This window comes from Streptomyces sp. NPDC055749 (assembly GCF_053617235.1).
In genome coordinates this window covers 1-53,926 of the sequence record NZ_JBSHFH010000047.1, presented here as the reverse complement: position 1 = coordinate 53,926, position 53,926 = coordinate 1, and the positions used below count along the sequence as shown (strand labels likewise).

The following is a 53,926-nucleotide window of genomic DNA, read 5'->3' as shown; positions in this document are numbered from 1 at the left end:
GCCGCGCCCCCGCCCGCCGGGCCCACCGGCTGACTTACCCGCCACCCCTCTCCCCCCGCCGGCCACAACCATACGGGTGCGCCCCCCGCGGGGCCCCCCACCCCTTTGTCTGTTACGCCCAGGTAATGAGCCGCTTCGGCTGTTCCAGGATCGCCGCGACATCCGCGAGCACCTTGGAGCCGAGCTCGCCGTCGACCAGGCGGTGGTCGAACGACAGGGCCAGCGTGGTGACCTGGCGGGGCTTCACCTTGCCCTTGTGGACCCAGGGCTGGAGCTTGATCGAACCGACCGCGAGGATCGCGGACTCGCCCGGGTTCAGGATCGGCGTGCCCGTGTCGACGCCGAAGACACCGACGTTGGTGATCGTCACCGTGCCGCCCGCCATCGCGGCGGGGGACGTCTTGCCCTCACGCGCGGTGGAGACCAGTTCGCCCAGCGACGCGGCGAGCTGGGGCAGGGTCTGCTCGTGCGCGTCCTTGATGTTCGGCACGATCAGACCGCGTGGCGTGGCCGCGGCGATACCCAGATTCACGTAGTGCTTCTGGACGATCTCCTGGTTGGCCTCGTCCCAGGCGGCGTTGACGTCCGGGTTCCGCTTGATCGCGACCAGGAGGGCCTTGGAGATGATCAGGAGCGGGTTGACCCGCACCCCGGCCATGTCCTTGTCCTCCTTGAGCTCCGCCACGAGCTTCATCGTGCGCGTCACATCGACGGTCACGAACTCGGTGACGTGCGGAGCCGTGAAGGCGCTGCCCACCATCGCCTGCGCGATGGCCTTGCGTACGCCCTTGACGGGGATACGCGTCTCCCGGGCACCCGGGACGACGGCGGCAGCGGTGGCCGTGGCCACCGGCGCGGGCGCGGCGGGCGCGGCCGCGACGGGCTCCGCCACGGGCGCGGCAGCCGCGTGGACGTCCTCGCGGGTGATGATGCCGTCCTTGCCGGTCGGCGTCACCGTCGCCAGGTCGATGCCCAGGTCCTTGGCCAGCTTGCGGACCGGCGGCTTGGCGAGCGGGCGGGTCTCGGGTGCCACGCTGCCGTGGCCGTTGAGCTCACCCTGTATCGCCGCGGCGGCCTGCGCCGGGGCCTCGGCGCCCTTGCGCGGGCGCCGCTTGGTGGAGGACTCGGCCACGCCGTAGCCCACCAGGACCGGCGTGCGGGTCTTCGGCGCCTCGCCCTCGGCCTCGGCCACCGGTGCCGGAGCCGCCTCGGGAGCCGCGGCAGGAGCGTCGCCGCTACCCGGCGCCACGTCCACCGAGATGATCACCTGGCCGACATCGACGGTCGTGCCCTCGGGGAAGCGCAGCTCGTGCACGACCCCGTCGAACGGAATCGGCAGCTCCACGGCCGCCTTGGCCGTCTCGACCTCGCACACGACCTGTCCGTCGGTGACGGTGTCGCCGGGCTGGACGTACCACTTGAGGATTTCCGCCTCGGTCAGTCCTTCGCCCACGTCGGGCATCTTGAACTCACGGAAGCGAGCAGACGTTTCGGTCATCGTCGTCACGAACCCTCTCCTCAGTACGCCAGCGAGCGGTCGACGGCGTCGAGCACCCGGTCGAGCCCCGGCAGGTACTCGTCCTCGAGACGGGCCGGCGGGTACGGGACGCTGTAGCCGCCGACGCGGAGGACCGGTGCTTCGAGATGGTAGAAGCAGCGCTCCGTGATGCGGGCGGCGATCTCCGCGCCGGAGCCGTAGAACACCGGCGCCTCGTGGACCACGACGAGCCGGCCGGTCTTCTCCACCGAGGTCTGGATCGAGTCGAAGTCGATCGGGGACATCGACCGCAGGTCCAGGACCTCGACCGACTTGCCCTCCTCCTGCGCGGCGGCGGCCGCCTCCAGGCAGACCTTCACCATCGGCCCGTACGCGACGAGCGTCAGGTCGGATCCCGTACGCGCCACCGTCGCCTTGTGCAGCGGGCCGGGAATGGACTCGGTGTCGACCTCGCCCTTGTCCCAGTAACGCCGCTTCGGCTCGAAGAAGATGATCGGGTCGTCGCTCTGCACGGCCTGCTGCATCATCCAGTACGCGTCGGACGCGTTGGAAGGCGAGACCACCTTCAGCCCCGCGACGTGCGCGAACAGGGCCTCCGGCGACTCGCTGTGGTGCTCGACGGCGCCGATGCCGCCACCGTACGGAATCCGCACGACGACCGGCAGCTTGATCTTGCCCAGCGCGCGGGCGTGCATCTTCGCCAGCTGCGTGACGATCTGGTCGTACGCGGGGAAGACGAACCCGTCGAACTGGATCTCCACGATCGGCCGGTAGCCCCGCAGGGCCATACCGATCGCCGTACCGACGATCCCGGACTCGGCGAGCGGGGTGTCGATGACCCGGCCCTCGCCGAAGTCCTTCTGGAGTCCGTCGGTGATCCGGAAGACACCGCCCAGCTTGCCGACGTCCTCGCCCATGATGAGGACCTTGGGGTCCGTGTCGAGGGCGAGGCGCAGCGACTCGTTGAGCGCCTTCGCGATGGACATCTTTTCCACGGCCATGGCTACTTGCCCTCCTCGGCGGAGTCTGCGAACGATGCCTGGTAGGCGGCGAACTGGGCGCGCTCCTCGTCGACGAGGCTGCTCCCGTCCGCGTAGCAGTGCTCGAAGAGCGACATCGGGTCCGGGTCGGGCATGGCCCGTACCGCTTCCCGTACGCGCTTGCCGAGGGTCTCGCTCTCCTGGTCCAGCGCGGTGAAGAACGCCTCGTCGGCGACCTTCGCCTTCTCCAGGTACGTCCGCAGGCGCAGGATCGGGTCCTTGGCCTCCCAGGCGACCCGCTCCTCGTCCGCCCGGTACTTCGTCGGGTCGTCGGAGGTGGTGTGGGCACCCATCCGGTAGGTGAACGCCTCGACGAGGGTCGGGCCCTCACCGCGGCGGGCCCGCTCCAGCGCCGACTTGGTGACGGCGAGGCAGGCGAGTACGTCGTTGCCGTCGACCCGGACGCCGGGGAAGCCGAAGCCCTGGGCGCGCTGGTAGAGCGGCACCCGCATCTGCTTCTCCGTCGGCTCGGAGATCGCCCACTGGTTGTTCTGGCAGAAGAACACCACGGGGGCGTTGTAGACGGCGGAGAAGGTGAACGCCTCCGCGACATCGCCCTGGCTGGAGGCGCCGTCACCGAAGTAGGCGATCACGGCCGAGTCCGCGCCGTCCTTGGCGACGCCCATGGCGTAGCCGGTGGCGTGCAGGGTCTGCGAGCCGATGACGATCGTGTACAGGTGGAAGTTGTTGGTGTTCGGGTCCCAGCCGCCGTGGTTCACACCGCGGAACATCCCGAGCAGATTGGTCGGGTCGACGCCCCTGCACCAGGCGACGCCGTGCTCCCGGTAGGTCGGGAAGACGTAGTCGTCGTCGCGCAGCGCCCGGCCGGAGCCGATCTGCGCGGCCTCCTGGCCGAGCAGCGAGGCCCACAGGCCCAGCTCGCCCTGGCGCTGGAGCGCCGTGGCCTCGGCGTCGAAGCGCCGGGTCAGGACCATGTCCCGGTAGAGACCGCGGAGCTCGTCCGCGGTCAGGTCGATCTCGTAGTCCGGGTGCTCGACGCGCTCGCCCTCGGGCGTCAGCAACTGTACGAGTTGGGGCTCGGAACTCTGTGGCGTCTTCGCGGCGCTGGTCCGCTTGCTGCTGCGTCGCGGTTTGCGCGCGGCAGCAGTGCTCTCCACGGTCACGTGCGTGCTCCTCCGTCGGTCCGGCCCCCGGGGTCTGCCGGGAACCAGTGCGGCTCGCCTGTGTCCGGACCCGTGCACGGGGTGGGTGCAGCTCGGCCAGGAACAGGCGTGACAGGTGCCCCGGCGAGCGCCCTGTCATAGGCACGTTACCCAGTGCATCGCACAACTGCGAAACACTCCCTGACCTGCGTTTTTGCTTGGATTTCCAAGTAAATCGAGGAAATCGGGAACTCTCGCTGGTCACAGCACTGGTAACAGCCTTGCAGGCCGCCGGAACAACGGCACGTTATCCCGGCCGACAGCGGCAGGGAAGGGGTGAGTGTGTGAGACTGCGTTTGTGCGCGAAGATGGAAAAATCACCGTATTTCTGTTGGACGACCATGAAGTGGTCCGCCGTGGAGTGCATGAATTGCTCTCCTCCGAAGCCGATATCGAGGTGGTGGGAGAGGCGGGAACGGCGGCGGACGCCCTGGTCCGTATCCCGGCGACCCGCCCCGATGTGGCGGTCCTGGACGTACGGCTGCCGGACGGCAGCGGGGTGGAGGTCTGCCGCGAGGTCCGTTCCCTGGACGAGAACATCAAATGCCTGATGCTCACCTCGTACGCCGACGACGAGGCGCTTTTCGACGCGATCATGGCCGGTGCCTCCGGATATGTACTGAAGGCGATCCGCGGGAATGAGCTGCTGAGCGCGGTACGGGACGTGGCGGCCGGCAAATCCCTGCTGGACCCGGCGGCGACCGCCCGTGTGCTGGAGCGGCTGCGCGACGGGGCGAACGGCAAGGGCAACGACAAGCTGGCCGGCCTCACCGATCAGGAGCGCAAGATCCTGGATCTCATCGGGGAGGGGCTCACGAACCGGGTGATCGGCGAGAGGCTCCATCTCGCCGAGAAGACGATCAAGAACTATGTGTCCAGCCTGCTCGCCAAGCTGGGCATGGAGCGCCGCTCGCAGGCCGCGGCGTACGTGGCCCGTCTCCAGGCCGAACGGCGCTGAAACACCTGGCACCACCGCGCATTCCACTGCGGCTCCGGGCGGTCGAGGGACTGATCGAGGGACTTTGGTCCCGGCCCAACCGGGGCCGCAGACCCTTACCCGGCCCCTACCTGTGGCGGACAGTGGACGCATGGCCTCTGAGGAACTCCATGCGATCGAGCTGCTCGGCCGGGTGCCGTACGGCCGCCTGGCGACGAGTATGCGAGCCCTCCCCATCCTGGCGGTGGCCCGCCACGTCGTGGCCGAGGGCCGCGTGCTCCTGCGGATGCACAGAGGACTCGGCCACCACGAGTCGTGCGACGGCAGCGTCATCGCGTACGGGGCGGACAACTTCAACGCCGCGGCCGACTGCGGCGACGATCCCTGGTCCGTGCAGTTCACCGGACCCGCCGAGATCGTCCGCCCCTGCCCCGAGCAGCGGAAACTCTTCGGTCCCGACCCCCTCACGGCGAACGGCGAACCCTTCGATCCGGTCTATCTCCGGCTCGATCCTCACTTCGTCACTACGCACACCCTGGGCTTCCACGCAAGTCAGCGAATCAGCCACGTAGCGTGATCTAGCATTTGGTAAGTGCCGCGCTCATATGTAACCCGCCCGCCTGTTCCCCCGGTCGGCGAGGTGCTGCGCCGCTATCCCGGCGCGGGTGAACCGCTCGCCTGCGAGCCCCTCACCAAAGGTCTCCTGAACCACGGATACCGCGTATCCACCACGCGCGGCGCGTATTTCCTCAAGCACCACCTGGACAAGCACCACCTCGACGACGCCACAGGCGACCGCGCCACGATCGTCCGCCAGCACCGTGCCACCCAGCGGCTCCACTCACTCGGCGTGCCCGTCGCCCCGCCCCTCACGGACACGGAGGGTGACACCGTCACGGTGATCGACGGCCGGTGCTACGCCCTGCACCCCTGGGTGGACGGCCTCCACCGGGCGGGCTCCGAGCTGACCACCGCCCAGTCACGACGTCTCGGCGCCCTGCTCGGAGCCGTACACACCGGTCTGGAGCAGGTCATGGGACCGGGCAGCGGCCTGCCGCCCCGGCCCGGGTACGGGAGCCCGGACCCCGAGGACACCTTCGAGCTGATCGGCGAACTGCTGGCCGCCGCCCGCGGACTGCGCCCCCGGGACGCCTTCGACGAGCTGGCCGTACACCGGCTCGTCGAACGCCGCGCCCTGCTGGAACAGCACGCCCACCGCCGGCCGCCGACCCCGGACGGACCGGCCACGGGCTGGGTGCACGGCGACTTCCATCCGCTGAACCTGCTCTACCGGGGCGCCGATCCGGTCGCGATCGTCGACTGGGACCGCCTCGGCGTGCAGCCGCGCGCTGAGGAGGCGGTACGGGCCGCGGCGATCTTCTTCGTCAGGCCGGCCGGGGAACTGGACCTGGAGAAGGTACGGGCGTACGCGCGGGCCTACCGCCGGGCGGCCGGGGCGGGCGCGGCGGAACTGGCCGCCGCGGTGCACCGGGTGTGGTGGGAGCGGCTCAACGACTTCTGGATACTGCGCTGGCGCTACCGCCTGCACGACCGCAGGGCCGACCCGCAGTTCCCTGCGGTGTCGGCCCTGGCGGTGTGGTGGACGCGTGAGTACGAGGCGGTGTGCGAGGCCTTCACGGGGTGAACGGGGTGAAGGCGCGGGTTACGGGGTGAGGCCCCCGGTGGCGGGATCACCCGTGGCGCCGCCGTCGTCCTCGCCGCCACCCGGAGTGCCCGGGTCTTCGGTGGGCGGGTCGGTCGGCTCGGTCGGGTCGGTGGTCTCCCCGCCTGTCGCACCGTCGTTCGTGTTGCCGTCGGACGTGCCCGGGTCCGTGGTGGACGGCTCGTCCGACGGGGTCTCGGACGGCTCGCTCGGTGTCTCGGACGGGGTGAAGGTGGGCGGATCGGTGGTCTCCCACTGGCCGCCCGTGGACACGTCCGGCTCCTCGGTCTCCTCCGACGGCTCCTCGGACGGCGTCTCCGAGGACTTCGACGGGGTGGGCGAGGCCGGGGTGGTGACCGGCGCCGGGCTCTTCTTGTTGCCGTTGTCGTTCGCCGCGTTGACGGCGAAGGCGACCCCCGCACCGATCGCGATCAGGGCGAGCAGGACGAACAGCCACATCTTGCCGCGGCCACCGCCGCCGCGCCGCTGACTGCCGGCGTAGCCGCCGTCGTCCGGGTTCATCGGCGGCAGGATCGGGCCCTGCGAGGTGTCCCCGTGCTGCGGGTAGCCCATCGCCGGCGTACCCCCCACCGAGCCCATCGGCGAGGTGTGACCGCCTTCGTGCGGCATGACCGGGCCGGTGTTCCACGTACCCGTGTGGCCGCCCTGGACCTGGAGCATCTGCAGGCTGTACTGGACGAGGCCGCGCATCTCCTCGGCGCTCTGGAACCGGTCGTCCGGGTCCTTCGCGAGCGAGCGCATCACCATCCCGTCCATCTCCGGGGGCACCGCGTCCGAGACCTCGGACGGCGGGACCGGGATGTCCTGGACGTGCTGGTAGACGACGGAGAGCGGGGTCTCACCGGTGAACGGGGGCCGCAGGGCCAGCAGCTCGTAGAGCAGGCAGCCGGTGGCGTACAGATCGGAGCGGTGGTCGACCGCCTTGCCGAGCGCCTGCTCGGGGGAGAGGTACTGGGGCGTGCCCATGACCATGCCGGTCTGGGTCATCGTCGACTGCGCGCCGTGCAGCGCACGGGCGATGCCGAAGTCCATGACCTTCACGGCACCGGAATGCGTGATGATCACGTTGGCGGGCTTGATGTCACGGTGCACGATGCCGTGCTGGTGCGAGTACGCGAGAGCTTCCAGCACACCCGAGACGATGATCAGCGCCTGCTCGGGCGGCGGGGCCTCGGCGTTGAGCAGGAGGTCGCGGATGGTGTTGCCCTCGACCAGCTCCATCACGATGTACGGAACGGTCTGGCCGCCCACGACGTCCTCGCCGGAGTCGTACACGGCGACGATCGCGTGGTGGTTGAGGCCCGCGACGGACTGTGCCTCGCGGGTGAAGCGGGCCTTGGAGACCGGGTCCTCGGCGAGGTCGGAGCGGAGCAGCTTCACCGCCACGGTGCGTCCCAGACGGACGTCCTCCGCGGCATAGACCTCGGCCATGCCGCCCCGGCCGAGCCGGTGGGTCATCCGGTAGCGCCCGTCACCGACGACACCGCCGATGCCCCAGGAGTCGGTGCCATCCGAAACTCCGCCGCCGTTTGCTTCGGATCCGGGTGCCATCAGTCCTCGCCGTCGTTTCTGTCCGCGCGTCCGCGGGTGTCACGGGTGCCTTGCTGCATTGCCACGTCACGCTACAGGCTCTGTAAGACACCCCGGTTCCGAGAGAGACGGGTCATCCAATCGGCTCGCGCGGCGCTCACGCAAATTCCATGCGGTTCCTGTAACGCTTCCGAGACGCTTCTTGTGCGTAGGGTCACGGAACGGGCACCTGGCTTGACGTGTCGGACCCCTCGGGCAGACTTGGCCCGTAATACGGATCTTCGCGTCACGTCATCAGTTGCGCGCCGAGGGGGAAGCAAGTCATGAGCCAGGACGGCGCACACGGCGCTCAGGGTCGCTATGCGGGCGGTTCGGTCGCCGGCGGCCGGTACCAGCTGCGCGACCTGCTCGGCGAGGGCGGGATGGCTTCCGTATATCTCGCGTACGACTCGGCGCTCGACCGCCAGGTCGCGATCAAGACGCTGCACACGGAGCTGGGACGCGAGCAGTCCTTCCGCGAACGCTTCCGGCGCGAGGCGCAGGCGGTCGCGAAGCTCCAGCACACCAACATCGTCTCGGTCTTCGACACCGGCGAGGACGAGCTCGGCGGCGCGCTGATGCCGTACATCGTCATGGAGTACGTCGAGGGGCAGCCGCTCGGCTCCGTCCTCCAGTCGGACATCCAGCAGTACGGGGCGATGCCCGCCGAGAAGGCGCTCAAGGTGACGGCCGATGTGCTGGCCGCGCTGGAGACCAGCCACGAGATGGGCCTGGTCCACCGCGACATCAAGCCCGGCAACGTGATGATGACCAAGCGCGGTGTCGTGAAGGTCATGGACTTCGGCATCGCCCGCGCCATGCAGTCGGGCGTGACGTCGATGACGCAGACCGGCATGGTCGTCGGGACCCCGCAGTACCTCTCCCCCGAACAGGCCCTGGGCCGCGGGGTGGACGCGCGGTCCGACCTCTACTCGGTCGGCATCATGCTGTTCCAGCTGCTCACCGGGCGGATCCCGTTCGACGCGGACTCGCCGCTGGCCATAGCGTATGCGCACGTCCAGGAGGAGCCGGTCGCTCCGTCGGCCATCAACCGGTCGATCACTCCGGCCATGGACGCGCTCGTCGCCCGCGCGCTGAAGAAGAACCCGAACGAGCGCTTCCCGAGCGCAGCGGCGATGCAGGACGAGGTCACCCGCGTGCTGAACGCGGGCGGCCGGACCGGCGCCCCCGTGATCATCAGCGGCAGCGGCGCCCCGGGGAACAGCGGCGCGGGTGTCGGCTCCGCCGTCTTCCCACCGGTCGACCAGGCGACGCCCGCCCCGCAGAGCGTGCAGACGCCGTACCAGCCGCAGCCCCACCAGACGCACCAGCCGTACCAGCAGCCCGGTCCCTACGCCCCGACTCCGGCGCCCGCGCCGAGCTACGGCTACCCGCAGGCGTACCAGACCCCGGTCCCTCAGGGCCACGGAACCCCGCCGCCGTACACGATGTCCCCGCAGGGTGGGCCCGGCCAGGGCTCCGGCGGCTCCAAGCGGAACATGCCGGTCATCGTGGGCTCGATCGTGGTCGCGCTCCTCGCGATCGGCGGCCTGGTCACGGCGCTGACCCTGAACGGTGAGGACCCGGAGACGGGCAGCAACGGCGACCCGGGCTCCAGCGAGACCTCGGTGGCCGGCGAGCACAAGCCGCCGGAGCGGAACCGGACGATGGACGAAGAGGACTGCACGGACGCGATGGAGGACTCGGACGACCCGCAGAAGGTCCAGGCTCCGAACTTCATCTACAAGGACATCAAGTCGGTGCAGGCGTGCGCGCTGGCGGCGGGCTGGACCCTCAAGATCACCAAGGAGCCGGGTAACACCTACGCGGAGGACCAGGTCGTCGACCAGTTCCCGTCCTCCGGCGCGGCCATCGCGGAGCGCGATGCCCACTTCGAACTGAAGATCTCCACAGGCAACCCGGCCTGACAGCACCACACCTTGCCCGACGGCCCGGAACGCGTGACGCGTTCCGGGCCGTCGCGCCATCGGGTGCGCGGCCCGGTGCCCGGTCCGGGATGCCGGATATATCGGCCCGTGTGACTCTGAGCGCATGGCTCCAGGACTCCTCCCGTCTCGGCGGTCCCGGTCGTCGCGCTGCGTGCTCTGCCTCGCGGTGACGGCGGCGGTACTGGGACCCGCGAGCTGGACGTACGCGGCAGAACGGGCGCCCGGCGGGGTTGCGCACCGGCAGGCCGGTTCCCCGGCGGCGCACACGGGCGCGCGGGGCCCGCTCGCACTCACCCCCCGTCCGGCGGAGCACTCGGGTACGGCCACAGGCAGCCCGTCGGCCACCCCCACGCCCGCCGGCACCCCTGCCACCCCCTCGGCCCGCCCCACGGCGCCGACGCCCTCCGCACCGGCCTCCAGGCCCTCCGTGAGCCCCTCGGCATCGGCATCGGCTTCCGCGTCGCCGTCCGCCGCCCCCTCCGGTTCGCCGTCGGCGCTGCCCTCGGGGGCCTCGGGACCGTCCGGACCGCCGTCCGGGAGCGCGCCACCGCCCGCCGGGCCGTCGGCGAGCCCCTCCGCGTCCGCCGGCCGGTCGCCCCTCGCGGGCAGGCCGGCGGGAGAGGGCCGCGCCCGGCCCGGGCGTTCGCTGTCCCCTCTGGAACTCGCCCGCGCCGACGCCCTGCTCGAAGAGGAGGAGCCGGAACCGGACACCGCCGACGTACCCGCCGTCGAGGTGCCACCGAGCACGCCGCCCCGCTCGGAACGACCCGCACCCCAGGCGCTGAACGGCCCCGCCGTACGCCAGGTTCAGGAGGTGTCGCTCGGCGCGGGGATCGCGCTGGTCGGCCTGGGGCTGGGTTTCCTGGCATTCCGGATGCGCCGCGTCCGCTGACAGGCGGTTTTCGTGCTCCTGGAAGTGGTGGATCAACCGTTCCAGGGGGCACCACCGTGGTGTACGGCACGTGTGCGAGACAATGGCGGCATGGAGATGCCGAGGAATGACCGGTCGCAGGAGCACCCCCAAGTCCTCGTAGTGGGGCAGGACGGAATGGCTATCGGCGGCGGTGACAGTGGCGACGAATCGCGCGAGGTCCCGGTGACGGAAATGGTCGAACAGCCCGCGAAGGTCATGCGCATCGGCAGCATGATCAAGCAACTCCTGGAGGAGGTCAGGGCGGCTCCTCTCGATGAGGCGAGCCGAGTCAGGCTCAAGGAGATCCACTCGAGCTCCGTGAAGGAGCTCGAAGACGGACTGGCGCCGGAACTGGTGGAGGAGCTCGAACGGCTCTCCCTGCCGTTCACCGAGGAGTCGGTGCCTTCGGAGGCCGAGCTGAGGATCGCGCAGGCTCAGCTGGTCGGCTGGCTGGAGGGGCTCTTCCACGGAATCCAGACAGCACTGTTCGCCCAGCAGATGGCTGCGCGCGCCCAGCTGGAGCAGATGCGTCGCGCCTTGCCGCCCGGTTCGGGCCACGAGGACGAGGAAGGCGGCTCGGACCCGCACGGACCGATCCGGTCCGGCCCGTACCTGTAGGCGATACGACAGGGGCCCGGCCCGCAACGTATGCCGTTGCGGGCCGGGCCCCTGCGTTTTCGTGGGGTGGTCAGTCGGCCGCCGGCGCGAGCAGGAGCACCTTGCCGATGTGCGTACTGGATTCCAGCACCCGGTGCGCCTCCGCGGCGTCCGCCATCGGCACGGTGCGGTCCACGACCGGCCGGACCAGGCCACCGGCGATCAGCGGCCAGACATGCTCACGGACGGCGGCGACGATCGCCGCCTTCTCGGCGAGCGGACGCCCCCGCAGGGAGGTGGCCGTGACCGCGGCCCGCTTGTTCAGCAGCGCGCCCAGGTTCAGCTCGCCCTTGACGCCGCCCTGGAGGCCGATGATGGCGAGACGGCCGTTCACGGCGAGCGCCCGCACGTTCCGGTCCAGGTACTTCGCACCCATGATGTCGAGGATGACGTCGGCGCCCGCGCCGTCCGTCGCCTTGTGGATCTCCTCGACGAAGTCCTGTTCGCGGTAGTCGATGAGGATGTCCGCTCCGAGCTCCGCGCAACGCGCCAGCTTCTCGGGACCGCCCGCGGTCACCGCCACGCGTGCGCCGACCGCCTTGGCCAGCTGGATGGCCATCGTGCCGATACCGCTGGACCCGCCGTGCACCAACAGCGTCTCGCCGGGGCGCAGATGCGCCACCATGAAGACGTTGGACCAGACCGTCGCCGTCACCTCGGGCAGCGCCGCCGCCGTCGCCAGGTCCACCCCGTCGGGTACGGGCAGGAGCTGACCGGAAGGCACGACGACCTTCTCGGCGTATCCACCGCCCGCGAGCAGGCCGCACACCTCGTCACCGACGGACCAGCCGGTGACACCGGGGCCGAGCGCCGCGACACGGCCCGCGCACTCCAGGCCGGGGTAGGGGGAGGCGCCGGGCGGCGGGTTGTAGAAGCCCTGCCGCTGCAGCACATCGGCACGGTTGACCGCGCTGGACACGACCTCGACGAGGACCTCGCCCTCGCCTGGTACGGGATCGGACACCTCGGCCCATACGAGCGCCTCGGGGCCACCGGGTTCGGGGATCGTGATCGCATACATGGCCGCGAGGCTACTCCGTGGGGCGCGCTTCGGCATTCGGCCGGGACGCTCCGCACCCGCTCCGCCGGACTCGGCGGACTCGGTCTACGGAAGGTGGTTGCCCGGCAGGCTGCTCGGCGGGGTGTGGATCGGGGAGGCGCGCACGATCGTGATCAGCCGGTCCGTCAGTTGCAGCGGGCTGGCCGCCGGATCGTCGTAACCGAGCAGCCGGTGGCCCCGCAGCACGCTGACGACCAGGTCCTCGGTCTCCCGCACATGCTTGCCCACCTCGGCCTTTATCACCGGCCGTTCGATCAGGTCGAGCCCGCTGCCCTGCTGGATCAGGTCCTCCATGACCGTGCCCGCGCTCGGGCTGAGCACGGAGAGTCCGAGCAGCCGCCCGGCCGCGCTGGCGCTCGTGATCACCGCGTCGGCGCCGGACTGACGCAGCAGCGGCGCGTTCTCCTCCTCGCGCACGGCGGCGACGATCTTCGCGCCCCGGTTGAGCTGGCGCGCCGTCAGCGCCACCAGGACCGCGGTGTCGTCGCGCTGGGTGGCGATGATGATCTGACGCGCTTTCTGGAGTTCCGCGCGCAGCAGCACATCACTGCGGGTCGCATCACCCAGCACGCCCACGAACCCATCGGCGTTCGCGGCCTCGATCACCTTGGTGGCCGGATCGACGACGACGATCTGTTCCTTCTTCAGACCCGTGCTGCACAGCGTCTGGATCGCCGAGCGGCCCTTCGTACCGAAGCCGACGACAACGGTGTGTTCACGCAAGTTGCTTCTCCAACGGTTCAGCCGGAAGTCCTCCCGGGTCCGCTCCGTCAGGACCTCGAGGGTGGTGCCGACCAGGATGATCAGGAAGAGCACGCGCAACGGCGTGACCAGGAGCACGTTCATGAGCCGGGCGCCGTCGCCGTACGGAACGATGTCGCCGTAGCCCGTGGTCGACAGCGTCACCGTCGCGTAGTAGACGGCGTCGAGGAAGTCGACCCGGTTGTCGGCGTTGTCGTGGTACTCGGCGCGGTCCACGTAGACGATCAGGACCGTGGTGGCCAGCACCATCAGCGCCATCGCCAGCCGCTTGGCAACCTGCCGCAGCGGTCGGTCCATGACCCGGCGAGGCAGCATCACCCGGGTGGGGACAACGTTCTCGTCGGCGCGCCTGGCCATCGCATCCTGGCCGGGAAGTTTCACGTGAAACACCCTTCAGTCCCCGGCGTGGCCGAGGCCCACGGCAGATCGAGGATCTCCACCTCGGTGCCGGACCGTACCCCGCCCGGCGGCACAACAGCCAGTCCGTCGGCGGCGGCGATGCCCCGGAGCATCGCGGGACCGTTGTAATGCAGGGGCACGACATGGTCCAACCCGCCCCCGCGCACGGCGCGATGGACGACGGGGACGAGCCGCGTGTCGTGCGGATGTCCCTGCACCTCGTCGTGGACCAGCGCCCGGTACGCCTCCTGGGCCGGCCGGCCCGCGATGCCCCGGAGCAGGGGCTCGGCAAGCGTCAGCAGACCGGAGACTGCGGCCAGCGGATTGCCCGGCAGCCCCACTACGTACGGCCCTTGGGAGGGCAGCCGGGCCAGCAGCATGGGATGACCGGGGCGCACATCGACGCCGTCGACCAGCAGTTCCGCGCCTGCCTCGGCGAGGACCGGGTGAACGTGATCGACCGGGCCGGCGGCCGTACCGCCGGTGGTCACGACGAGGTCCGCGTCCGAGGTGGTGAGGGCGTGCCGCAGGGCCGCCGCGTCGTCGCCGAGGCGGCGGGGCTCGCCGACCTCGGCGCCAAGTGCCCGCAGCCAGGGGCCGAGCATGGGGCCGAGCGCGTCACGGATCAGCCCGTCGTGCGGAAGCCCGGCGGTGAGGAGTTCGTCGCCGAGCACGAGGACGTCCACGCGTGGGCGGGGTACGGCGACCAGCGCGTCGTATCCGGCAGCGGCGGCCAGGCCGAGGACGGCCGGGGTCACCAGCGTCCGGGCGGGCAGGAGTTCGTCACCGGTGCGGCACTCCTGGGCGCGCGGCCTGATGTCCTGTCCGGGAACGACCTCGCGCTGCGCGAAGAGCAGCCCCTTCGCTTCGTCGGCGTGCGCGTGCTCGCTGCGGATGACGGCCGTGGCGTCGGCCGGGACACGGGCTCCGGTGGCGATCCGTACCGCCGTGCCGTCGGGCAACGCGGCAGGAGCACTGTGCCCGGCGAGGAGCCCCCCGCCCTCGCGGACCGTCCAGGGACCTGGCCCGGCCACGACCCAGCCGTCCATGGCGGAGGTGTCGAAGGACGGCAGATCGGTGAGCGCGTGCAGCGCCTCGGCGAGGACATGCCCGAGCGCCCGGTCGAGGGACAGCCGGTTCGCGGCAACCGGAGCGGCACGCCCCGCTCGCGCGGCCAGGGCACGTGCGTCGGCCCAGGAGGTGGTGTGGTGGCGCCGGGCGCGCGGAGGCTGCGAAGGGGCGGCGGATGGGGTGGGGGAGCCGCTGGATGTGGCGTTGGGGGTGGAGGTGGGGGAGAGGGGGGACGGTGAGGTGGGGTGCGCGGTGGAGTACGAGGTGGAGTGCTCCCGCTCCTCCCCCGGACGAGCTCCCGGGTCCGGTCGGTTCGACGCGACCAGGGCCAGGGCCTCCTCAACGGCACGCTCGTCCTCCGGCGCCATCGGGGGAATCGACGAAGAGCCGGTCGCGGGCGAGGGCGCGTGCTCAGCCGCGGGCGCGGGTGCGGTCGCGGCAGTGCCCGCAGCGGCGGTCCGGGGCGTCGTACTCGGAGGCGAGAGCGGGGAGCCGTCGGTGCCGGTGTTGGTGCCGGTTCCGGTGCCGGTGCCGTGATGCCCCGTCACTTCGGGTCGGCCTCGTTCGTGGCCCCCGCCTCCTCCTCCCACCGGAGGGCGAGCGCGGCGGCCTTTCGGGCGGCCTCGGCCACCGCCTCGGCCGCTGCTTCGGGGCCGTCACCACTGCTCGCCTTCGCCGCCGCGTAACCGACGAGGAAGGTCGTCAGCGGCGCGGCCGGCCGGGCGACGCCGTGCGCGGCATCACGGGCGAGGTCGAGCAGTGCGCCGGTGTCGACGTCGAGCTCGATGCCCAGTTCGTTCTTGACTGCGGTGATCCATTCGTCCAGCACGGTCCCATGCTCCCTGATGCGGGCCCTGGCTGTGGCGATGTCTTCCCAGGTGTCGCAGTCGAACGAGTCCAGAGGACCGGTCTCGACCCGGGCGAGGTCCAGCTCGGCCGTCAGCAGCCGCAGCGGCAGCCCGGCGAGGCCGCCGTGCTCGGTGGCCAGGAGCGCGAGTTCACGGCGCAGCGGCTCGGCCCGGTAGACGGCGACCAGGGGCTGGTCCCGCCCGCCCGGATCGGTGGACAGGGCGCCTTCCCTGCCCTCCTCCCCTGCGGCGGCCAGCAGCGCTCCGACGGTGGGCGCCCCGAGGAACGGCAGGTCGGCGGAGAGTACGAGAACGCGCTCCGCCGTCGTATGCCGCACCCCGGCCCCGAGCGCCGCCAGCGGTCCCCCGCCGGCCGGGTCCTCCCGCGTCCAGGTCACAGGCCGCCCGGTCGACCGCCGGCCGCCCACCACCACGGTGGCCCCGGCTCCGGCGCACGCCGCGAGGACCCGGTCGAGCAGCGACCGGCCGCCGATCCGGACCCCGGGCTTATCGGCTCCGCCGAGGCGTTTGGCGGCCCCTCCGGCAAGGACGATGGCGTCATAGGCGGTCATGCCCCGAGTATGCGTGCAGCCCGCCCAGGCTGATCCCCCAGGGGACGGGACCACTCACATCCGTCCGGCCCCGCCCAGCACTCATCCGGCCCGCCCCCCGTCCGGGCCGCTACACCGTGCGCAGCAGCACCGCCGGCTGCTCAACGCAGTCGGCCACGTACCGGAGGAATCCGCCCGCCGTGCCTCCGTCGCACACCCGGTGGTCGAAGGTGAGGGAGAGCTGGACGACCTGGCGCACGGCCAGTTCGCCCCCGTGCACCCACGGCTTCGGCATGATCCGGCCGACGCCGAGCATCGCCGCCTCGGGGTGGTTGATGATCGGCGTCGAACCGTCGACCCCGAACACCCCGTAGTTGTTCAGCGTGAACGTGCCTCCGGTCAGCTCGGCCGGGGTCAGCGTCCCCGTACGGGCCGACTCCGTGAGCCGGGCGATCTCGGCGCCGATCGATTCCACGTTCCGGGACTGCGCGTCCCGGACGACCGGTACGACCAGCCCGCGTTCCGTCTGGGCGGCGAAGCCGAGATGGATGTCGCGCAGCCGCACGATCTCCCGGGCGGCCGGGTCCACGGTCGAGTTGAGCTCGGGGTACTTGGCCAGAGCCGCCGTGCAGATACGGGCCAGCAGGGCGAGCACGGACACCTTGGGGCCCGCGGACGGGCCACCGGCGCCGTTCATCGCCGCTCTGGCCGCCATCAGCTCGGTGGCGTCGGCGTCGACCCAGCACGTCGCATCCGGGATCTCGTGCCGGCTGCGCGACAGCTTGTCGGCCACCGCGCCCCGTACCCCGCGCAGCGGAATCCGCTCACCGGCAGCGGTAAGCGAAGCCCGCGGCGACGAGGCGCCGGCGGGTGCCACTGCGGTTGTCGCTGCGGCCACCGGGGCGGCAGCGACAGCCGTGCGCTCCGTCGCAACCCGGATCACGGACTCGACATCGGCCCGCAGGATCAGCCCGTCGCGCCCCGACCCGTTCACCTGACGCAGGTCGACGTCGTGCTGCCGGGCAAGCTTGCGTACGAGCGGCGATACGACGGCCACCGGCCCCCGCACCTCCTCCGCGACGGGCGCCGGCTCGGGCGTCGCAGGCCGCGCCGACATCTGCTCGGGCCGTACCCGACGACGGCGTGCCGCCGGAGCGCCCGTCCCGTAACCCACCAGCACGTTGCCGCTGGACTCGGCCTCGGCCGCCCCGGAACCCTTGGCGGGACCCACCGCACCGGAGCCCACCGACCCGGAACCCGCCGATCCGGAGTCCATCGACCCGGAATCAGCCGACCCGACCGCCACCGTCAGCAACGGTGATCCGACGGGGAGTTCAGTCCCCTCCTCGCCGAACCGCGCGGTCACCACACCCCCGTAGGGGCACGGCACCTCCACCATCGCCTTGGCCGTCTCGACCTCGACGACCGGCTGGTCGATGGCGACGACATCGCCGACCTCCACCAGCCAGCGAACGATCTCCGCCTCGGTCAGACCCTCGCCGAGGTCCGGCAACTTGAATTCGAGCACCTGAGCCATCAGCTGTCCGCCTCCCACTGCAGACGGGCCACCGCGTCGAGCACCCGGTCCACGCCCGGCAAATGGTGCCGCTCCAGCATCGGCGCCGGATACGGAATGTCGAATCCGGCGACCCTCAGCACCGGCGCCTCCAGATGGTGGAAGCACCGCTCGGTGACCCGGGCCGCGATCTCACCGCCCGGCCCCCCGAAACCGGAGGACTCGTGGACTACCACCGCACGCCCCGTACGCCGGACCGACGCGGCGACGGTCTCGTCGTCGAACGGCACCAGCGAACGCAGGTCCACGACTTCGAGGTCCCAGCCCTCGGCGATCGCGGCCTCCGCGGCCTCCAGACAGACCGGCAGGGAAGGACCGTAGGTGATGAGCGTCGCGCTGCGCCCGGACCGGCGTACGACAGCCCGTCCGATCGGCTCGACCGCCACCGGGGCCTCCGGCGACCAGGCCGCCTTCGACCAGTACAGCCGCTTCGGCTCCAGGAAGATCACGGGGTCGTCGGAGGCGATCGAGGCCCTCAGTAGCCCGTACGCGTCGTCGACCGTGGCCGGTGTGACCACATGAAGGCCCGGCGTGGCCATGTAGTACGCCTCGGAGGAGTCGCTGTGATGCTCGACCCCGCCGATTCCCCCGCCGTACGGCACCCGCACCGTGATCGGCAGCGGCATGGCGCCCCTGGTCCGGTTGCGCATCTTGGCGACGTGGCTGATCAGCTGCTCGAACGCCGGATAGGCGAAGGCGTCGAACTGCATCTCCACCACGGGCCGCAGCCCGTACATCGCCATCCCGACGGCCGCGCCCAGGATTCCCGCCTCGGCCAGCGGTGTGTCCGTGCAACGGTCGTCGCCGAACTCCTTCGCCAGGCCGTCGGTGATCCTGAATACCCCGCCGAGCGTGCCGACGTCCTCACCGAGGACGTGCACCGACGGGTCCTCGGCCATCGAGTCGCGCAGCGCACGCCCGAGGGCCTGCGCCATGGTGGCCGGTTTGGGCTTCCCCGTCTGCGCGCCGGGAACCGCCGCTGCGGTCGTCATCGCCGTTCCTCCGCGTTGTCGTCGTGCTGGTCCTGCTCGGCATCCAGCTCGACACGCAAGCGGGCCGCCTGCTCGCGCAGTTGCTCCGTCTGTTCCGCGTAGACGTGCGTGAACAGGCTCATCGGGTCGAGCACCGGATCGGCGTTCATCCGCTCGCGCAGTCCGGCGGCCATCCGGTCCGCCGCGTCCTTCGCCGCCACGATGCCGTCCTCGTCGAGCAGTCCTCGCCCGGTCAGCTCCCGCTCCAGGAGCCGGATCGGGTCGTGCGCCCTCCATGCCTCGACCTCGCTGTCCACGCGGTACCGCGTGGCGTCGTCGGCGTTCGTATGGGCTTCCATGCGGTAGGTGACGGCCTCCACGAGCGTCGGCCCTCCACCACGCCGTGCGCGGGCCACCGCCTCGGCGAGCACCTGGTGCACGGCCGCCGCGTCGTTGCCGTCGACCAGTCGTCCCGGCATCCCGTAGCCCACGGCCTTGTGGGCCAGGGAGGGCGCCGCGGTCTGCTTGGCGAGCGGGACGGAGATCGCGAAGCCGTTGTTCTGTACGAAGAAGACGACCGGGGCCCGCCAGACGGCCGCGAAGTTCAGCGCCTCGTGGAAGTCGCCCTCGCTGGTGCCACCGTCGCCGACCATGGCGAGTGCGACCACGTCGTCGCCCTTGAGCCGGGCCGCGTGGGCCAGGCCCACGGCGTGCGGCAGCTGCGTGGCGAGCGGGGTGCAGAGCGGGGCGATGCGGTGCTCACGCGGGTCGTAACCGGTGTGCCGGTCGCCGCGCAGGAGAGTCAGTGCCTCGACGGGGTCGAGTCCGCGCGCCACGGCCGCGAGGGTGTCGCGGTAGCTGGGGAAGAGCCAGTCCTGCTCCTCCAGCACGAGCGCAGCCGCGATCTCGCACGCCTCCTGCCCGGTGCTCGACGGGTAGACGGCAAGCCGGCCCTGTTTGGTCAGGGCCGTGGCCTGCGCGTTGTACCGGCGACCGCGCACGAGCTCGGCGTAGAGCCGCAGCAGCAGACCGGGATCCGCGTCGGCCGCCGCGTCCGTGCCGAGCACGCGGAACGGCTCGGGGTCCGGGAGCAGCGGCGCCGGGTCGGTGAGCGGCTTCCAGGCCGGGGGCGGCGTGGGCCGGTAGGCAGCCGCGCCGGGCAGCTCTTGGACCGTCATGAGAAGCACCTCCTGGCATCGAGGTATATCGAGGGGTGTCGAAATATGTCGAAATGTCGAGGGGTAGACGAGGCGCGGGTGTGGTGTGCCTCACCTACCGATTGTTCGGTCGCGGCGGCATTTTGGCTACAGGCACCGTCAGCCTGTGGACAAACGGTTCTCCACAGCCTGGGATAGAGGCAGCTCGTCCACAACAGGGAGGCACGGGGATATGGCGTCTGAACAAATGGCCGCGAGAGGCGAGGACCCCGGCCCCGGCCCCGGCCCCGCCTCCATTCCGCCCGCCCGGCCGCTCGACTCCATCGACCGCGACATCCTGCGCATCCTGCGGACGGACGGCCGCGCCTCGATACGGTCGGTCGCCGACCGCGTCCACGTCTCGAGGGCCAACGCGTACGCCCGCATCAACCGGCTCGTCGAGGACGGCGTGATCCGGGGGTTCAGCGCACGGGTGGACCATGAGCGGGCGGGGCAGGGCGCCTCCGCGTACATCACGCTCAAGATCGTGCAGAACTCGTGGCGCACGGTGCGCGAGCAGTTGCAGGCACTCCCGGGGGCCACCCATATCGCGCTGGTCAGCGGCGATTTCGACGTACTGCTCCTGGTGCACACCCCGGACAACCGGGCGCTGCGCGAGCTGGTCCTCACCAGGATTCAGGCCATTCCCGAGGTGCTCTCCACCCGCACCCTGCTGGTGTTCGAGGAAACCGACCTCGGACAGGGCCCGGACCGCCCCACGGACCTGTCCCAGGGCCTGATCAGCGAGTGACCCGCATCCCCTCGAAGGCCAGCTGCACCACCGTGTCCGCCAGCTGCTCGGCCTCCGCGGAGCCGCCGGGGTGCGGGCGGTACCACTCGACCAGGGAGTTCACCATCCCGAAGAGCAGCCGAGTGGCCAGACGTATGTCCACATCCGCGCGCAGATCGCCGTCCGCCACCGCCGCCTTGAGCAGCTCCGACACACGCTGGTCGAACTCGCGCCGCCGCTCCAGGGCCCAGCGCTCGGTCTTCGTGTTGCCCCGCACGCGCAGCAGCAGCGTGACGTAGGGCAGTTCGGTCATCAGCACCTCGACGGTGCGTCGGGTGACGTACTCGACCCGGTCGATCGTCCGGCCGCGCGTCGCGCCGGACTCCTCGAGAATCGCGAAGAGCCCGTCGAGCGCCCGGCTGACAGCCCGCCTCAGCAGCTCTTCCTTGCCACTCACATGGTGGTAGATGGACGACTTGGAGATGCCGGCCGCCTTGGAGAGGTGCTCCATCGAGGTGCCGTCGTAGCCCCGCTCGTTGAAGACGCGAACGGCCACGGTGAGCAGCGTCTCAGGGGTGTACGTGTCCCGCTTGGCCGTAGTCATGCCCGCGATCCTCCCCCATGAGTTGTCCACAGGTTTCTCGGGGGCCCTTGCCCCGACCGATCGTTCGGTTACTCTAACTCCGTCCGCCCGTCCCTGCCCAGCTCGATGAGGAGTTGGTCCGTCATGGCCGCCGAGCTCTCCCCCCAGCAGCTGTCCGAGACCCACCGACCGACGCTCGACCAGGCCCTCGACGCGATCCGTACGCGCGCCTACTGGTCCCCGCACCCCGAGCACCCCAAGGCGTACGGCGAGGGCGGCGCCCCCGGCAGCCTGGGCGCGGCCGAGGGCAAGGCCGCTTTCGACGCCGTGCTGAACACCCGGCTCGACCTCGGCCAGCCCGGCACCGACGGATGGACGGGCGGCGAGATCTCGCCGTACGGGCCGACACTCGGCGTCGAGTACCCCCACGCCGACCTGGACGTGCTGCTGCCGGCCATGAGCGCGGGCATGGGTGCCTGGCGCGAGGCAGGACCGGAGACCAGGGCCCTGGTCTGTCTGGAGATCCTGTCCCGGATCAGCGCCCGCACCCATGAGCTCGCCCTCGCCGTGATGCACACCAGCGGGCAGGCGTTCATGATGGCGTTCCAGGCGGGCGGCCCACACGCCCAGGACCGCGGCATGGAAGCCGTGGCGTACGCGTACGCGGAGCAGATCCGCACCCCGCAGGACGCCGACTGGTCCAAGCCCCAGGGCAAGCGCGACCCGCTCCAGCTGCGCAAGTCGTTCACCGCGGCGGGCCGCGGAATCTCCCTGCTGATCGGCTGCAACACCTTCCCCACGTGGAACAGCTACCCCGGCATCTTCGCCTCCCTCGCCACCGGCAACCCGGTCCTGGTCAAGCCGCACCCGCGCGCGGTGCTTCCGCTCGCGCTCACGGTGCAGCTGGCGCGCGAGGTCCTCACCGAGGCCGGCTTCGACCCGAACCTGATCGCTCTGGCCGCCGAGCGGCCGGGCGAGGGCATCGCCAAGACACTGGCGCTGCGCCCCGAGATCAAGATCATCGACTACACCGGTTCCACCGCGTTCGGTGACTGGCTGGAGGCCAACGCCCGCCAGGCCCAGGTCTACACGGAGAAGGCCGGCGTCAACACGGTCGTCATCGACTCCACCGACGACTACCGCGGCATGCTCTCCAACCTGGCCTTCTCGCTCTCGCTCTACAGCGGCCAGATGTGCACCACCCCCCAGAACCTCCTGATCCCCCGCGACGGCATCACGACGGACGCGGGCGACAAGTCGTACGAGGACGTGGTCTCGGACATCGCGGCCGCCGTCACCGGCCTCCTCGGCGACGACGCCAGGGCCGGCGCCCTGCTCGGCGCGCTGGTCAACCCGGACGTGAAGGCCAGGGTCGAAGGCGCGGCGGAGCTGGGCGACGTGGCACTGCCCTCGCGGACGGTGACCAACGCCGACTTCCCCGACGCGGTGGTCCGTACGCCGGTCATCGTCAAGCTCGACGGCACCAAGCCCGACGACGGCGCGGCCTACCTGTCGGAATGCTTCGGCCCGGTCTCGTTCGCGGTCGCGGTCGACTCCACGGCGGACGCGGTGGCGCTGCTGAGGCGCACGGTCCGCGACAAGGGAGCGATGACGGTGGGCGCGTACACCACATCGCCGGAGGTCGAGCGCGAGGTCGAGACCGTCTGCTTCGAGGAGTCGGCCCAGCTCTCGCTGAACCTGACCGGCGGGGTCTACGTCAACCAGACGGCGGCGTTCTCGGACTTCCACGGCTCGGGCGGCAACCCGGCGGCGAACGCGGCACTGTGCGACGGCGCGTTCGTCTCGAACCGCTTCCGCGTGGTGGAAGTCCGCCGCCAGGCATAAGCCACATCGCTCACCGACGGCTCCGCCCCGCCCCAATCAGCCCCTCCGGCGTTTGAGGAGCGGGGTCCGGGGCGGAGCCCCGGTTAAACGTCCCCCACCGCCGGAACATCCGCATACCGCTGCACCCACGCATGCATGGCGATAGCCGCCGCAGCCCCCGCATTGATCGACCGCGTGGACCCGAACTGCGCGATGGAGCACACCATCGTCGCGTGCTTACGCGCCTCTTCCGTGAGCCCCGGCCCCTCCTGCCCGAAGAGCAGCACACAGCGTCGCGGCAGCTCGGTCCGCTCCAGCGGCACCGCACCGGGAAGGTTGTCGATCCCGATGATCGGCAGCCCCTCGGCCGCCGCCCAGGCGGTCAGGTCCGCCGTGTCGGGGTGATGGCGCACATGCTGGTAGCGGTCGGTGACCATCGCCCCCCGCCGGTTCCACCGCCGACGCCCCACGATGTGGATCTCCTTCGCCAGAAAGGCGTTGGCGGTACGCACCACCGACCCGATGTTGAAGTCGTGGCCCCAGTTCTCCACCGCCACATGGAAGTCGTGCCGCCGCAGATCGAGATCGGCGACGATCGCCTCCCGCGTCCAGTACCGGTACGCGTCGCCGACATTGCGCCGGTCTCCGTGGGCGAGCAGCTCGGGGTCGTACCGCTCGCCCTCGGGCCACGGCAGCGGATGCGGCCCGACGCCGATCTCCGCCCCGTACCCCTCGTCGTACTGAACCGGTTCCGCCGACGGGTCGGATGCCATCGCCAAGGGGGGCTCTTCTGCACTGCCGTTCTCGCTGCTCACCCGACGAGCGTATGGCCCCCGCCGCCACTGTGCTGCGGGACCTCCCCCTCGCCCTCTCCCTCGTCCTCGGAGGCCCGCCCCCGGTCGGGCTCCGGCACCTTCCGCACACGGCGCGAGAAGAGCCGCTGCCGCGTGAGCGTGACCCGGCCGCCGAGCCACACCAGGAAGACCGTCGGCAGGAACACCGCGTCCGCCGCGATCATCGCCATCGAGAAGAAGGGCAGCCCGAGCAGCACGGCGATCCCGGCGTGCTCACCGATCATGGCGACCAGCAGCACGTTCTTGACGCGCCGGTTGAACAGCGTGAACGGGAAGGCGACCTGCACGATGACCGTGCCGTACGTCAGCACCATCACCACCAGACCACTGGCCGCGAGGAGATCCGAGAGCCAAGGCCACGGAGTGAAGTAGTCCAGCTTCAGCGGATAGTAGAGCGCCGTGCCGTCCTGCCAGCGCGAGCCCTGGATCTTGTACCAGCCCGCCGTCGCATAGATCAGACAGACCTCGGCCATGATCACGACGAGCGTGGCGTTGTGGGCGAGGTTGGCCAGGACGTCGAGCAGCGTGCGCGGCTCACCCTCCGGGGCGAACCGGTTCGCCGCCCACCAGGCACCGTTGCCCACCCACAGCACCCACAGCAGGATCGGCAGCCACAGGGTGTCACCGAGCCCGCCCATGAGCGTGGCCACCAGCAGTACGGGGCCGAGCACGGCCCAGAGGACCGGCCCCGCCACATCACGTACCGGCCCGAGACCGTCCGCCGCACGTGCGGCGTTGCGCGCGGCCCGCCGTGCGTCCAGCGACCACACCTGTGCGCAGCGGGTCAGCGTGAGGTAGATCGCCATCAGGTGGATGACGTTGTCGCCACCGTCGCCCATGAAGATGCTGCGGTTCTGCAGGGCCAGCACGCCGACCATGAAGAGGACGGACATCGTCCGACTGCGCCAGCCGACCATCAGAAGCGCGGCCGACACCAGCGCGAGGCCGTACACGATCTCGAACCACACCGTGCTGTCCGACCACATGAGCACGCTGAAAGCGCCGTTGTTCCCTATGAGCTGCTCCGCCATGTCCCACTGCCAAGGACCGTCGGGGCCGTACATCTCGTGGCGGTGCGGGAACTCGCGCAGCAGGAACAGCAGGTACGTGACGGAGAAGCCGATGCGGATGACGGCGCTCTGGTACGGGCCCAGGGCAGCGGCGGTGACGCGCTGGATTCCGCGGGCCAGCTTGCCGTCGGGCTCGGATCCGGGGTTCGGGCCGGCTTCCCGTATCCCGGTGGGAGTGCTCGCTCGGCTCACTTGTCCATCCCCTCACCGTACGAGGACCGCGCCGCTGCGTTCTCGGGAAGATCGGCGGAGGTGATGGTCCACCAGGGGAGCACACGGTAGTTGGGCCGGGTGCTGATCCGTTCCTCGCTCCACGGCGGTGCCGCGACGGAGCGTACGGAGGAGCGGACCTGAATACGCTCGACAGTGCCGCCGTAGTCGTGCTCGCCGAGCCGCAGCATCACGATGCGACGGATGTAGCGCTCGGAGAGCTCTCCGCGCATGCCGGTGGCGCGGTTCTCGTTGTCGTGGGAGTTCAGGAAGAAGTCCCACGCCCGGCGGAGCTCGTTCTGATCGACGTGGCTGGGGAGGAAGCTGCCGCGTATCGCCTCGCCGTCCTCACCGGACAGGCTCATCCAGGGGGTGGTGCGGCGGCCGTCGGCACCTGCCACTTCGGCGCGCACGTGTACGGCGATGTTCTGCTGGAGCGGATTGGGAGCGAACAGTTTCCAGTTCTGCTCGAACTCCGGATAGACCCATTCGTCTATCGCCTCGCCGTGTTCCTTCGTCAGGGTGTTGGACGGCGCGACGTGCAGGAAGACCATGGCCAGGTGTACGGCGCCGAGCACCCCGAGGAGGGACAGCGCCAGGGCGGCGACAACCTGGTACGGGCGCGAGAGCGCGGCTATCCCGCCTCCGGGGACGGCGGCTCCGGGGACGGCGGCTCCGGGGGCAAGATCCCCTCCACCATCCGTATCGGCATCCGGTGAGGCAACCCGCCCGGCGTCCTGGCCTGCGTCCTGCCCGGCGCCTTCCCCCGCGTCCTGCCTGGGAATCCGCCCGGTCGCCCGGCCGGTGTCCCGGCCTCCGACCTGGCCCGTCCCGGCGTCCGCACCCCCGCCGGACCCGTCCGCCCGGTGGCTCACCGCCTCCGGCCAGGCGGCCTTCCGCTCGCTCTCGGCGCCCCCGCCGTGGTCCGCATCCATCCCGCCCCGATCACCGTCGATCACTACTCAGTTATCCACAGGGTTGACACCCTACGGGCCGCCGGCTCACCATTGAAGTCATTGAACCGAACGATCGGTCGGTAGGGAGCCCGGGATGGCGGCAGTGACTGCGGACCAGCAGAAGCACAGGGCAGCAGGCGCGGCGGACACGGCAGGCACGGCACAGGACGCGGCCCGCACCGCGGCGTTCGACGCCGCGGTGGCGGCGGACGACCGAATCGAGCCGCGCGACTGGATGCCGGAGGCGTACCGGGCCTCGCTGGTCCGCCAGATGGCTCAGCACGCCCACTCGGAAATCATCGGGATGCAGCCCGAGGCCAACTGGATCACGCGCGCGCCCTCGCTGCGCCGCAAAGCGATCCTGATGGCCAAGGTCCAGGACGAGGCGGGACACGGGCTGTATCTCTACAGCGCCGCCGAGACTCTGGGCACAAGCCGCGAGGAGCTGCTCGACAAGCTCCACGCGGGGCGCCAGCGGTATTCGTCGATCTTCAACTACCCGACGCTGACCTGGGCGGACGTCGGCGCGATCGGCTGGCTGGTGGACGGCGCAGCGATCACCAACCAGGTGCCGCTCTGCCGCTGCTCCTACGGCCCGTACGCCCGCGCGATGGTCCGGATCTGCAAGGAGGAGTCCTTCCACCAGCGGCAGGGGTACGAGCTGCTGCTCGCCCTCAGCCGCGGGACCCCGGCCCAGCACGAGATGGCCCAGGACGCGGTGAACCGCTGGTGGTGGCCGTCCCTCATGATGTTCGGCCCGCCGGACGACGCGTCGGCGCACTCCGAGCAGTCGATGGCCTGGAAGATCAAGCGGCACTCCAACGACGAGCTGCGCAGACGCTTCGTGGACATCTGTGTTCCGCAGGCCGAGGCGCTCGGGCTCGCGCTCCCCGACCCGGACATCCGGTGGAACGAGGAGCTGGGCAGGCACGACTTCGGGGCCATCGACTGGACGGAGTTCCAGGAGGTCCTCAAGGGCAACGGACCCTGCAACGAGCAGCGCCTGACCCAGCGGCGCACAGCCCACGAAGAAGGTGCCTGGGTCCGCGACGCGGCGGCGGCATACGCGACGAAGCACACCACAGGACGGCCCGGGCACACCGGAACGACCGCAGAGCCCGGGGAGGCGACGGCATGAGCAGCTCGACCGACTGGCCGCTGTGGGAGGTGTTCGTGCGCTCACGGCGCGGACTGTCCCACACCCACGCAGGCAGCCTGCATGCCCCGGACGCCGAGATGGCCCTGCGCAACGCACGCGACCTGTACACCCGCCGCTCCGAGGGCGTCTCCATCTGGGTGGTGCCGTCCACGGAGATCACGGCCTCCTCGCCCGACGAGAAGGACTCCTTCTTCGAACCGTCCGGCGACAAGCCCTACCGGCACCCCACGTTCTACGAGATCCCGGAAGGGGTGAAGCACCTGTGACCGCGGCCCTCGCCCTCGGCGACGACGCGCTGGTGCTCTCGCACCGGCTGGGAGAGTGGGCAGGCCATGCCCCCGTGCTGGAAGAGGAAGTGGCTCTCGCCAATATCGCCCTGGACCTGCTGGGACAGGCACGCATCCTGCTCTCGCTCGTCGGCGACGAGGACGAACTCGCCTATCTCCGCGAGGAGCGGGCCTTCCGCAACGTGCAGCTGGTCGAGCAGCCGAACGGCGACTTCGCCCACACCATCGCCCGGCAGCTCTACTTCTCCGTCTACCAGCACCTGCTGTACGAGCGGCTGGCCGCCGGGGACGGCGAGTTCGCGGACCTCGCGGCGAAGGCGGTCAAGGAGGTCGCCTACCACCGCGACCACGCCGAGCAGTGGACCCTGCGCCTCGGCGACGGAACGGCCGAGAGCCACGAGCGCATGCAGAGCGGCCTCGACGTCCTGTGGCGCTTCACCGGCGAGCTCTTCCAGCCCGTCGAGGGAATCGGCATCGACTGGCAGGAAATTCGGGCCGGCTGGCTCGCGGCCGTCACGGACGTGGTGGAGCGGGCCACCCTCACCGTCCCGGCGGGACCGCAGTCGGGGGCGTGGCAGGCCGGGGCCGGGCGGCAGGGACTGCACACCGAACCCTTCGGCAGGATGATCGCCGAGATGCAGCATCTGCACCGCAGCCACCCGGGGGCGTCATGGTGACCGAGACCCGGCTGGAGGCGGAGCTGCACAGACTCGCGGGCGCCGTACCCGATCCCGAGCTTCCCGTCCTGACCCTGGAGGAGCTCGGTGTGCTCCGTGGTGTCGAGATGGACGGACCGGACAGCGTCACGGTGCGGCTCACCCCGACGTACACGGGCTGCCCCGCGATCGAGACCATGTCCGCCGACATCGAGCGCGTACTGCACGACCACGGAGTGAAGGACGTCTCGGTGGTCACCGTCCTCGCCCCCGCGTGGTCGACGGACGACATCAGCGACGAGGGGCGGCGCAAGCTCTCCGAGTTCGGTATCGCACCCCCGCGTCACCAGGGCACCACGGGCGGTCCTGTGCCGCTGACCCTGGCCGTGCGCTGCCCGCACTGCGGGTCGACCGACACGGAGCTGCTGAGCCGGTTCTCCTCCACCGCGTGCAAGGCGCTGCGCCGCTGCGTGGCCTGCCGCGAACCGTTCGACCACTTCAAGGAGTTGTAGATGTTCCATCCGCTCCGGGTCAGCGCGATCGAACGGATCACGGCCGACGCGGTGGCCGTCACGTTCGCCGTGCCGCCCGAACTGCGCGAGACCTTCCGCCACCTTCCGGGCCAGCACCTCAACGTGCGCTACGCCCTCGAAGGCGAGGAGATCCGCCGGTCGTACTCGATCTGCGCACCCGCGACCGAGGCGCCGGCCGACCCGGCGCTGCGCGTGGGCATCCGCATGGTCGACGGCGGCGCCTTCTCCACGTACGCCCTCAAGGAACTGGCCGTCGGTGACCAGGTGGAGGCGATGCCTCCGATGGGTCGCTTCGTGCTTCGCCCGCGCCCCGGCTTCTTCGCCGCGGTCGTCGGCGGCAGCGGCATCACGCCGGTGCTGTCGATCGCGGCGACGCTGCTGGCCCGTGAACCCCTGGCCCGGTTCTGCCTCGTGCGCAGCGACCGGACCGTTGCCTCGACGATGTTTCTCGACGAGGTGGCCGACCTCAAGGACCGCTACCCGGGACGCTTCCAGCTGGTCACCGCACTCTCCCGGGAGGAGCAGTCGGCCGGTCTTCCGGCCGGCCGCCTGGACCGGGAGCGGCTGACCGGTCTGCTGCCGGCGCTGCTGTCCGTCGAGGACGTGGACGGCTGGTTCCTCTGCGGGCCGCTGGGTCTGGTGCAGGGCGCCGACAAGGCGCTGCGGGAGCTGGGTGTGGACCGTTCCCATATCCACCAGGAGATCTTCCACGTCGAGGACGTTCCGGCCCCCGCCGCGCGGATCGACGCACCTGCCGACAGCACCCTGACAGCGACCCTCCACGGCCGCTCGGGAAACTGGCCGGTGCAGGGCGCGGAGTCGCTGCTGGAGACGGTGCTGCGCAGCCGATCGGACGCCCCGTACGCGTGCAAGGGCGGGGTGTGCGGCACCTGCCGCGCGTTCCTCGTGTCGGGTGAGGTGCGCATGGACCGCAACTTCGCGCTGGAGCCGGAGGAGACGGAGGCGGGCTTCGTCCTGGCCTGCCAGTCGCACCCGGTCACCCCGGAGGTGGAGCTCGACTTCGACCGCTGACCGGCGCTGATCGTCGCTGACCCTCCCGGTGCCGTCGGCACCGCACTGTTCCCTTCTTCTAGAACCTGTTCTATCTTGACGAGCCGTCAGGTCCAGCTGTGGGCCGACCGGTTCAGGGACACTACGGTTCGCGGGAGGCCGGGACAGTGGACTTCACCTTCACCGAGGAACAGCAGGCGGCCGTCGAGGCGGCGAAGTCGGTCTTCTCCGGCGTCGCACCCGACGGTGTTCCCAGTCCGGCCCTGACCGCCGGGGCGGTGGCCGAGGACATGGACCGGCCACTGTGGGCCGGGCTCGCCCGCACCGATCTGCTCGGCATCACGCTGGCACCGGAGCACGGCGGGGCCGGTCTCGACCTGGTCGCGCTGTGCCTCGTGCTGCGCGAGTCGGCCAGGGTGCTGGCTCGGGTGCCCCTGCTGGAGGGCAGCGCGGTCGCCATGACCGTTCAGCGGTACGGAGACCCCGCACTCGGGGCCGAGCTGCTGCCGAAGTTCGGCAGGGGCGAACTGGTCCTCACCGTGGGGGCCAACGGCCGCACCGGCCACGACCCGGCAGAACTGGCGGTCGTGGCCCGCAGGGACCCGCAGACCGGGACCGCGGCCGAAGCCACCGCCGGGGCTGCAGCCGAAGCCACGGCCAAAGCCGGATGGGTGCTCGACGGGGTGCAGTCAGCGGTGCCGTGGGCCCAGTGCGCGGACTGGATCGCGGTGCCCGCCCACACGGCCGAGGGCCGCGCCGTCCTGGCCCTGGTCCGCCGTACGCACGAGGGCGTCGGCCTCGCCGAGCAGGTGTCCACCAGCGGAGAGCGCTTCGCCGAGGTCCGGCTCGACGCGGTCCGCATCGACGACCACGAACTGATCGACGCCGAGGACGCCTGGGAGTGGCTGCGGAACCTGCTCACCACGGGGACCTGCGCACTGGCACACGGCCTGGGCGAGAGCGTGCTCGCCATGACGAGCGCGTACACGGGCAAGCGGGAACAGTTCGGCTTCCCCGTCGCCACGTTCCAGGCGGTCGCCGTACAGACCGCCGACCGGTACATCGATCTGCGGGCCATGGAAGTGACCCTCTGGCAGGCGGCCTGGCGGATCTCCACCGAAGCCGACGGAGCCCTGCCCGCCGCCGGTGACATCGCCGTGGCGAAGATCTGGGCATCGGAGGGCGTCCGCCGCGTGGTGCAGACGGCACAGCACCTGCACGGCGGCATAGGCGCCGACACCGACTACCCCCTGCACCGCTTCCACGCCTGGGCGAAGCAGATCGAGCTCTCGCTCGGACCGGCGGCGGCCCACGAGGAGGCACTGGGCGACCTGCTGGCCGCCCACCCCCTCTGCTGATCTCCCGGAGGGGGATCTCCCACAGGAGGGTGTCTCAGAGGAGGGTGTCTCAGAGGACGAAGGCCGGGCTCGCGCCGCCCTCCGCGACCATCGGCCGCCCGGCACCGTCCCAGGCCTGCATACCGCCGTCGATGTTCACCGCGTCGATGCCCTGCTGCACCAGGTACTGCGTCACCTGGGCCGACCGGCCGCCGACACGGCACATCACGTGCACACGCCGGCCGTCCTCGGCCGCCTCGGTCAGCTCGCCGAAGCGGCCCACGAAGTCACTCATGGGAATGTGCAGCGCGCCCTCGACATGCCCGGCCGCCCACTCGTCGTCCTCCCGGACGTCCAGCACGAAGCCGTCCAACGGCACCGTCGCGACATCCACCGAGGGCAGTGGGGCGAAATTCATGGGTCATGCCTTCTCTCGTACGTACGCGGCAGGGACACCCGGAACGCTACTGCACCAGGCCCGCCAGCTCGGCCTCACGCCGGGAAACGTCAGCGAGCAGCTTCTCGCCGATGTCCTCCAGCAAGCGGTCCGGATCTTCCGGTGCCATCCGCAGCATCGACCCGATGGCGCTCTGCTCCAGCTCCTGGGCCAGCACCGTCAGCAGTTCCTTGCGCCGACTGAGCCACTCCAGCCGGGCATACAGCTCTTCGCTCTCGCTGAAGCGGGCCTCCGGTGCGACCGGACCCGCCTCCCACTCCTCGGCCAGTTCCCTCAGCAGCGCCTCGTCCCCACGCCCGTAGGCCGCGTTCACCCGGGTGATGAACTCGTCGCGGCGCTCCCGCTCCTTCTCGTCCGGCGCCAGATCCGGGTGCGCCTTGCGTGCCAGCTCGCGGTAGAGCTTGCGGGCCTCCTCGCTGGGCCTGACCCGCTTGGGCGGCCGGACGGGCTGCTCGGTGAGCATCGCCGCAGCCTCGGGGGACAGGCCGTCGGAGTCCATCCAGTCGTGGAACAGCTCCTCGACCCCCGGCATCGGCATGACGATCGCCCGCGCCTCCTGGGCCTTGCGGCGATCCTCCGGATCACCGGTCCGGTCCGCACGGGCTTCCGCGATCAGCGCGTCCAGCTCGTCGAGCCGGGCGTACATCGGGCCGAGCTTCTGGTGGTGCAGCCGGGAGAAGTTCTCGACCTCGACCCGGAAGGTCTCCACCGCGATCTCGAACTCGATCAACGCCTGCTCGGCCACCCGCACAGCCTTGGCAAGCCGCTCCTCGGGACGAGGCGCCTCACCCGGCGCCTCGCCCTGGGCAGCGGGCGGTCCGTCCTGCCGGTCGTCCTGCGACGCGTCCTGCGCGTGATGCAGCTCGTCCTGCCGGTCGTTGTCCTGCCGGTCATCATCGTTCCGGGTATTCGGCACCCCGGCGGCTTCGTGGGTCACCCGTCCAGCGTATGGCCAGGACCGGCGCCCCGAGGACGCCCGGCCGCCGCGGTCTCCGTCAGACACCCTGCTCTGCGGCTATTCGCCCGGCCGCGACCGCCCGCACCAGCTCGGCATGATCCGCTTCCGTCCGGTCCGCGTAGGTCACCGCGAAGGAGGCCATCGCCTCGTCCAGCTCGGTGTTCTTGCCGCAGTAGGCCGCCAGCAGCCGCGGGTCCGCGCTGTGGGCATGGGCGCGCGCAAGCAGAGCGCCGGTCATCCGCCCGTAGTCGTCGACCTGATCGGCCGTGAGCGCGGCCGGGTCCACACTGCCCTTGCGGTTCCTGAACTGACGGACCTGGAAGGGCCGCCCGTCGACCTCGGCCCAGCCGAGGAGTATGTCGCTGACGACCTGCATCCGCTTCTGTCCGAGCACCACCCGGCGCCCTTCGTGCGCGATCTCGGCCACATCGAAGCCGGCCTGCGGCAGATACGGCGCCAGCGCGGAGGGCCGGGCCTCCTTCACCTGAAGGACCAGCGGCTCGCCCCGGTGATCCAGAAGCAGCACCACATAGGACCGCGTCCCGACGCTGCCTGTGCCGACCACCCGGAACGCCACATCATGGATCGCGTACCGGGCCAGCAACGGCACCCGGTCCTCGGAGATCGTGCTCAGATAGCCACCGAGCCCCGCCGCGACGGCCGCCGCCTCCTCGTCCGGCACCCGGCGCAGCACCGGCGGAGCGTCGACGAAGCGGCGCCCTCCGTCCCCGGAGTCCTCCGTCGACCTGGCGGCGAAACGGGCGCTCGTGTTGTTGCGCGCCTTCTCCGAGACCCGCTGCAGAGTCCCGACGAGATCCCGCGCGTCCGTGTGCGAGACGAGCTCCTCGTCGGCGATCGCGTTCCACGCGTCGAGCGCCGGCAGTCCGGCCAGCAGCCGCATCGTCCGCCGGTACGCACCCACGGTGTCGTACGCACCCTTACGGCAGGTGTCCTCGTCGGCGCCTGCCTGGCGGCCGGCGAGCACCAGAGAGGTGGCGAGCCGCTTGAGGTCCCACTCCCACGGGCCGAAGACGGTCTCGTCGAAATCGTTCAGGTCGATGACGAGATTTCCCCGCGCATCGCCGTACAGACCGAAATTGGCCGCATGCGCGTCTCCGCAGATCTGCGCGCCCACCCCGGTGACCGGCGTACCCATCAGGTCATGGGCCATCAGCCCCGCCGAGCCGCGCATGAAGGCGAACGGGGTGGCCGCCATCCGCCCCACCCTGATCGGCGTCAGACCGGGCACACGGCCCCGGTTGGACTCCTCCACCGCCTGGACGGCGTCCGGCCGGCCGGGAGGAAGGACCAGCGAGCTGTGCGCGGACCGCGGCACCTCGGCTCTCAGCGCCTTGCCGGCCGCCTTCGGCGAGCCGTTGGCCCCCGCTGCGTCCGGCGAGCCCAGCGCCGCGCGCCGCGCGAACCCGGGCACGACCGGAATGCGTGCGGCACCCGCCGCGGCCCGCTGCCCCTGTGCAGTCGTATCGATCTCACCCATGGAACGCCGCCTCCCCCGTCTGCCGGCCGTCAGCCATCAATTCCCGATGACCGTACCGCCGTTCTCCGACAACCGTCCGCCCCTGTGGACAAGTCGTGGATCACCCTGTGGACAACCACGAGCGGAGCCGCGACCTCAGCCCGCCCATCCTGATTTAGTGACCCACGTCACACTCGACTCCTGTCAGCAATCGGGGCGCCATCCCGTTCAAGGGGCACGCGAACGAGACAGGAGCAACGCCATGAAGCACCGCATCGTCGTACTCGGTGCCGGATACGCCGGGGCCTTCGCCGCCGGAAACCTGGCCCGCCGGCTCTCCTCCGCCGACACCGAGATCACCGTCGTCAACGCCGCGCCCGACTTCGTCGAGCGGATGCGGCTCCACCAGCTCGCGGTCGGCCAGGACCTGGCGTTCCGCAAGCTCGCCGACGTATTCGCGGGCACCGGGGTGCGGCTGCGCCTGGCGCGCGTCACCGGCGTCGACCCCGAGCGCAGGACCGTCGCCGTGACCGGCGAGGACGGCGACGGCGAGCTCGCGTACGACACGCTTCTCTACGCGCTCGGCAGCTCCGTGGCCCACCACGGCGTCCCCGGCGTGGCCGAGTACGCCTTCGATGTGACCGGCCGGTCGTCGGCGCTGCGTCTGCGCGAGCGCCTGGCCGGCCTGGGCGAGGGCGGCACCGTGCTGGTCGTCGGCGAGGGGCTGACCGGCATCGAGACCGCCACCGAGCTCGCGGAGTCCCGGCCAGACCTCTCGGTCGCGCTCGCCGCCCGCGGCGAGCTGGGCGCCTGGCTCTCCCCGAAGGCCCGCCGTCACCTGCGCCGCGCCTTCGACCGGCTCGGCATCACCGTCCACGAACACACCGGCATCGAAGCCGTCGAGCCGGCACGGGCGATCGCAGCCGACGGTACGTCCATCCCGGCCGACGTGACCGTGTGGTCGGCCGGGTTCGCCGTGCACCCCATCGCGGCCTCCAGCGGCCTGGAGGTCGCCGAGACCGGCCAGATCGTCGTCGACCGCACCATGCGCTCGGTCTCGCACCCGGACGTCTACGCCGCCGGTGACTGCGCCTACGCGATCGGCGAGAACGGCCGGCCGCTGCCGATGTCCTGCGCCTCGGCCGGCTTCACCAACATGCAGGCGACCGCCGCGATCATCGCGCGCCTGACAGGCAGCAAGGTCCCGACCACCGGGCTGAAGTACTACGGCAACCACATCAGCCTCGGCCGGCGGGACGCGATCTTCCAGATGGTGGACGGGGACGTCCGGTCGAAGCCCTGGTACCTGGGCGGCCGGACCGCCGCGCGGCTCAAGGCGGGCGTGCTCAGCGGGGCCGGGTTCGGAATCGCCCACCCGACCTTCGGCATGCCGAAGCGCAGGCGCCGCCTGGCCACCGCGCCCGACGGGGCCGGTGTGCGGGTCGCCGCATAGGCTGCTCCGCATGGACAGCGCAGCCATCGATCGGTTCGAGGCCGGCCGGGGCCGGCTGGCCTCGCTCGCGTACCGTCTGCTCGGCTCGGCCGCCGACGCCGAGGACGCCGTGCAGGACGCGTTCCTGCGCTGGCAGGCCGCAGACCGCGAACGGGTCGAGGTGCCGGAAGCCTGGCTGACCAAGGTCGTCACCAATCTCTGCCTCGACCGGCTCCGCTCGGCGCAGGCGCGCCACGAGCGGGCCGCCGGAGCCTGGCTGCCCGAACCGCTGCTCGAAGGCGACCCGATGCTCGGCCCGGCCGACACCTTCGAACAGCGCGAATCCGTGTCCTTGGCCGTGCTGACCCTCTTCGAGCGCCTCTCGCCGGTCGAGCGGGCCGTCTACGTCTTGCGTGAGGCCTTCTCGTACAGCCACGCCGAGATCGCCGGGATCCTCGACATCACCGAGTCCGCGAGCCAGCAGCATGCCCACCGGGCCCGGATCCGGGTCGCCGCCGAGCGCCGCCGCGGCGGCGAGGCCGATCCCGAGTCCGCGCGCCGGGTCGTCGAGGAGTTCCTCGCCGCCGCCACGTCGGGGCGCACCGAACGGCTGGTGGCGCTTCTCACCGACGACGTGGCAGCGGTCTCGGACGGCGCCGGACTGGCCAAGCGGCTGCTGCGGTTCAAGACACGCGAGCGGGTCGCCTCCTTCGTGCGGGCAGGCTTCAAGCCCACGGCGGCGAAGCGGCGGCTGGCCGGCGGCACGCCGGCGATGCACATCGCGCTGGTCAACGGCTCCACGGCCGTCCTGGCCGTGGTCGACGACCGGGTCATGGGCGCAGTGGTGTTCGAAGTCAGCGAAGGCAAGGTCGCGTCCCTGCGCGGCATCGCCGCCCCGGGCAGGCTCACGCGCCTCAACGAGGCCTGGCGGCAGCACGAACCCGACGCGCCGGTGATCAAGGCTTGGTGACCAGGCCCACCAGAAGAACCACTACGGCGTTCAGCAGCCGCCCGGCTCGTCCGACAGATACGTGTCCGCCCACCGGCCGAGTTCCTTGAGTGCCGGCTCCATCGCGGCGCCCGCCTCCGTGAGCCGGTACGAGACGCGCAGCGGCGGCCCCTCGTCGACCTCACGGACCACCAGGCCGGCAGCCCCCAGTTCGGACAGCCGGTCCGACAGCATGCGCTCGCTGATGCCCGGAATCGCGCGCCGCAGATCCGCGAAGTGAACGGGCTGCTGCATGAGCACAGAGACGATCGGGCCCGTCCAGCGCTTGCCGAACAGCCCGAAGACGCGGCTGATGCCCGCGTCAACCCGCCGACATGCCTCTCCGCCGTGATCCGCCATGTCCACAGACTACTGCGCCATCGTGAGGGACTTACTAAAAATAAGTGACTATGCTATCCATAGGTACATACGAAACGTTGGGCACCCCGGCCGCGCTCACCGCCCCCGGCCACGCCCAGCCCTCCCCACCCCCACCCCCCCCCGATATATCTGTGGAGAACCTCATGGCCACGCTTCTGCATCTCGACTCCGCCGTCTTCCCCCAGGGCTCCGCATCCCGCGAGGTCACCGCCGCCTTCGTGCAGGCATGGCTCGAGCAGCACCCGGACGGGCAGGTCGTGTACCGGGACCTCGCCGCGGACCCGCTGCCCCACCTGGACGCCTCGGCCGCCGCCGCGGGCGCGGAGGACCCCCTGCGCGCCACGCTGGCCGCCGAGTTGGCCGGTGCGGACGCCGTCCTGATCGGTGCGCCGATGTACAACTTCTCCATCCCGTCCACCCTGAAGGCATGGCTGGACCAGGTGATCGTCGTCGGGCACAACGCCGGCCCCGACAGCCCCCTCAAGGGCATCCCGGTCACCGTCGTCGCCAGCCGCGGCGGTTCGTACGCCCCCGGCACTCCCCGCGAATCCTTCGAGTTCGTCCAGAACTACCTGGAGAAGCTGCTCACGGGCATGTTCGGCGCCGAGGTCGACTTCATCGTTCCGGAGCTGACGCTGGCCCACTCCCAGCCCTCGATGGCCGAGCTCATTCCGCTCGCCGAGACCTCGCGCACCAAGGCGCTCACCGACGCCGCCGAGAAGGCCAAGGCCCTCGCTTCCCGCCTGGCCGCCTGAGACGTACGCAACGCATGAGGGCCGCGAGGCGGAACAGCACCTCGCGGCCCCACCCGGCCCAAAGCGGGCGTTTCACGTGAAACAAGCGCCGGAACGACGAAACGGTCGCCATCGTGATTACGATGACGACCGTTTCTGCGTTACTACCAAGCACCAACCATCGGTACTTCGTTGTGCGCGAGGGGGGATTTGAACCCCCACGTCCCTAAGGACACTGGCACCTGAAGCCAGCGCGTCTGCCGTTCCGCCACTCGCGCATGAGTGATGTTTTGAGACTCTCTCACCGGTTGGTGTGAGCGCCTGGCGACATCCGGAAGATTAGCACGATGGACTGGGTGGATTCACATCCGTTGTTTTGGCGAACACATGGGGGGAAGCGGGAACGCGGAGCCTCCGCCCCCCACTCCTCCTGACCGCACCCCGGGTGCGGGACACTGTGAGGAGGCCACCTCTACGATCCGTGTGAGGGGTGACACTCATCCACAGGGCAGACAAGGGGAACCAGCCGATTTCCCGACGCGTGGATACGATCAGTAAGCAGTACAGGGATGACGACACCGGAGGAGGTGCCCCATGGGAGTCATGAAGCGTTTCGAGCAGCGTCTCGAAGGTCTGGTCAATGGCACCTTCGCCAAGGTCTTCAAGTCCGAGGTCCAGCCGGTGGAGATCGCGGGCGCTCTCCAGCGCGAGTGCGACAACAACGCCACCATCTGGAACCGCGAGCGGACCGTCGTACCCAACGACTTCATCGTCGAGCTGAGCGCACCCGACTACGAGCGGCTCAGCCCGTACTCCGGCCAGCTCGGCGACGAGCTGTCCGGCCTCGTACGGGACTACGCCAAGCAGCAGCGCTACACCTTCATGGGCCCGATCAAGGTCCACCTGGAGAAGGCCGACGACCTCGACACCGGGCTCTACCGTGTCCGCAGCCGGACGCTCGCGTCGAGTTCGTCACAGCAGGGCCAGCCCGGACAGCAGGCCGGCCCTCCCCAACACGCACAGCCGAACCGGCCCGGCCCCGGGCGGCCCGCCGCCCCGCAGGGCCCCGGCGGTTACGGCTACCCCCCGACCGCCGCCCCGCCCATGCCCGCGGCCCCGCCGCCGGGCGCCGGGCGCACCGGCGGTCCCTCGACCGACCGGCGCCCTCCGACCGCGCCCGGCCCCCTGCCGGACGCACAGGTACGGCGCTGGATCGAGATCAATGGCACCCGCCATCAGATCTCCCGCCCGACGTTGGTGATGGGACGAAGCACCGACGCCGACGTGCGGATCGACGATCCCGGCGTATCGCGCCGGCACTGTGAGATCCGGACCGGAACGCCCTCGACGATCCAGGATCTCGGGTCTACCAACGGCATCGTGGTAGACGGGCAGCACACCACCCGCGCTACGCTCCGCGACGGCTCGCGGATCGTCGTGGGCAGCACCACCATCGTTTACCGGCAAGCCGAAGGGTGAAGCGGGGGCAATGTCAGAGCTGACCCTTACGGTCATGCGGCTAGGTTTCCTAGCCGTTCTGTGGCTGTTCGTGATCGTGGCCGTCCAGGTCATCAGAAGCGACCTGTTCGGAACGCGTGTAACGCAGCGCGGCTCACGCCGCACTGCCGCTGACACGCGCCCGCAGCAGGGGCGCCAACAACCCGCTGCCCCACCGCAGCAACGCCAGCAGCCCGGGCGCCAGCGCCGCGGGGCACCTACAAAGCTGGTCGTCTCCGAAGGCATCCTCACGGGTACTACGGTGGCGCTCCAGGGCCAGACCATCACCCTGGGCCGGGCCCATGACTCAACCATCGTGCTGGACGACGACTACGCGTCCAGCAGGCATGCCAGGATCTACCCGGACCGTGACGGCCAGTGGATCGTCGAGGATCTCGGGTCCACCAATGGCACGTATCTCGACCGGACCCGACTCACCACCCCGACGCCTGTTCCGCTGGGCGCGCCGATCCGCATCGGCAAGACCGTCATCGAGCTGCGGAAGTAGTACGACAATGAGCGAGCGGAGCGAGCGAGCCGCGGCGGTCCTTACGACGGACCCGGCCCGGCTCCCGACCGGAGGGTGGGCAGTGTGGCTCGAGACCGGCTGTACCCCGAACCGACGGGCGAGGTGCGCATGAGCTTGTCCCTGCGCTTCGCCGCCGGATCGCACAAGGGCATGATCCGGGAAGGGAACGAGGACTCCGGCTACGCCGGCCCCCGCCTTCTCGCCATCGCCGACGGCATGGGCGGCCAGGCGGCCGGTGAGGTCGCCAGTTCCGAGGTGATCTCCACGCTGGTCCAGCTCGACGACGACGTGCCCGGCTCCGACATCCTGACCTCGCTCGGCACGGCGGTTCAGCGGGCCAACGACCAGCTGCGGCTGATGGTCGAGGAGGACCCCCAGCTGGAGGGCATGGGCACCACGCTCACGGCCCTGCTCTGGACCGGTCAGCGCCTCGGCCTCGTCCACGTCGGCGACTCCCGCGCCTACCTGCTGCGGGACGGGGTGCTCACCCAGATCACGCAGGACCACACCTGGGTGCAGCGTCTCGTCGACGAGGGCCGGATCACCGAGGAAGAGGCCACGACCCACCCGCAGCGGTCCCTGCTGATGCGGGCGCTGGGCAGCGGCGACCACGTCGAACCCGACCTCTCCATCCGGGAGGTCCGTGCCGGCGACCGCTATCTGATCTGTTCAGACGGGCTTTCCGGCGTCGTCTCGCACCAGACGATGGAAGAGACGCTGGCCAGCTACCAGGGCCCCCAGGAGACCATCCAGGAGCTCATCCAGCTGGCTCTGCGCGGCGGCGGCCCCGACAACATCACCTGCATCGTGGCCGACGTCCTGGACGTCGACAGCAACGACACCCTGGCCGGGCAGCTCAACGACACCCCGGTCATCGTCGGAGCCGTCGCCGAGAACCAGGCCGCCCAGCACAACGACGGCGGGGCCATGCAGACCCCGGCCGGACGCGCGGCCGGACTCGGCCGTCCCGTCCCGCCGCCCTCCGGCGGCTTCGGCCCGCCCGGCAGCGGCGACGACAACGGCTACGGGGGAGCGCCGGACGGTGCCTTCGGCTCGTACACCGACGACGACTTCGTCAAACCGCGCGGCGGCCGTAAGTGGCTGAAGCGGTCCCTGTACCTCGTCCTCGCACTCGCCGTCATCGGCGGCGGTCTGTACGGCGGCTACCGCTGGACCCAGACGCAGTACTACGTGGGCGCGAAGGGCGAGAACGTCGCGCTGTACCGCGGCATCAGCCAGGACCTCGCCTGGGTGTCGCTGTCGAAGGTCGAGAAGAACCACCCCGAGATCGAGCTCAAGTACCTCCCGCCCTACCAGCGCAAGCAGGTCGAGGCGACCATCGCCGAGGGCAGCCTCACCGACGCCCGCAAGAAGGTCGGCGAGCTCGCCGCCCAGGCGTCCGCCTGCAAGAAGGACGCCCAGCGCCGCGCAGCCGAGGCCGAGGCCGACGCACGCACCGGCGAGGGCCAGGCAGGGGGCACCGCCGGTGCTCCCGCAGACAAGACTTCCGCCACGTCCTCCGCGACGGGGACCAAGCCGACCGCAGCGACTCCCACTCCCGGCCCCAGCCTCTCGGAGGAAGAGAAAAAGCTGGTCCCGCAGTGCGGTAAGCAGTAAGCCGTAGGGGGCCTCAGCACTATGAGCGTTGTCACCAACACGACCACCATCGGCGCGATCGACGCACCGAGCCGCCGTAACACCGAGCTGGCGCTTGTCGTTTTCGCCGTCTTCATCTCGGTGTTCGCCTACGCCAACGTGGGCCTCGCGCTCAACGGCGAGCTGCCCTCCGGCATGCTCGGATACGGAATCGGGCTCGCCCTGCTGGGTGGCGTGGCACACCTTGTGGTCCGCAAGTTCGCCCCGTACTCGGACCCGCTGCTGCTGCCGCTGGCCACGTTGCTGAACGGTCTGGGCCTGGCACTGATCTGGCGCCTGGACCAGTCCGTACGCTTCCAGGCCGAGAGCACTTTCGTCCCTGCCGCTTCCAAGCAGCTGCTGTTCTCCGCAGTCGGCGTGGGGCTGTTGGTGATCGTTCTGGTGGCACTCAAGGACCACCGGCTCCTCCAGCGCTACACGTACATCTCCATGGTCGTGGCGCTGTTCCTGCTGATCCTGCCGATGTTCTTCCCGGCCGTGAACGGCGCCAAGATCTGGATCAAGATCCCCGGCGTCGGCACCATCCAGCCGGGGGAGTTCGCCAAGATCATCATTACGGTCTTCTTCGCCGGATACCTGATGGTGAAGCGCGACGCCCTCGCTCTGGCCAGCCGCCGCTTCATGGGGCTCTACCTTCCGCGAGGCCGTGACCTCGGACCGATCCTGATGGTCTGGGCGTTCTCGATCCTGATCCTGGTCTTCGAGACCGACCTCGGTTCCTCCCTGCTGTTCTTCGGCATGTTCGTCGTCATGCTGTACGTCGCGACCGAGCGCACCAGCTGGATCGTCTTCGGCCTCGTGATGTCAGGGGTCGGCGCCGTCGGTGTCGCTTCGTTCGAACCCCACGTCCAGGGTCGCGTCGAGGCATGGCTCGATCCGTTCGCGGGCTGGGGCGAGCTGGCAGCGAGCGAGCAGATGGCCAAGTCCCTGATGGCGTTCGGCTCGGGCGGCACCCTCGGTACGGGCCTCGGCCAAGGCAACTCCGACCTGATCGGCTTCGCAGCCAACTCCGACTTCATCCTCGCCACCGTCGGCGAGGAGCTCGGGCTGGCCGGCATGATGGCCGTCCTCCTCGTCTACGGCCTGATCGTGGAGCGAGGCGTCCGCACGGCCCTCGCCGCCCGCGACCCGTTCGGCAAACTCCTCGCCGTCGGTCTCTCCGGCTCCTTCGCCATCCAGGTCTTCGTCGTCGCCGGCGGCGTGATGGGCCTCATCCCGCTGACCGGTATGACCATGCCGTTCCTCGCGGCAGGTGGTTCGTCCGTGATCGCCAACTGGGCGCTGATCGGCATCCTGATCCGTATCAGCGACACCGCACGCCGTCCCGCACCCGCGCCCGCGCCCTCCACCGATGCCGAAATGACCCAGGTGGTCCGGCCGTGAACAAGCCTCTGCGCCGGATCGCGATCTTCTGCGGAGTCCTCGTCCTGGCCCTTCTGGTCCGGGACAACTGGCTCCAGTACGTCCGCGCGGACGAGCTGAACAGCCACAAGCACAACCGCCGCGTCCAGATCGAGCGGTACGCGCACGAGCGCGGCGACATCATCGTGGACGGCAATCCGGTCACCGGCTCCGTGGAGACGACCGGCGGCGACTTCAAGTACAAGAGGGTCTGGAAGAACGGCCCCATGTGGGCGCCCGTCACCGGTTACTCCTCCCAGGCCTTCGACTCCTCCCAGCTGGAGAACCTGGAGGACGGCATCCTCACGGGCAACGACGACCAGCTGTTCTTCGACCGGACCCTGTCGATGTTCACCGGCGAGAAGAAGACCGGCGGCAACATCGTCACCACACTGAACGGCGCTGCCCAGAAGGCCGCGTTCAAGGGCCTGGGCAACAAGAAGGGCGCCGTCGCGGCGATCGACCCGCGGACCGGCGCCATTCTGGCCCTGGCCAGCACCCCTTCGTACGATCCCTCGGTCTTCGCGGGCAACACCCTCAAGGACTCGGACGCCCGGCAGAAGCTCCTCCAGGACAAAGACAAGCCCATGCTCAACCGGGCCCTGCGGGAGACCTACCCGCCCGGATCGACGTTCAAGGTCGTCACCGCCGCCGCGGCGCTGGAGAACGGCCTCTACGACGACATCGACGCGAAGACCGACTCCCCGCTGCCCTGGACGCTGCCGCAGACGACCGTCCCGCTGAAGAACGAGGGCAACATCCCGTGTGAGAACGCGACCATCCGGGAAGCGCTCCGCTGGTCGTGCAACACCGTCTTCGGCAAGATGAGCGACGACCTCGGCAACGAGAAGATGATCGAGCAGACCGAGAAGTTCGGCTTCAACAAGGAGATCTTCACTCCGGTCCGCGCCGACGCGAGCATCTACCCCGAGGACAACCGGCCGCAGAACGCGATGGCGGGCATCGGCCAGGCATCCAACCGCACCACCCCGCTCCAGATGGCCATGGTCGCCTCCGCGATCGCCAACGACGGCAAGCTCATGCAGCCGTACATGGTCGCGCAGCGCCAGGCGCCCAACCTGGACGTCATCCACACCCATGAGAAGGAGCAGCTCGGCCGGCCGCTCTCGGGTGAGAACGCCCAGAAGGTCCAGCAGATGATGGAGACCGTCGTCGACAGCGGCACGGGAACCAACGCCCGGATCGACGGCGTCACTGTCGGAGGCAAGACCGGTACCGCCCAGCACGGTCTGAACAACAGCGAGAAGCCGTACGCCTGGTTCATCTCGTACGCCAAGACCGACACCGGCTCCCCGGTGGCCGTGGCCGTGGTGGTCGAGGACGGCAACGCCAACCGGGACGACATCTCCGGTGGCGGTCTGGCCGCCCCGATTGCCAGGAATGTGATGAAGGCAGTCATCGACGGCGCGTGATGGCCGTCACAGCGGCCGTCATACCAGCACATTGGGATACCGGTCGGATATCAGCTGACGGGGGCGGGCGGATCACATGGCGCGTGCCCGGTAGCGTATGCGCGAACAGCGCACCGCCGGACCACACACGGGTGCGGTCGGGACTGACGGAGAGGGCTGGAACGTATGGAAGAGCCGCGTCGCCTCGGCGGCCGGTACGAGCTGGGCTCGGTGCTCGGCCGTGGTGGCATGGCCGAGGTCTACCTCGCCCACGACACCCGGCTCGGCCGCACCGTCGCCGTGAAGACGCTCCGGGCCGATCTGGCCCGCGATCCGTCCTTCCAGGCCCGGTTCCGCCGTGAGGCCCAGTCCGCCGCCTCGCTCAACCACCCCGCGATCGTCGCCGTCTACGACACCGGCGAGGACTACGTCGACGGGGTCTCCATCCCGTACATCGTGATGGAGTACGTCGACGGGTCGACGCTCAGGGAGCTGCTGCACTCCGGTCGCAGACTGCTGCCCGAGCGCACCCTCGAGATGACGGTGGGCATCCTCCAGGCGCTGGAGTACTCGCACCGCGCCCAGATCGTGCACCGCGACATCAAGCCGGCGAACGTCATGCTGACGCGTACCGGTCAGGTCAAGGTCATGGACTTCGGCATCGCCCGTGCCATGGGCGACTCCGGTATGACGATGACCCAGACCGCCGCCGTCATCGGCACCGCCCAGTACCTCTCCCCGGAGCAGGCGAAGGGCGAGCAGGTCGACGCACGCTCCGACCTGTACTCCACCGGCTGCCTGCTCTACGAGCTGCTCGCGGTCCGGCCGCCGTTCGTCGGGGACTCTCCCGTCGCGGTTGCCTACCAGCACGTGCGGGAAGAGCCTCAGCCGCCGAGCAACTTCGACCCCGAGATCACGCCCGAGATGGACGCGATCGTGTTGAAGGCGCTCACCAAGGACCCCGACTACCGCTACCAGTCCGCCGACGAGATGCGGGCCGACATCGAGGCATGCCTCGACGGTCAGCCGGTCGCGGCCACGGCGGCGATGGGTGCGGCGGGCTACGGCGGTTACGGCGGCTACAACCAGGACCAGCCCACGACCGCCCTGCGCCAGGCCGACGCGAACGGTGCGCAGACGTCGATGCTGCCGCCGGTCAACCCGGACGACGGCGGCTACGGGTACGACGACCGCCCGGACCGGCGGCGCCAGAAGAAGAGCAACACCTCGACGATCCTCCTGATCGTCGCGGGCATTCTGGTGCTGATCGGCGCCATCCTGATCGGCAGGTCCGTCTTCGGTTCCAACGGCGGCGGCAGCGGCCAGGTCGACGCGCCGAACCTGGTCGGTTCGACCGTGGCGGAAGCGCAGGGACTCGCGGACAACGCCGGCGTCAAGGTCAAGGTCGGCGGCAAGGAACCCTGCGAGGCCCAGGCGAAGGGCAAGATCTGCAGCCAGTCGCCGGAGCAGGACGTCAAGATGGATGAGAACGCGACCGTCACGGTCGTCGTCTCCACCGGAGCGCCGAAGGTGGAGGTCCCGGACGTCACCGACGAGACCGAGTCCGACGCCCGTAAGACCCTGGAGGACCAGGGGTTCACGGTGAACGTGAAGTCGGTCGAGTCCGAGAAGACCCCGGACACGGTCGTCGAGCAGAGCCCCGAGGGCGGCTCGAAGGCCGAGAAGGAGTCCGAGGTCACGATCACGGTGGCCAAGCAGGCCTTGTTCAACCTGCCTGACGTCCGCACCCGTACCTTTGAGGCGGCAGTGGCCCAGCTCAACGGCCTCGGCTTCGTCAACGTCTCGCGGGCCGACGTCGACTCGAACGAGCCGGTGGGCACCGTCCTGGAGCAGACCCCGACCGGGCCGAGCAAGCAGGCCAAGGACGTCCAGGTGGTCCTGAAGGTCTCCAAGGGCCCGCCGACGCCGGAGCAGGTCACCATTCCGGCCGACATCCTGGGCAAGAAGTACCAGGACGTGAAGGGCCAGCTGGAGGCTCTCAACCTGGTCGTCACGCTCGCCCCCGGCTCCGTGGACAAGCCGAACGCCACCGTGGCCAACAGCAGCCCGGGACCCGGCACCCCGGTGGCGAAGGGCAGCACGGTCACCCTGTTCACCGTCGACGGTGGCGGCGACGGAGACGGCCTCTTCGGCGGCCTGGGCAGCCGGGACTGACCGCGTAGCCCCGCACGACCCGCACAAGCCGAAGGGCCCCGTTCACCGAAAGGTGGGCGGGGCCCTTTTGCGTGACTACGTCAGCAGGACCACGTCAGGGGGCCGGCCGGTTCAGCGCAGTTCCACCGGCCTGGTGCGGTCCCCGTCGACCTTCTCCGTACGCACCAGCTCGCCCCAGACGATGTAGCGGTACTTCGACGTGTAGACCGGAGTGCAGGTCGTGAGGGTGATGTAGCGGCCGGGCTTCTTCACCCCGGATTCCTTCGGCACCGGCTGGATCACGCCGACGTCGTACTTCGAGGTCTCCGGGAGCTTCTCGTAGACCTTGTAGACGTACCAGGTGTCCTTGGTCTCGAAGACGACCGCGTCGCCCGTCTTCACCTTGTCGATGTTGTGGAATTTGGCGCCGTGTCCGTCCCGGTGCGCCGCGAGCGTGAAGTTGCCCTGCTTGTCCCAGGGCATCGCCGACTTCACCGGCTCCGTGTAGTAGCCGGCGATGCCGTCGTTGAGGGCCTTGGTCTCGGTGCCCTTCTTGACCAGCACCTCGCCGTTCTTCATGGCGGGGACATGCAGGAAGCCGATGCCGTCCTTGGTGTCCAGCGCTCCGGGGCCACGTCCCTCGGCCCAGTGGTCGCGGACCGTGTTGCCCTGCTTGTCGGCCGCGCGGTCGGCGAGGACGTTCGTCCACCACAGCGAGTAGACGACGAAGAGGCCCAGCACCAGACCAGCGGTGATCAGCAGCTCGCCGAAGACACTGACGGCGGCGGCGACGGGGTGGCGGTCTCCACGGCGTGCCGGGGGCGCGAACTCGCCGTCCCGCGCCTCGTGCTCGGTCCTCGCTGCCACCGCACCCGCCCCTGTCGTCATGATGTTCAGCCCACGAGCGCGTCGGGCTTCCCCTTGCTGCGCGGCCGTTCGTCGACCATCTTGCCCCAGACGATCAATCGGTACGTACTCGTGAATTCCGGCGTACAGGTCGTCAGGGTGAGATAGCGGCCCGGCGCCGTGAATCCCGAACCGGCAGGGACCGGGGCGATCACCGAGACGTTGGATGGCGACGTCTGGGGAAGGGTTCTGGTCATCTCGTACGTGTAGTACGTGTCCTGCGTCTCCACGACGATCGGGTCACCGGGCTGCAGCTTGTTGATGTAGCGGAACGGTTCGCCATGGGTGTTCCGGTGGCCCGCCACCGAGAAGTTGCCCTGCTTCGCCGACGGCATCGCGGTCTTCAGCTTGCCCTCGCCGTAGTGGCCGATCATCCCGCGGTCGAGGACCTTCTCCTTGTCGATGCCCTCGGCGATCGGCGCGACGACGTCCAGCTTCGGAATGTGCATGATGGCGAAGCCCTGGCCCGGCTCGAAGACACCGGGTTTGCGGTCCCCGTTCGCCCACTCGTCCTGGATCTTGTTCGTCTCGTTGCCTGCGATCAGGCCGGCGCGGACGTTGGTCCACCAGAGCTGGTACGTGACGAACAACAGCATCAGCACGCCGAGCGAGATGAACACCTCGCCCACGACCCGGCTGGCGACGACCGCGGGACTGTCCTTGGCCGCGCGGGCCGCCCTTCTCGCCTCCACGCGTGACATCGGGGCGGCGGGCCGGTCCGGTTCCGCTTCCGTCCCCGCCTCGGGCGTGGCTTCCGTACGACGTCTGCCTCGCCCCTTCGCCGCTCTGCGGCGCTCCGCCCGCCCTCCGGTACGAGGTTCGGGGGCCGCGGCCGACGGCTCTACAGCTGTTGCTGCTTCCTGCATCCGCCGCGTATCGGCCGTCCGCAGACCGACGGTCTCGTCGGCCCGCCTCTCGACGGGGACTTCGACGGGGACCTCGACAGGACCCTGGACGGGCTCCTGCTGCCGATACCAGTCCCGTTGGTAGCCCTCGGGGTCGTACCACTCCCTCGGGGTCTCCTGAGCCTCCTGGGGCGTCTGCTGAGCCTGTTGCGCCTGGGGCCCCGGCCCGCCCGCCGGGATGTTGCCCGCCCTGAACCAGGGCGAGGCGTGCTGACCGGGCTGCTGACCCGGCAAAGGGTCCGTCAGCGGGTCCGCGAGCTGATCGACCGCCGCCACGAACGTGCCGTCGGCCTCATACGCTCCCTGCGCGTACGGGCCTTCGTCTCCGGCACCTCGTTCGGGGCGGAGTCCGCTCACGCGGCGGCCTTGCCCACCACCGGCGCGAGCCCTTCGGACCTCGCCACGGCCCCCGTGTCGCCGCACTGCTCCAGCCAGTTGGCGAGCATCAGGTGACCGTATTCGGTGAGCACCGATTCGGGGTGGAACTGCACGCCCTCCACCGCCAGTTCACGGTGGCGCAGCCCCATGATGATCCCGTCCGCCGTGCGCGCCGTGACTTCGAGCTCGGGCGGAACCGTGTCCGGTTCGGCCGCGAGCGAGTGGTAGCGGGTGGCGGTGAAGGGCGACGGGAGACCGGCGAACACACCCTTGCCCTCGTGGTTCACGGGGGAGGTCTTGCCGTGCAGCAGCTCCGGGGCGCGGTCCACCACACCGCCGTACGCCACGGCCATCGACTGCATCCCGAGGCAGACGCCGAACACCGGCACGCCCGTGTCGGCGCAGTGGCGCACCATCTCGATGCAGACCCCGGCCTGTTCGGGAGCGCCGGGACCCGGCGACAGCAGGACTCCGTCGAAGCCGTCCTGGGCGTGTGCCGTGGTCACCTCGTCGTTGCGCAGCACCTCGCACTCGGCGCCGAGCTGGTAGAGGTACTGGACGAGATTGAAGACAAAGCTGTCGTAGTTGTCGACGACGAGAATGCGTGCGCTCACTGACCGGTCCCCGCTCCACTGGTGCCTTCGCCGTCCACCGTGACATCACCGAACGGAAGCAACGGCTCCGCCCAGGGGAAGACGTACTGGAAGAGCGCATAGACAACAGCCAGGACCAGCACGAGCGAGATGACTGCCCGCACCCACGCGTTGCCCGGCAGATGCCGCCAGATCCAGCCGTACATGCTGTCCCCTCCATTCGGTACAGCACCAGACTAAAGGCCCGGGGCTCAGGCGTGGGTCAGCTGTGGATAACGGCAGGTTTGCCGTCCGTCACAGGCTGGGTGGCATCCAGATGGGCCCAGGCGATGAGCCGGTGGCTGCTGCCCCACTCGGGTTCGCACGTGGTCAGCGTGAGGTAGCGGCCCGGGCCGTCGAATCCGGACTTGCGCGGCACGGGGTCGATGACCGCGGTGTCGCCCGGCACGGTCCGGTAGGGCTTCCTGCCGATGCGGTACGTGTACCAGGTCGCCCCGTCCGTCAGCACGACCGCGTCGCCGGGACGCAGCCGCGGGAAGTCCTTGAACGGGTCCCCGTACGTGCGCCGGTGGCCTGCCACGGCGAAGTTGCCCGTCGCCCCGAGCGGCGCCGTCCCCGCGTAGTGGCCGAGCCCCTTCTTCAGGGTCCCGACCTTCGTGTTCTCCAGGACGGGCCACTCCCAGCCCTTGCCGAAGCGGGGGATGTACATCATCGCGAACGGTTTGCCGTCCCGGTACGCCGACGCTGCGGGTACGGGGTCGAGGGGCGGCGCGGGCGCCGGTACGGAGACCGCGCCCTGCGCCCACTGGTTCTGGAGCGTGTCGATCTCGCCCTCGGTGGCGCCGGCCGCCTTCACTCCCGTCCAGAACAGCACGTACAGGACGAAGAGGATGATCAGGGCGCCGACGGTGATGCACAGCTCGCTGAAACTTCTGACGATCAGTCGCACCGACACCGGCCGGCCTCCCCCGGGGACTACTCCACAGGCTTCGCGTAGTGGAGATCCACTGTGCCCGAGTAGCCGGGAAGAGTCACTCCGTCGTCCTCGTCGACTTTCCAGCCAAGCCCGTACGCCTTCACGTACAGCTGGTAGTTCTGGATCGCCGTGGAGTCGTTGAGCGCCTGCTTGAGCCGGTCCGGGTCGCCGACCGCGGTGACCTTGTACGGCGGCGAGTAGACCCGGCCCTGGAGGATCAGGGTGTTGCCCACGCAGCGGACGGCGCTCGTGGAGATCAGCCGCTGGTCCATGACCTGGATGCCGCGGGCCCCGCCCTGCCAGAGCGCGTTGACGACGGCCTGCAGGTCCTGCTGGTGAATGACCAGGTCATTGGGTTGCGGCTCGGGGTACCCGGGGTTGGCCGTGGCGTTCGGAGGGGCGTCGTCGAGCGTGACACCGACGGCGTCGCCGGTGATCTTCGTGGTGCCCGCGGCCCGCTCCAGCGCCTTGAGCTTGGCGTCCTCCGCCTTGGTGCTGCCGTCGTCGCGCTGGGCCAGGGTGTCGATGTCCTCGCGGAGCTCGGCGGTCGACTCGTTCAGCTCGGCGTTGTTCTGGCTGCGCTGCTGGATGAGGTCGGAGAGCTTCAGCAATGAGGAGTCGGTACGGATGTCAGTACCCTTGGCCGTGTTGGCACTGGTGACGAAGATCAGTCCCGCCAGGGCGAAAACGGCAGCGGTGAGTCCCCGGACCGGCCATGGGGAGGCGTGCCGGACCGGGCCTTCGGGAGAGTCGGCAGAATTGCTCAACGTACCCTTATCTCCTTAGGCGCCACGGAAGCACTACGCTAACGGACGCCCGGGGGCGGCATCATTCCCCCTCGTGCCAAGCCCCGGCGTCAGCCACAGTTCTCTGCGCGGTCACGCAGCGCATCGACAGGAGAGTTCCTCGTGCCGAAGTCACGTATCCGCAAGAAGGCCGATTTCACGCCCCCTCCGGCGAAGGCGGCCACGAGCATAAAGCTGACCAACCGCAGTTGGGTGGCGCCGGTGATGCTGGCGCTCTTCCTGATCGGTCTGGCCTGGATCGTCGTCTTCTACGTGACCGAGGGCGATCTGCCCATCAAGGCACTGGGCAACTGGAACATCGTGGTCGGCTTCGGCTTCATCGCCGGCGGCTTCGGTGTGTCCACGCAGTGGAAGTAGCCGTACCCGGTTCAGCCCCGCTTCCACAAGCCCTGCCCTGAGTTACCCACAGAGTTATCCACAGGTGGGGGAAAAGGTCAGACGATCTGTGGATAACCTACGTCGAAGTTGACGCCGGTGTGACTACACCCTCCCTCATCGAGGGAGGGCTCGCCCCTTGTCCTGACTGGAGAAACCCAGCTCAGCGACAAGGGGCACACTTGTTCCCCACTCGATGCACAAGATTCGGCACGCTCTGTGGACAACTCGGAGCCCGAAGCCCCGAAGCCACGCGAAATCCGCTCAGGTGAGCGCTGCGGTCCGGGCAAGGACGATGCCGATGACCGCGACCAGGACCAGTGCGCAGGTCCCGTACTGCACCAGATTCCGGCGCTCTCGCGGCGCGTGCACCATGCCGATCGCGATCAGGATGCCCGCGATCAGACCACCGACATGGGCCTCCCAGGCGATACCGCCCCAGGTGAAGGTGAAAAGCAGGTTCAGCGCGAGGAGCGCGAGGACCGGCCGCATGTCGTAGTTCATCCGGCGCATCAGCACGACCGTGGCGCCCAGCAGACCGAAGATCGCGCCCGAGGCGCCGAGCGAGCCCTGCTGGGGCGAGGCGATCAAGTAGGTGAGGGCACTGCCCGCCAGCCCGGAGAGCAGATAGAGCGTGAGGTAGCGGGCACGTCCCAGGGCCGCTTCCAGCGGTCCGCCGAGCCACCACAGGCCCAGCATGTTGAACGCGATGTGCCACACCTCCTGGTGCAGGAACATCGAGGTCACCAGCCGGTACCACTGCCCCTCGGCGACCCCCTCCAGCCCGTCGGAGGAGTACGCCCGGCCGAACAGCAGCAGCTCGTCGAGCAGCCGGTCCCCGGTGGCCAGGACCGCGATGAAGACCGCGGCATTGATGCCGAGAAGGATCTTGGTGATCAGCCGGGGATCCGCGGCCACCGTGCCGCCCGCGAGCGTACGGGGCTGGTTCGCGGCCGGGTGGTGGCCGGTTCCGGAGCCCTCACGGACGCAGCTCGGACACTGGAAGCCGACGGACGCGTCGACCATGCACTCGGTGCAGATCGGCCGCTCGCAGCGGGTGCAGCGGATGCCCGACTCGCGGTCCGGGTGGCGATAACAGGTGGGAGGGCTGCCGGGGACCGCGGACGGATCCTGGCCTGCTGGCGGCTGCTGGTCCATCGGTCCTCGCCCCTCGGTCGGTCCTGGTCCTGACGGCGACGGACATGCCGACGCCCTGCTCGTCCGCTATGTAACAGTACGGACGAGCAGGGCGGTTGGTTCCCCGTGGGAACGGGACCGATCAGCCGTGGGCCGGATTCAGCGGGTCTCGATGACGACGGACTCGATCACCACGTCCTGGAGCGGGCGGTCGGTACGCGGGTTGGTGGGCGCGGCCGCGATGGCGTCCACGACCTTCTTGCCGGCCTCGTCGGCGACCTCACCGAAGATGGTGTGCTTGCCGGTCAGCCACGCGGTGGGCGACACGGTCAGGAAGAACTGCGAACCGTTGGTGCCCGGACCCGCGTTGGCCATGGCCAGCAGGTAGGGCTTGTTGAAGCCGAGGTCCGGGTGGAACTCGTCACCGAACTCGTAGCCCGGGCCACCCGTGCCGTTGCCCAGCGGGTCGCCGCCCTGGATCATGAAACCGCTGATGACCCGGTGGAAGACGGTGCCGTCGTACAGCTTGTCCGTGGACTTCTGCCCGGTCGCGGGGTGGGTCCACTCCCGCTCGCCGGTGGCGAGCTCGACGAAGTTCTTGACCGTTTTGGGCGCGTGGTTCGGCAGGAGCCGGATCTCGATGTCGCCTTGGCTGGTCTTCAAGGTGGCGTAAAGCTGCTCGGCCACAATCTGCCTTCCGTAAGTCCTCAACTACGTTCACCGATCCTCGCACGGAGGACCCCCCGCGACATCCGGCCGCCGCGAGCCTCGCACCGCTCGTCCTCGGGCCCGAACCATGGCATTGTCGTCGCCACGCTCCGCTTGCACCGCATTGTCCTGAGAAGCGGTTCATGACCCGGATGCCCGCCCCGCATGCCACGTGGGGCACTGACGGGCATGATTTCGAATTGGGTGGAAAGGCGGAGTACCTACCCGCCACCAAGGAGGAGGATCCCGTGACCCGCATCGACAGCGTGCGCGCCGCAACCGACTCGGCGAAGGAAAGCGCGCAGCACGCCGCGGAAGTGGTGGCGCCCTATGCCGACACGGCCAAGGAACAGGCAGCGCACTACGCACAGGAGGCCCGTGTGCGACTCGCGCCCAAGGTGTCCGCGGCGGCCCACCAGGCCCGTGTCCAGTACGTGGCATACCTCGCACCACATATCGAACAGGCACGTACGCATGTGCCGCCCAGGGTGGACGAGGCCGCGCACCGCGCCGCGGTCCGGACCCGCCGCGCCGCCCGGAGCGCCGCGGACTACACCGTGCCGCGTGTGGAGCACGCGGTCTCGGTCGCCCAGCCGATGGCCGAGGAGGCCACCGCCCGCAGTGCGGCGGCGCTGGCGGCACTGCGCGGACAGGTGACGGCCAAGGAGATCCGGAAGCTGGTCAGGAAGCACGAGCGGCGGGCCAAGGCCGGCCGGCTGGCCAAGGGTCTCGCCGTTCTGGGAATCGTGGCCGGTGGCACCTACGCCGCCTGGAGGTGGTGGGACAAGCAGGCCAACCCGGACTGGCTCGTCGAACCGCCGCCCCCCACCGAGGTGTCCGACGACCGCGCACCGCTGAGCTCGGTCGACGGCAGCGGGCGAACGGTGCTCGACGCGGAGGTCCAGGCCAAGCAGTCCGACGCCGAGGCCAACGGCGTGGACGGCACGGACCTCGACGACCGCCGCTGAACCAGCAAGAACGAGGGGCGCCGGAAGACCTCACGGTCTTCCGG

General features: G+C 70.0%; 52 protein-coding genes and 1 tRNA gene. 25 read left to right on the top strand and 28 right to left on the bottom strand.

Annotated features, from left to right (window positions below; translation table 11 throughout):
• Positions 1-112: 112 nt before the first annotated feature.
• Genes ACWGO0_RS28695 through pdhA (ACWGO0_RS28685) form a run of 3 tightly spaced genes read right to left on the bottom strand, consistent with a single transcriptional unit; the run spans position 113 to position 3,662 of the window.
• Positions 113-1,507, bottom strand: coding sequence for a dihydrolipoamide acetyltransferase family protein (locus ACWGO0_RS28695; protein ID WP_453541186.1), 1,395 nt, complete (start codon positions 1,505-1,507; stop codon positions 113-115).
• 11 nt (positions 1,508-1,518) lie between these two features.
• Positions 1,519-2,499: an alpha-ketoacid dehydrogenase subunit beta gene (locus ACWGO0_RS28690; RefSeq protein WP_453541183.1), complete on the bottom strand. Its 981-nt coding sequence runs from the start codon at positions 2,497-2,499 to the stop codon at positions 1,519-1,521.
• Positions 2,500-2,501: 2 nt separating this feature from the next.
• Positions 2,502-3,662, bottom strand: a complete 1,161-nt coding sequence (gene pdhA, locus ACWGO0_RS28685) for a pyruvate dehydrogenase (acetyl-transferring) E1 component subunit alpha (protein ID WP_453541179.1) — start codon at positions 3,660-3,662, stop codon at positions 2,502-2,504.
• 337 nt (positions 3,663-3,999) lie between these two features.
• On the opposite strand from pdhA (ACWGO0_RS28685), the gene ACWGO0_RS28680 reads away from it, so the two are divergent.
• From ACWGO0_RS28680 to ACWGO0_RS28670, 3 genes are all read left to right on the top strand, one after another.
• Positions 4,000-4,659 (top strand): response regulator, encoded by a 660-nt coding sequence (locus ACWGO0_RS28680; protein WP_453541176.1) that lies wholly within the window; start codon positions 4,000-4,002, stop codon positions 4,657-4,659.
• Positions 4,660-4,789: 130 nt separating this feature from the next.
• Positions 4,790-5,215 carry a pyridoxamine 5'-phosphate oxidase family protein gene (locus ACWGO0_RS28675; RefSeq protein WP_453541173.1) on the top strand — a complete coding sequence of 142 codons (426 nt, stop codon included), beginning with the start codon at positions 4,790-4,792 and terminating at the stop codon, positions 5,213-5,215.
• 63 nt (positions 5,216-5,278) lie between these two features.
• Entirely contained in the window at positions 5,279-6,283 is a 1,005-nt protein-coding gene (locus tag ACWGO0_RS28670; protein WP_453541212.1) for a phosphotransferase, read from the top strand.
• Between the two features lie 18 nt (positions 6,284-6,301).
• On the opposite strand, the gene ACWGO0_RS28665 is transcribed toward ACWGO0_RS28670, so the two are convergent.
• Positions 6,302-7,873: a protein kinase domain-containing protein gene (locus tag ACWGO0_RS28665; protein ID WP_453541170.1), complete on the bottom strand. Its 1,572-nt coding sequence runs from the start codon at positions 7,871-7,873 to the stop codon at positions 6,302-6,304.
• A gap of 302 nt (positions 7,874-8,175) precedes the next feature.
• On the opposite strand from ACWGO0_RS28665, the gene ACWGO0_RS28660 reads away from it, so the two are divergent.
• From ACWGO0_RS28660 to ACWGO0_RS28650, 3 genes are all read left to right on the top strand, one after another.
• Positions 8,176-9,819 (top strand): protein kinase domain-containing protein, encoded by a 1,644-nt coding sequence (locus ACWGO0_RS28660; RefSeq protein WP_453541167.1) that lies wholly within the window; start codon positions 8,176-8,178, stop codon positions 9,817-9,819.
• A 124-nt stretch (positions 9,820-9,943) separates the two neighbouring features.
• Positions 9,944-10,732 (top strand): hypothetical protein, encoded by a 789-nt coding sequence (locus tag ACWGO0_RS28655; RefSeq protein WP_453541164.1) that lies wholly within the window; start codon positions 9,944-9,946, stop codon positions 10,730-10,732.
• A gap of 90 nt (positions 10,733-10,822) precedes the next feature.
• Positions 10,823-11,371, top strand: coding sequence for a bacterial proteasome activator family protein (locus ACWGO0_RS28650; RefSeq protein ID WP_453541161.1), 549 nt, complete (start codon positions 10,823-10,825; stop codon positions 11,369-11,371).
• 70 nt (positions 11,372-11,441) lie between these two features.
• On the opposite strand, the gene ACWGO0_RS28645 is transcribed toward ACWGO0_RS28650, so the two are convergent.
• From ACWGO0_RS28645 to pdhA (ACWGO0_RS28615), 7 genes are all read right to left on the bottom strand, one after another.
• The gene (locus ACWGO0_RS28645; RefSeq protein WP_453541158.1) at positions 11,442-12,431 is read right to left on the bottom strand and encodes an NAD(P)H-quinone oxidoreductase; all 990 of its coding nucleotides are present in this window, start codon (positions 12,429-12,431) and stop codon (positions 11,442-11,444) included.
• 84 nt (positions 12,432-12,515) lie between these two features.
• Positions 12,516-13,613, bottom strand: a complete 1,098-nt coding sequence (locus ACWGO0_RS28640) for a potassium channel family protein (protein ID WP_453541155.1) — start codon at positions 13,611-13,613, stop codon at positions 12,516-12,518.
• Positions 13,610-15,250 carry a molybdopterin-binding protein gene (locus ACWGO0_RS28635; RefSeq protein ID WP_453541152.1) on the bottom strand — a complete coding sequence of 547 codons (1,641 nt, stop codon included), beginning with the start codon at positions 15,248-15,250 and terminating at the stop codon, positions 13,610-13,612. Before ACWGO0_RS28635 ends, ACWGO0_RS28640 begins: the two co-directional genes overlap by 4 nt.
• Positions 15,247-16,122, bottom strand: coding sequence for an NTP transferase domain-containing protein (locus ACWGO0_RS28630; protein ID WP_453541149.1), 876 nt, complete (start codon positions 16,120-16,122; stop codon positions 15,247-15,249). The genes ACWGO0_RS28635 and ACWGO0_RS28630 overlap by 4 nt, the downstream gene beginning before the upstream one ends.
• Before the next feature lie 109 nt (positions 16,123-16,231).
• Positions 16,232-17,638, bottom strand: a complete 1,407-nt coding sequence (locus tag ACWGO0_RS28625) for a dihydrolipoamide acetyltransferase family protein (protein ID WP_453541146.1) — start codon at positions 17,636-17,638, stop codon at positions 16,232-16,234.
• Entirely contained in the window at positions 17,638-18,669 is a 1,032-nt protein-coding gene (locus tag ACWGO0_RS28620; RefSeq protein WP_453541144.1) for an alpha-ketoacid dehydrogenase subunit beta, read from the bottom strand. The genes ACWGO0_RS28625 and ACWGO0_RS28620 overlap by 1 nt, the downstream gene beginning before the upstream one ends.
• Positions 18,666-19,826 carry a pyruvate dehydrogenase (acetyl-transferring) E1 component subunit alpha gene (gene pdhA / locus ACWGO0_RS28615; RefSeq protein ID WP_453541141.1) on the bottom strand — a complete coding sequence of 387 codons (1,161 nt, stop codon included), beginning with the start codon at positions 19,824-19,826 and terminating at the stop codon, positions 18,666-18,668. The genes ACWGO0_RS28620 and pdhA (ACWGO0_RS28615) overlap by 4 nt, the downstream gene beginning before the upstream one ends.
• 211 nt (positions 19,827-20,037) lie before the next feature.
• Between pdhA (ACWGO0_RS28615) and ACWGO0_RS28610 the strand changes: the two genes are divergently transcribed.
• Positions 20,038-20,595, top strand: coding sequence for an Lrp/AsnC family transcriptional regulator (locus tag ACWGO0_RS28610; RefSeq protein ID WP_453541138.1), 558 nt, complete (start codon positions 20,038-20,040; stop codon positions 20,593-20,595).
• Here ACWGO0_RS28610 and ACWGO0_RS28605 read toward each other — a convergent pair.
• Positions 20,585-21,178: a TetR/AcrR family transcriptional regulator gene (locus tag ACWGO0_RS28605; RefSeq protein ID WP_453541135.1), complete on the bottom strand. Its 594-nt coding sequence runs from the start codon at positions 21,176-21,178 to the stop codon at positions 20,585-20,587. The two genes, ACWGO0_RS28610 and ACWGO0_RS28605, sit on opposite strands and share 11 nt — an antisense overlap.
• Before the next feature lie 123 nt (positions 21,179-21,301).
• Between ACWGO0_RS28605 and paaN the strand changes: the two genes are divergently transcribed.
• On the top strand, positions 21,302-23,002 hold the full coding sequence (gene paaN, locus ACWGO0_RS28600) for a phenylacetic acid degradation protein PaaN (protein WP_453541132.1): 1,701 nt from the start codon (positions 21,302-21,304) through the stop codon (positions 23,000-23,002).
• Between the two features lie 83 nt (positions 23,003-23,085).
• Here the strand turns inward: paaN and ACWGO0_RS28595 are convergent, their stop codons facing one another.
• Genes ACWGO0_RS28595 through ACWGO0_RS28585 form a run of 3 tightly spaced genes read right to left on the bottom strand, consistent with a single transcriptional unit; the run spans position 23,086 to position 26,050 of the window.
• Positions 23,086-23,796 carry a TrmH family RNA methyltransferase gene (locus ACWGO0_RS28595; protein WP_453541129.1) on the bottom strand — a complete coding sequence of 237 codons (711 nt, stop codon included), beginning with the start codon at positions 23,794-23,796 and terminating at the stop codon, positions 23,086-23,088.
• Positions 23,793-25,097, bottom strand: coding sequence for an HTTM domain-containing protein (locus tag ACWGO0_RS28590; protein ID WP_453541125.1), 1,305 nt, complete (start codon positions 25,095-25,097; stop codon positions 23,793-23,795). The genes ACWGO0_RS28595 and ACWGO0_RS28590 overlap by 4 nt, the downstream gene beginning before the upstream one ends.
• Positions 25,094-26,050, bottom strand: coding sequence for a DUF5819 family protein (locus ACWGO0_RS28585; protein ID WP_453541122.1), 957 nt, complete (start codon positions 26,048-26,050; stop codon positions 25,094-25,096). Before ACWGO0_RS28585 ends, ACWGO0_RS28590 begins: the two co-directional genes overlap by 4 nt.
• A gap of 115 nt (positions 26,051-26,165) precedes the next feature.
• On the opposite strand from ACWGO0_RS28585, the gene paaA reads away from it, so the two are divergent.
• The 6 genes from paaA (at position 26,166) to ACWGO0_RS28555 (ending at position 31,075) form a co-directional block, all read left to right on the top strand.
• A complete protein-coding gene (gene paaA / locus ACWGO0_RS28580; protein ID WP_453541119.1) occupies positions 26,166-27,209 on the top strand; it encodes a 1,2-phenylacetyl-CoA epoxidase subunit PaaA in 1,044 nt (347 codons plus the stop codon).
• Complete coding sequence (paaB, locus tag ACWGO0_RS28575; RefSeq protein WP_328888047.1) at positions 27,206-27,496, top strand: 1,2-phenylacetyl-CoA epoxidase subunit PaaB; 291 nt, start codon at positions 27,206-27,208, stop codon at positions 27,494-27,496. Before paaA ends, paaB begins: the two co-directional genes overlap by 4 nt.
• Complete coding sequence (gene paaC / locus ACWGO0_RS28570) at positions 27,493-28,194, top strand: 1,2-phenylacetyl-CoA epoxidase subunit PaaC (protein ID WP_453541115.1); 702 nt, start codon at positions 27,493-27,495, stop codon at positions 28,192-28,194. The genes paaB and paaC overlap by 4 nt, the downstream gene beginning before the upstream one ends.
• On the top strand, positions 28,188-28,685 hold the full coding sequence (paaD, locus tag ACWGO0_RS28565) for a 1,2-phenylacetyl-CoA epoxidase subunit PaaD (RefSeq protein ID WP_453541112.1): 498 nt from the start codon (positions 28,188-28,190) through the stop codon (positions 28,683-28,685). Before paaC ends, paaD begins: the two co-directional genes overlap by 7 nt.
• Positions 28,686-29,738, top strand: coding sequence for a 2Fe-2S iron-sulfur cluster-binding protein (locus tag ACWGO0_RS28560; protein WP_453541109.1), 1,053 nt, complete (start codon positions 28,686-28,688; stop codon positions 29,736-29,738).
• A gap of 146 nt (positions 29,739-29,884) precedes the next feature.
• On the top strand, positions 29,885-31,075 hold the full coding sequence (locus ACWGO0_RS28555) for an acyl-CoA dehydrogenase family protein (protein WP_453541106.1): 1,191 nt from the start codon (positions 29,885-29,887) through the stop codon (positions 31,073-31,075).
• Positions 31,076-31,124: 49 nt separating this feature from the next.
• Here the strand turns inward: ACWGO0_RS28555 and ACWGO0_RS28550 are convergent, their stop codons facing one another.
• Genes ACWGO0_RS28550 through ACWGO0_RS28540 form a run of 3 tightly spaced genes read right to left on the bottom strand, consistent with a single transcriptional unit; the run spans position 31,125 to position 33,967 of the window.
• On the bottom strand, positions 31,125-31,472 hold the full coding sequence (locus ACWGO0_RS28550; RefSeq protein ID WP_453541103.1) for a rhodanese-like domain-containing protein: 348 nt from the start codon (positions 31,470-31,472) through the stop codon (positions 31,125-31,127).
• Between the two features lie 46 nt (positions 31,473-31,518).
• Positions 31,519-32,448: a hypothetical protein gene (locus tag ACWGO0_RS28545; RefSeq protein WP_453541100.1), complete on the bottom strand. Its 930-nt coding sequence runs from the start codon at positions 32,446-32,448 to the stop codon at positions 31,519-31,521.
• Between the two features lie 58 nt (positions 32,449-32,506).
• Positions 32,507-33,967, bottom strand: a complete 1,461-nt coding sequence (locus ACWGO0_RS28540) for a DUF2252 domain-containing protein (protein ID WP_453541097.1) — start codon at positions 33,965-33,967, stop codon at positions 32,507-32,509.
• A 241-nt stretch (positions 33,968-34,208) separates the two neighbouring features.
• On the opposite strand from ACWGO0_RS28540, the gene ACWGO0_RS28535 reads away from it, so the two are divergent.
• Both ACWGO0_RS28535 and ACWGO0_RS28530 read left to right on the top strand, forming a co-directional pair.
• Entirely contained in the window at positions 34,209-35,399 is a 1,191-nt protein-coding gene (locus ACWGO0_RS28535; RefSeq protein ID WP_453541094.1) for an NAD(P)/FAD-dependent oxidoreductase, read from the top strand.
• A gap of 10 nt (positions 35,400-35,409) precedes the next feature.
• On the top strand, positions 35,410-36,348 hold the full coding sequence (locus tag ACWGO0_RS28530; RefSeq protein ID WP_453541091.1) for a sigma-70 family RNA polymerase sigma factor: 939 nt from the start codon (positions 35,410-35,412) through the stop codon (positions 36,346-36,348).
• A gap of 30 nt (positions 36,349-36,378) precedes the next feature.
• Here ACWGO0_RS28530 and ACWGO0_RS28525 read toward each other — a convergent pair whose 3' ends face one another.
• A complete protein-coding gene (locus tag ACWGO0_RS28525) occupies positions 36,379-36,726 on the bottom strand; it encodes a winged helix-turn-helix transcriptional regulator (protein WP_453541088.1) in 348 nt (115 codons plus the stop codon).
• A 164-nt stretch (positions 36,727-36,890) separates the two neighbouring features.
• Between ACWGO0_RS28525 and ACWGO0_RS28520 the strand changes: the two genes are divergently transcribed.
• Entirely contained in the window at positions 36,891-37,502 is a 612-nt protein-coding gene (locus ACWGO0_RS28520) for an FMN-dependent NADH-azoreductase (RefSeq protein WP_453541085.1), read from the top strand.
• A 174-nt stretch (positions 37,503-37,676) separates the two neighbouring features.
• On the opposite strand, the gene ACWGO0_RS28515 is transcribed toward ACWGO0_RS28520, so the two are convergent.
• Positions 37,677-37,759, bottom strand: a tRNA-Leu gene (locus ACWGO0_RS28515).
• A gap of 316 nt (positions 37,760-38,075) precedes the next feature.
• Here ACWGO0_RS28515 and ACWGO0_RS28510 point away from each other — a divergent pair.
• The 6 genes from ACWGO0_RS28510 (at position 38,076) to pknB (ending at position 46,151) form a co-directional block, all read left to right on the top strand.
• A complete protein-coding gene (locus tag ACWGO0_RS28510; RefSeq protein ID WP_453541083.1) occupies positions 38,076-38,960 on the top strand; it encodes an FhaA domain-containing protein in 885 nt (294 codons plus the stop codon).
• 10 nt (positions 38,961-38,970) lie between these two features.
• Positions 38,971-39,486: an FHA domain-containing protein FhaB/FipA gene (locus ACWGO0_RS28505; RefSeq protein WP_453541080.1), complete on the top strand. Its 516-nt coding sequence runs from the start codon at positions 38,971-38,973 to the stop codon at positions 39,484-39,486.
• A gap of 129 nt (positions 39,487-39,615) precedes the next feature.
• Positions 39,616-41,124: a Stp1/IreP family PP2C-type Ser/Thr phosphatase gene (locus ACWGO0_RS28500; RefSeq protein WP_453541077.1), complete on the top strand. Its 1,509-nt coding sequence runs from the start codon at positions 39,616-39,618 to the stop codon at positions 41,122-41,124.
• A 21-nt stretch (positions 41,125-41,145) separates the two neighbouring features.
• The gene (locus ACWGO0_RS28495; protein WP_453541074.1) at positions 41,146-42,546 is read left to right on the top strand and encodes an FtsW/RodA/SpoVE family cell cycle protein; all 1,401 of its coding nucleotides are present in this window, start codon (positions 41,146-41,148) and stop codon (positions 42,544-42,546) included.
• Positions 42,543-43,997: a peptidoglycan D,D-transpeptidase FtsI family protein gene (locus tag ACWGO0_RS28490; RefSeq protein WP_453541071.1), complete on the top strand. Its 1,455-nt coding sequence runs from the start codon at positions 42,543-42,545 to the stop codon at positions 43,995-43,997. The genes ACWGO0_RS28495 and ACWGO0_RS28490 overlap by 4 nt, the downstream gene beginning before the upstream one ends.
• Positions 43,998-44,162: 165 nt before the next feature.
• Positions 44,163-46,151: a Stk1 family PASTA domain-containing Ser/Thr kinase gene (pknB, locus tag ACWGO0_RS28485; RefSeq protein WP_453541068.1), complete on the top strand. Its 1,989-nt coding sequence runs from the start codon at positions 44,163-44,165 to the stop codon at positions 46,149-46,151.
• A 111-nt stretch (positions 46,152-46,262) separates the two neighbouring features.
• Here the strand turns inward: pknB and ACWGO0_RS28480 are convergent, their stop codons facing one another.
• The 6 genes from ACWGO0_RS28480 to ACWGO0_RS28455 are packed head-to-tail and all read right to left on the bottom strand — an operon-like array spanning position 46,263 to position 50,655.
• Positions 46,263-46,997 carry a class E sortase gene (locus ACWGO0_RS28480; protein ID WP_453541209.1) on the bottom strand — a complete coding sequence of 245 codons (735 nt, stop codon included), beginning with the start codon at positions 46,995-46,997 and terminating at the stop codon, positions 46,263-46,265.
• Positions 46,998-47,023: 26 nt separating this feature from the next.
• Positions 47,024-48,298, bottom strand: coding sequence for a class E sortase (locus ACWGO0_RS28475; RefSeq protein ID WP_453541066.1), 1,275 nt, complete (start codon positions 48,296-48,298; stop codon positions 47,024-47,026).
• The gene (locus ACWGO0_RS28470; RefSeq protein WP_328911226.1) at positions 48,295-48,933 is read right to left on the bottom strand and encodes an aminodeoxychorismate/anthranilate synthase component II; all 639 of its coding nucleotides are present in this window, start codon (positions 48,931-48,933) and stop codon (positions 48,295-48,297) included. The genes ACWGO0_RS28475 and ACWGO0_RS28470 overlap by 4 nt, the downstream gene beginning before the upstream one ends.
• Positions 48,930-49,118 (bottom strand): hypothetical protein, encoded by a 189-nt coding sequence (locus tag ACWGO0_RS28465; RefSeq protein ID WP_383789562.1) that lies wholly within the window; start codon positions 49,116-49,118, stop codon positions 48,930-48,932. The genes ACWGO0_RS28470 and ACWGO0_RS28465 overlap by 4 nt, the downstream gene beginning before the upstream one ends.
• Positions 49,119-49,174: 56 nt before the next feature.
• The gene (locus tag ACWGO0_RS28460) at positions 49,175-49,867 is read right to left on the bottom strand and encodes a class E sortase (protein WP_453541061.1); all 693 of its coding nucleotides are present in this window, start codon (positions 49,865-49,867) and stop codon (positions 49,175-49,177) included.
• Between the two features lie 20 nt (positions 49,868-49,887).
• Positions 49,888-50,655 (bottom strand): DUF881 domain-containing protein, encoded by a 768-nt coding sequence (locus ACWGO0_RS28455; RefSeq protein WP_453541058.1) that lies wholly within the window; start codon positions 50,653-50,655, stop codon positions 49,888-49,890.
• Positions 50,656-50,796: 141 nt separating this feature from the next.
• Here ACWGO0_RS28455 and crgA point away from each other — a divergent pair, with 141 nt between their 5' ends.
• Positions 50,797-51,051 (top strand): cell division protein CrgA, encoded by a 255-nt coding sequence (gene crgA / locus ACWGO0_RS28450; protein ID WP_453541055.1) that lies wholly within the window; start codon positions 50,797-50,799, stop codon positions 51,049-51,051.
• A gap of 282 nt (positions 51,052-51,333) precedes the next feature.
• On the opposite strand, the gene ACWGO0_RS28445 is transcribed toward crgA, so the two are convergent.
• Together ACWGO0_RS28445 and ACWGO0_RS28440 are read right to left on the bottom strand one after the other, a co-directional pair.
• Complete coding sequence (locus ACWGO0_RS28445) at positions 51,334-52,227, bottom strand: rhomboid family intramembrane serine protease (RefSeq protein WP_453541052.1); 894 nt, start codon at positions 52,225-52,227, stop codon at positions 51,334-51,336.
• A gap of 138 nt (positions 52,228-52,365) precedes the next feature.
• Entirely contained in the window at positions 52,366-52,893 is a 528-nt protein-coding gene (locus tag ACWGO0_RS28440) for a peptidylprolyl isomerase (RefSeq protein WP_453541049.1), read from the bottom strand.
• Positions 52,894-53,162: 269 nt separating this feature from the next.
• On the opposite strand from ACWGO0_RS28440, the gene ACWGO0_RS28435 reads away from it, so the two are divergent.
• On the top strand, positions 53,163-53,882 hold the full coding sequence (locus ACWGO0_RS28435) for a DUF5324 family protein (protein WP_453541046.1): 720 nt from the start codon (positions 53,163-53,165) through the stop codon (positions 53,880-53,882).
• Positions 53,883-53,926: the final 44 nt, after the last annotated feature.

Bases quoted from the DNA above. Each gene is read 5' to 3' on its own strand.
- ACWGO0_RS28585 (WP_453541122.1), bottom strand. From the start codon at position 26,050: ATGGATGCGGACCACGGCGGGGGCGCCGAGAGCGAGCGGAAGGCCGCC.
- pknB (WP_453541068.1), top strand. From the start codon at position 44,163: ATGGAAGAGCCGCGTCGCCTCGGCGGCCGGTACGAGCTGGGCTCGGTG.
- ACWGO0_RS28465 (WP_383789562.1), bottom strand. From the start codon at position 49,118: ATGTACGGCTGGATCTGGCGGCATCTGCCGGGCAACGCGTGGGTGCGG.
- ACWGO0_RS28560 (WP_453541109.1), top strand. From the start codon at position 28,686: ATGTTCCATCCGCTCCGGGTCAGCGCGATCGAACGGATCACGGCCGAC.
- ACWGO0_RS28550 (WP_453541103.1), bottom strand. From the start codon at position 31,472: ATGAATTTCGCCCCACTGCCCTCGGTGGATGTCGCGACGGTGCCGTTG.
- ACWGO0_RS28605 (WP_453541135.1), bottom strand. From the start codon at position 21,178: ATGACTACGGCCAAGCGGGACACGTACACCCCTGAGACGCTGCTCACC.
- ACWGO0_RS28510 (WP_453541083.1), top strand. From the start codon at position 38,076: ATGGGAGTCATGAAGCGTTTCGAGCAGCGTCTCGAAGGTCTGGTCAAT.
- ACWGO0_RS28540 (WP_453541097.1), bottom strand. From the start codon at position 33,967: ATGGGTGAGATCGATACGACTGCACAGGGGCAGCGGGCCGCGGCGGGT.
- ACWGO0_RS28445 (WP_453541052.1), bottom strand. From the start codon at position 52,227: ATGGACCAGCAGCCGCCAGCAGGCCAGGATCCGTCCGCGGTCCCCGGC.
- ACWGO0_RS28505 (WP_453541080.1), top strand. From the start codon at position 38,971: ATGTCAGAGCTGACCCTTACGGTCATGCGGCTAGGTTTCCTAGCCGTT.
- ACWGO0_RS28645 (WP_453541158.1), bottom strand. From the start codon at position 12,431: ATGTATGCGATCACGATCCCCGAACCCGGTGGCCCCGAGGCGCTCGTA.
- paaD (WP_453541112.1), top strand. From the start codon at position 28,188: ATGGTGACCGAGACCCGGCTGGAGGCGGAGCTGCACAGACTCGCGGGC.
- paaB (WP_328888047.1), top strand. From the start codon at position 27,206: ATGAGCAGCTCGACCGACTGGCCGCTGTGGGAGGTGTTCGTGCGCTCA.
- ACWGO0_RS28520 (WP_453541085.1), top strand. From the start codon at position 36,891: ATGGCCACGCTTCTGCATCTCGACTCCGCCGTCTTCCCCCAGGGCTCC.
- ACWGO0_RS28625 (WP_453541146.1), bottom strand. From the start codon at position 17,638: ATGGCTCAGGTGCTCGAATTCAAGTTGCCGGACCTCGGCGAGGGTCTG.
- ACWGO0_RS28660 (WP_453541167.1), top strand. From the start codon at position 8,176: ATGAGCCAGGACGGCGCACACGGCGCTCAGGGTCGCTATGCGGGCGGT.
- ACWGO0_RS28630 (WP_453541149.1), bottom strand. From the start codon at position 16,122: ATGACCGCCTATGACGCCATCGTCCTTGCCGGAGGGGCCGCCAAACGC.
- ACWGO0_RS28650 (WP_453541161.1), top strand. From the start codon at position 10,823: ATGGAGATGCCGAGGAATGACCGGTCGCAGGAGCACCCCCAAGTCCTC.
- ACWGO0_RS28500 (WP_453541077.1), top strand. From the start codon at position 39,616: ATGAGCTTGTCCCTGCGCTTCGCCGCCGGATCGCACAAGGGCATGATC.
- paaA (WP_453541119.1), top strand. From the start codon at position 26,166: ATGGCGGCAGTGACTGCGGACCAGCAGAAGCACAGGGCAGCAGGCGCG.
- ACWGO0_RS28690 (WP_453541183.1), bottom strand. From the start codon at position 2,499: ATGGCCGTGGAAAAGATGTCCATCGCGAAGGCGCTCAACGAGTCGCTG.
- paaN (WP_453541132.1), top strand. From the start codon at position 21,302: ATGGCCGCCGAGCTCTCCCCCCAGCAGCTGTCCGAGACCCACCGACCG.
- ACWGO0_RS28530 (WP_453541091.1), top strand. From the start codon at position 35,410: ATGGACAGCGCAGCCATCGATCGGTTCGAGGCCGGCCGGGGCCGGCTG.
- pdhA (WP_453541141.1), bottom strand. From the start codon at position 19,826: ATGACGGTCCAAGAGCTGCCCGGCGCGGCTGCCTACCGGCCCACGCCG.
- ACWGO0_RS28620 (WP_453541144.1), bottom strand. From the start codon at position 18,669: ATGACGACCGCAGCGGCGGTTCCCGGCGCGCAGACGGGGAAGCCCAAA.
- ACWGO0_RS28495 (WP_453541074.1), top strand. From the start codon at position 41,146: ATGAGCGTTGTCACCAACACGACCACCATCGGCGCGATCGACGCACCG.
- ACWGO0_RS28665 (WP_453541170.1), bottom strand. From the start codon at position 7,873: ATGGCACCCGGATCCGAAGCAAACGGCGGCGGAGTTTCGGATGGCACC.
- ACWGO0_RS28610 (WP_453541138.1), top strand. From the start codon at position 20,038: ATGGCGTCTGAACAAATGGCCGCGAGAGGCGAGGACCCCGGCCCCGGC.
- ACWGO0_RS28675 (WP_453541173.1), top strand. From the start codon at position 4,790: ATGGCCTCTGAGGAACTCCATGCGATCGAGCTGCTCGGCCGGGTGCCG.
- ACWGO0_RS28655 (WP_453541164.1), top strand. From the start codon at position 9,944: ATGGCTCCAGGACTCCTCCCGTCTCGGCGGTCCCGGTCGTCGCGCTGC.
- ACWGO0_RS28525 (WP_453541088.1), bottom strand. From the start codon at position 36,726: ATGGCGGATCACGGCGGAGAGGCATGTCGGCGGGTTGACGCGGGCATC.
- ACWGO0_RS28535 (WP_453541094.1), top strand. From the start codon at position 34,209: ATGAAGCACCGCATCGTCGTACTCGGTGCCGGATACGCCGGGGCCTTC.